This window comes from Amycolatopsis sp. NPDC051372, assembly GCF_040682095.1.
Lineage (GTDB): Bacteria > Actinomycetota > Actinomycetes > Mycobacteriales > Pseudonocardiaceae > Amycolatopsis.
This window is the reverse complement of sequence record NZ_JBFBAF010000056.1, coordinates 1-44,429: the sequence shown is the minus strand read 5'-3', so window position 1 is coordinate 44,429 and position 44,429 is coordinate 1. Positions and strand designations below refer to the sequence as shown.

The window sequence follows — 44,429 nt, the reverse complement described above, 5'->3', positions numbered from 1 at the left end:
GGCGACGATCCTGCGGCCGAGCGGGTGCACCACGAACACGCTGGGGTGGGCTCCTTCGGTGCGTGCTTCGCGCCTTTTCGAGGCTCCCTTCGGGGCCGATCCGACCGCCCCAATCCGGAAACCGGCTCAAAGGCGATCTCGCACGCCCTGGCGGAGCCGGGGCAGAAAACACAGTTACTGTTGCCGGGTGAGTACGGTCATCTTGCTGCGGCACGGGAAGTCCACTGCGAACGGGTCCGGCGTCCTGGCGGGGCGCACGCCGAAGGTCGGTCTCGACGACACTGGCCGAGCGCAGGCCGAGAAGCTGGTCGAGCGGCTGGCCGGCGTGCCCGTCGCCGAGCTGGTGGTGTCGCCGATGCTGCGCTGCAAGCAGACGGTGACGCCGCTGGCGACCGCGCTGGGTCTGGACAAGACCGTGGAGCCGCGCCTGTCTGAAGTGGACTACGGCGAGTGGACCGGTCGCGAGCTGAAGACGCTGGTCAAGGAGCCGCTGTGGCGGGTGGTCCAGTCCCACCCGTCGGCGGCGGTGTTTCCCGGCGGTGAGGGTCTGGCCGCGATGCAGGCCCGTGCGGTGGCCGCGATCCGCGCGCACGACGCCCGCATCACCGCCGAGCACGGCGACCACGCCGTGTGGATCGCCTGCAGCCACGGCGACGTGATCAAGGCGGTGCTGGCCGACGCCCTGGGCCAGCACCTGGACGCGTTCCAGCGCATCGTGGTCGACCCGGCGTCGGTGTCGGTGGTCCGCTACACCGAGACTCGGCCGTTCGTACTGCGCGTGAACGAAAACGGCGGCGACCTGTTGGGCATCGTGCCCCCGCCGCCGAAGAAGAAGTCCGGCCGCGGCAAGAAGGCAGGCGACAGCGACGCGGTGGTCGGGGGCAGCACCGGGCGCTGAGCCCGGCGGACACGCCCTCGGCGGAAAGCGGCTCGACCAGGGCCGCGAAACCCGTAGGGTGGCGGGATCAGCGCGGGAAAGCACGTGAAGAACCAGGAGCGCAACCCGATGATTTCGCCGGACAACCCGTTCGCCACCCCGAGTGAGCTGCCCTACGCCCTGCCGCCGTTCGACCGCATCACGGTCGAGCACTACCGGCCCGCGTTCGAAGAGGGCCTGACCGCCCACGCCGCGGAGATCCACGACATCGCCGCGAACCCCGCGGAGCCCACGTTCGAGAACACGATCGCCGCGCTGGAGCGGGCGGGGGAGCTGCTGGAGCGGGCGTCCGGCACGTTCTTCAACGTCTCGGGCTCCGACTCGACCGAGGAGATCCAGGAGATCCAGGCCGAGCTGGCCCCGAAGCTGGCCGCGCACTCCGACGCGATCCACCTGGACCCGCAGCTGTTCGCGCGGATCAGCGCGCTGTACGAGCGGCGCGAGAGCCTCGGCCTCGACCCCGAGTCGCTGCGTCTGCTGGAGCGCCGGCACACCGACTTCAGCCGCGCCGGCGCCGGGCTGCCCGAGGCCGAGCAGGAGAAGCTGCGCAAGCTGAACGAGCAGCTCTCGACTCTGCAGACGAAGTTCCAGCAGAACCTGCTGCGCGACACCAACGAGCTCGCCGTGGTCCTCGACGACGTCGCGGACCTGGCCGGGCTCGACGAGGGCGCGATCGCCACCGCCGCCGAGGCGGCTGCCGCTCGTGGCGAAGAGGCCAAGTACGTCCTGAACCTCACGCTCCCGACCGCGCAGGCGGCCCTGGAGTCGCTGGAGAACCGCGCGGTGCGCGAGCGCGTCTTCACCGCCTCGGTCTCGCGGGGCAACCGCGGCAACGAGTACGACAACAACTCCGTCGCCGCCGAGATCGTCCGTCTGCGGGCCGAACGCGCGGCGCTGCTGGGCTACCCGGACCACGCGTCGTACGTGATCTCCGACGAGACGGCCAAGACCGCCGACGCGGCCTCGGGCCTGCTGGAGCGGCTGGCGCCGGTCGCCGTGGCCAACGCCCGCGTGGAGGCCGCCGAGCTGCAGCAGCACCTCGAGGCGGACGTGCCCGGCGCGACGCTGAAGCCGTGGGACTGGGCGTTCTACGCCGAGAAGGTGCGCCGCGAGCGCTACGAGGTGGACACCGCCGCGCTGCGCCCCTACTTCGAGCTGAACCGGGTGCTGACCGACGGCGTGTTCTTCGCCGCGAACCGCCTGTACGGCCTGACCTTCACCGAGCGCGACGACCTGCCGAGGTACCACCCGGAGGTGCGGACCTTCGAGGTCTTCGACGCCGACGGCAGCGGCATGGGCCTGTTCCTCGTGGACTACTACACGCGTGACTCCAAGCGCGGCGGCGCGTGGATGAACAACTTCGTGTCGCAGTCGGACCTGCTGGGGCGCAAGTCCGTGGTGGTCAACGTGCTCAACGTCGCGAAGCCGCCGGCGGGGGAGCCGACCCTGCTGACGCTGGACGAGGTCACCACCGTGTTTCACGAGTTCGGCCACGCACTGCACGGGCTGCTCTCGGGCGTCGAGTACCCGACGTTCTCCGGCCCGAGCGTGCCGCGAGACTTCGTGGAGTACCCGTCGCAGGTCAACGAGATGTGGATGCTGTGGCCCGAGGTGCTGGCGAACTACGCCAAGCACCACGTGACGGGGGAGCCGCTGCCGGCCGAGCAGGTCGCCAAGCTTGAAGCCGCGCAGCAGTACGGCGAGGGCTTCAAGACGACCGAGTACCTCGCCGCGTCGCTGCTCGACCTCGCCTGGCACCGCCTCGGCGTGGACGACCGCGTCGACGACGTGCAGCGCTTCGAGGCCGACGCACTGGAGAAGGCCGGCGTCGCGCTGGAAAGCGTGCCGCCGCGCTACCGCACCACGTACTTCAACCACGTCTTCGGCGGCGGTTACAGCGCGGGCTACTACTCCTACATCTGGAGCGAGGTCCTCGACGCCGACACCGTGCAGTGGTTCCGCGAGAACGGCGGCCTCAAGCGCGAGAACGGCGACCACTTCCGTTCGACGCTGCTCGGCCGCGGGGGGAGTGTGGACCCGATGGAGGCGTTCGCGAACTTCCGCGGTCGTCAGCCGGAGATCCAGCCGCTGCTAGAGCGCCGGGGTCTCGCGGGGGCCTGATCGTTCTTCGGGTGGGGCCGGCCGTTCTCGGTCGGCCCCACTTTTGTCTCTTGTGGACTGTATAACGACCTATACGGCGGGGGTTTGGCCTGGTCGCGATCACTCCAGGGGGAACAAGATCGGGCTGATGAGGTGCTGGCGCCGGCCGGGGGCAGGCTCGTTGCGCAGCCGGGGGAGGAGTACTTCGCGGAGATCGGTGATGAGCTCGGCGAGCTCCTCGGGGCTCAGCCAGACCGAGTGCTGGCGGTAGCCCACGAGGTCCATGACCGGATCCGCGCCGGCCCGGCCCAGGTATGCGGTGAACTCGGCGATCAACGTCGTCATCGCGGTCGCGAACACCTTGCGGTGATCGTCGAGCGTTGCCGAGGCTGCCGCGTCGGCGTCGACCACCGCGCGATCACGCCGCAGCCGGTAGCTGCGCTCGACGGCGCCGCGGACGCGTTGTTCCTCGGCCACTTCGAGGATTCCGGCTTCGGTGAGCAGGCCGACGTGGCGGTACAGGGTTGCCTTCGACACGTCGTGGATGCGCTCGGCCAGCTGGGTGGTGGTCAGGGGCCGCCCGCCGGAGAGGGCGTGCACCACGCGCAGCCGCACCGGGTGCACCAGGAGTTCCAGATCGTCCACGCCGTTATGTTCGCACATCTGGTACCGTTCTCAATCTTGAGAACGTTGGGCCGCTGGGGGCCCGGGACGGGAGATTCGGCGATGAAGGTCGACGTGGCACCACTGGGCGAGCACTGCGAGGTGGCCGGGCGCCGGCTGCTGCTGCATCGCTGCGGCTCCGGCGGGTCACCGGTGGTGTTCCTGCCTGGCGCGGGCTTGATGGCGTATGACTTCCTGAACGTGCAGCAGCGCATCGCGCAGTTCACCACGAGCGTGGTGTACGACCGGGCCGGCACGGGCTGGAGCGACGCTGTCGAGCTGCCACGCACGCCGGACGAGGTGACGGACGAACTGCGGGCCCTGCTCGCGGCCGCTGACGTGCCCGGGCCATACGTGCTGGCCGGACATTCCCTCGGGGCGCTGTACGCCCGCCGCTACGCGCAGCGTTTCCCCGAGGAAGTCGCCGGCCTGGTGTTCCTCGATCCGGGCCACGAGGACATCCTGGAGTTCCTGCCGAAGGAGGCCGCCGAGCTCAACGAGAGCCTCAAACCCGACCCGGCCGCCCTGCCCGAGCCGACGTCCGCGCAACTGGAGGCTTCGCGCGACGCCTTGCTGGGCCTGTACGCGAACTGGCCCGACGGTGTCCGGGAAGCGTTGGTGGACAAGCACCTCACGGACTGGCGCACGGCAGTCCTGGAGACCCGGAACTTCGAAACCGAGGTGTACGACCAGGTCCGCGCCGGGGGAGCGCTGCCGGACGTCCCGCTGGTGGTGCTGAGCGCACTCGGGGCCAACCCGTACTGGGCGCAGTTCGCCTCCCCGGAGCTGATGGAGCAGATGCTGCTGGCGGGGATCAAGGCCCTGCATGCGTCGATCGCCTCTTCGGTGCCGCGAGGTGAGCACCGCACACTTGACGGTGCGGCGCACCAGACGATGCACCTGGAGAACGAAGACGCTGTCGTGGAGGCGATCCGCTCGGTCCTCTGAGGACGATCCGCGCGAGCTGCCGATTCCTTTCGGCGCGGCAGGAGGTCTCCCTTTTCGACGGCCGGCTCGCCCCGAGCGGGCCGCGGTTCGGACAGTCGAAGAGAGAGAGCTGATCGCCGTGAACATTCCCGCGACCATGCGCGCGCTGCAGCAGACGTCGCTCGAGGGGCCGCAAGACCTGCGTTTGATCACTGACGCGCCGGTACCGGCTCCCGGCCGGGGTGAAGTGCTGGTCAGGGTCCGAGCCGCCGGGGTCAACTTCGCCGACCTCTCGCAGGCCCGTGGGGTGTTCCGGGGCGGCCCGCAGCCGCCGTACCTGGCGGGTTTCGAGGCCGCGGGTGAAGTCGTTGCGCTCGGCTCGGAGGTCACCGGCCTGGGCCTGGAGAGCCTGGTCATCGGCGTCGGATCCGGTGCGTTCGCCGAGTACGCGGTCCTGCCCGCGGCCGCGGCGATGCCGGTTCCGGCCGGTTGGACGGCCGGGCAGGCGCTGGGCCTGGTGGTAAACCGGCCGGCCGCGCTCGCGGCGCTCAAACCGCTGGGGCGACTGGTCTCGGGGGAGACGGTGGTGGTCCACGCCGCGGCGGGCGCGACCGGCCAAGCCGCCGTGAGGATGGCCAAGCACTACGGGGCGACAGTCATTGCCACCGCTTCCCCGGCCAAGCACGACACCGTGCGCGCACTCGGCGCCGATCACGTCCTGGACTCCCTGGATGCCGATCTCACCGCCGAAATCCTGCGGCTGACCGGTGGCGCCGGTGCCGATCTGGTGCTGGAGTCGGCCGGCGGTGCCGGCTTCGCGGCCGCCCTGGCCTCGGCGAAGCCGGTGACCGGCCGGGTCGTCGTCTACGGGTTGGCGGGCGGCGAGGCCGCGATCACCAACTGGGATCTGGTGTATCGCCACCAGGTCCACGTCGTCGGCTTCAACCTCGGGACGCTGATCCAGGCGGCTCCGCGGATCTTCGGTGAGGTCATGGGTGAGCTGTCGGCCCTCGTCGCCGACGGCGTCCTCCCGCCCGAACATCCGGCGGTTTACGAGCTGGCCCACGGCCCGAAAGCCCTGGCGGAGCTGGAGGCGAGGGCGACCGTCGGCAAGCTCGCCCTACGGCCCTGACCTGCGGTTCGATTCCTTCGGCCCGGCTTGCCGGTCCTACGGGGAGACGGTCCCGGCCCGCGGGATCGGCCCGGACGAGGAGCGAATCATGGTCAGCAAACGAACCACGGTGAACCTCGTGCCACGACCTAGAATCGCCACATGACGGCCCAGGTGCGGGAGCCGGCGGATCGGGACCGGTTCGCCGCCGAAACCGAGCCGTTCCGCCGGGAGCTGCTGGCGCACTGCTACCGCATGGTCGGTTCTGCGCACGACGCCGAGGACCTGGTGCAGGAAACCTACCTGCGGGCCTGGCGGTCGTACGCCGGGTTCGAGGGCCGCGCGTCGATCCGGTCCTGGCTCTACAAGATCGCCACCAACGTCTGTCTGACCGCGGTGGAGCCGCGCAAGATCCGGATGCTGCCCTCTGGCCTGGGCGGTCCCCAGGAGGGTTCCGGGACCTCTCCCGACCCGGTCGCGCCAGGTGAGGTCTCGTGGCTGGAACCGTGGCCGGACCGGTGGACCACCGCCGACGACGACCCGGCCACGTCGGTCGTCGCGCGCGAATCACTGCGCCTGGCGCTCATCGCGAGCCTGCCCGCACGGCAGCGCGCGATCCTCATCCTGCGTGAGGTGCTTTCGTTCTCCGCGGCCGAAACCGCGCAGCTGCTCGGGACCACCACAGCGGCGGTGAAGAGCGGGCTGCAGCGGGCCCGGGCGCGGCTGGGTGAGCTGGAACCACGGCCGGAGCAGTTGCTGGAACCGGCTGACCAGCGGGCCCGGGCGTTGCTCGACGGTTACATCGCGGCCTTCGAACGCTCGGATGCCGGCCTGCTGGAGCAGGTGCTGTGCGCGGACGCGACGCTGGAGGCGACACCGTTGCGCGACTGGCAGGCCGGGCTCGTCAACTGCATCCGCATGCTCGCCGCGCACGTGCTGGGTGCGCCGGGGGACTGGCGGATGCTCGCCACCACCGCCAACGGCCAGCCCGCTGCCGTCGAGTACCGCCGAGACGAAGCCGGCGTGTTCCGGGGGAGGGGCATCGTGGTGCTGGACCCGACCGCCGCCGGTGTCTCCCGTGTCGTCGCGTTCCACGACGCGGCCCTGGTCACCCTGTTCGGATTTCCCCCATCACTCACAGACTGATCCTGACCGGTCGCGCCAAGTCCGGTGTAGACAGTCACTCTCAAAATGTATAACGGCCTATACGCTGGGTCAGGTGCGAAAAAATCTGGCACTTGGCCCGACAGCTCACCACCAAAACCCCGCTAAAGACCAGCGAGGATCTCCACCACGGCGTCGTAGGTCTGTTCCACGTCAAGGCTTTCCGTGTCGACCACAGTGCACTTCGGACGCTGCCGCAGGTACGCCGAGAGGTGGTCGTGGACGCGGTCGATCAGCTCCAGCCCGCCCGCGCGAGTGATGATCTCGTCGATGTCGCGGGCCGGTCCGCTCTCGCTGGAGCGGGACGAATAGCGGTCGAACGCGTGGGGCTTCGCCGCGGTCAGCACGATCTCGATGTACGAAGCTCCTGCGGCACGCGCGGCGGCTTCGAACCCCGAAACCTCTTTCAGGTGCGTTGCCAGCTGGGGCATCACGACGGAGAACCCGGACCGCAGATGGGTTTCCGCCATGGCGACGGCCAGGCGGCGCGCGACGGGCAGGGTGGCGAAGAAGTCGTCGCGCCAGCCGCCGATGAGGGAGACGACGTGGTCGGTGTCGAGGTCGAGCACGCCGGGGTGGCGATCGGCGTAGAGGCGCGCGACGGTGGACTTCCCGATGCCCGACGGGCCGTTGAGGTGAATGAGGCGAGGGCCGCCCCGGACGGATCCGGGGCGGCCCTCAGAAGAAGCAGTGTTCAACTCAGATGAGGCCGAGCTTCTGCACGGCGTCGCGCTCCTCGGCGAGCTCGCCGACGGTGGCGTCGATGCGGGCGCGGGAGAAGTCGTCGATCTCGAGGCCCTGCACGATCTCGTACTTGCCGTCCTTGGCGGTGACGGGGAAGGACGAGATGAGGCCCTCGGGGACACCGTAGGAGCCGTCGGAGATGACCGCGGCGGAGGTCCAGTCGCCTTCGTCGGTGCCGTTGACCCAGGTGTAGACGTGGTCGATGGCGGCCGACGCGGCGGAGGCGGCGGAGGAGAGACCGCGGGCTTCGATGATGGCCGCGCCGCGCTTGGCGACGGTGGGGATGAAGGTCTCTTCGACCCAGGTCTGGTCGTTGACGGCCTCGGCGAGGTTCTTGCCGCCGACGGTGCCGTGGGTGATCATCGGGTACTGCGTGGCCGAGTGGTTGCCCCAGATGGCCAGGCGCTTGATGTCCGAGACCGGGACGTCGAGCTTCTTCGACAGCTGCGCGAGGGCGCGGTTGTGGTCGAGGCGGGTCATCGCGGTGAAGCGGTCGGCCGGGACGTCGGGCGCGTGGGACTTGGCGATGAGGGCGTTGGTGTTGGCCGGGTTGCCCACCACGAGGACGCGGATGTCGTCGGCCGCGCCGGCGTTGATGGCTTCGCCCTGGGGCTTGAAGATGCCGCCGTTGGCCTCGAGCAGGTCGCCGCGCTCCATGCCCTTGGTGCGGGGGCGGGCGCCGACGAGCAGGGCGATGTTGGTGCCGGAGAACGCCTGCTTGGGGTCGTCGAAGATGTCGATCCCGGACAGGAGCGGGAAGGCGCCGTCGTCGAGCTCCATCGCGGTGCCCTCAGCCGCCTTGACCGCCTGCGGGATCTCGAGGAGCCGCAGTTTCACCGGGGTGTCCGGGCCGAGGAGCTGACCGGACGCGATGCGGAAGAGCAGCGCGTAGCCGATCTGGCCGGCCGCACCGGTGACGGTGACGTTGACAGGGGCTTGGGTCATAGCGGGTTCTCCAGCTTGAGACGACTTTGGCTAGTACCGCGACTCTAGTACTCGCGGGTGCGATCGTTCGGGTGCGTCCAGTCACTCTCCGGCCGGTGTCGTGACGTTGGCCGCGAGCCGGCCCAGGAGTGTGGCGAGGGTGGCGATCTCGTGGTCGGTGAGGCCGGTGCGCATGCGGTTGTCGTGGGCGACGGCGGCTTCGGCGAGGCGGTGGAAGGTGCTTTCGCCGTGGTCGGTGAGTTCGACGTGGTGGACGCGGCGGTTTTCGGGGTCGCGGGTGCGGGTGAGCAGGCCGGCGGTTTCCATGCTGTTGAGGTGGTGGGTGAGGGTGGCGCCTTGGATGCCGACGGCGTCGGCGAGCTGGCGTTGGCTGGTGTGCTGGTGGGTTTTGAGGGCGATGAGGATCTGCCAGACGGGCTGGGAGCCGCCGACGGCGGCGAGGGCCTGGTCGAAGGCCTGGCCCGCGGCTTTGGCGGTGCGGGCGAGGACGACGCCGATGGGGGCGGTGGTTGGTCGTGGCACGGGTGCACCGTAGCGCAGATTGATCGAAGACTAAGCGTTTGACATCTAACGATTAGAGTTCTAACGTTTGTCGCGTTGAGCTGCTCCACTGACCGCGGGAGGGATCATGGGCACCACCGAAGAGATCAGCGATTTGGGGAAACGCTGGGTCGCGGCCGAGACGGCCGGGGACACCACGACGCTGGCCGGGATGACCACGGGTGACTTCACCCTGGTCGGCCCGCTGGGCTTCGTGCTGAACCGCGACCAGTGGCTGCAGCGCTACGAAGGCGGCGGGCTCGTCACGCGCCGGCTGGATTGGCGCGAGGTCGAGGTGCGCGAGCACGGTGATTCGGCGATCGCGGTCGGCGTGCACGAGCAGGAGGCGACGCACCGGGGCAACGCGGTGGACGGGCAGTTCCGGTCGACGCACGTGCTGGTGCGCGAGGGCGGCCGGTGGTTGCTGGCGGGGATGCACCTGAGCCCGATCGGTGCGCCGCCGGCGTTCGCGCGCGGGGGTGCGTGATGGCGGAGCTGAACCACACGATCGTGTGGGCGACGGATCGGGGTGCGTCGGCGGAGTTCCTCGCTGGGGTCCTGGGGCTGGCTGTGGGTGAGGAGACGGCGCCGTTCCTGCCGGTGGTGCTGGGCAATGGGGTGACGCTGGATTTCGCGCAGGCGGATGAGGTTGCCGGTCAGCACTACGCGTTTCTGGTGAGCGACGCGGAGTTCGATGCCGCGCTGGAGCGCCTCAGGGCGTCGGGGACGGCGATCTACGCCGATCCGTTGCACCGCACGACGGGGATCAACGGGATGTTCGGCGGGCGCGGGTTCTACTTCGACGATCCGGACGGGCACAACATGGAGCTGCTCACGAGGGCCGGTTAGCGCCGGCCGGTGCGGGCTGGGTCGCGTCGACGTTGAACACGCGGCCCAGCGCGACGACGCCTTCGTCGAGGTGGCTGAAGCTGGAGACGACGGCGCGGGTTTCGGAGTCGTCGATGCGGTCGACGACGGGGGTGCCGTCGTCGCGGATGAGCTTGTCCGTGGGTGTGGTGTTGGGGTGGCGGACGGCTTCGCCGACGAGGTCGATGTTGGCGAGTACGCGGCCGGCGAAGAGGTCGAGGCGGTCGGCGACGGGTCCGTCGAGCTGGCCGGGCTGGGCGCGGGCGGCGACGTGGCGGGCGCGGAAGGCGATGCCTTCGAGGGTGGTGAGCACGTGCCAGCCGTAGTCGCGCCGCGCGCTGCGGAGGTTGATGGGGTGGGTGAGCGGTTCGAGGGTCTTGCGGACCTGTTCGACGGCGCGGTCGAGGTCGCGGGACATCTCGATGATGTTCACGTTGTCGCGGCCGGAGAGCAGGGTTTCGGCTGATTCGACGAACTCGTGCAGCTCGTCGAGGACGGTCGCGATGTCGTCGAGCATGACCGAGCGGGTGCGGACGGGGACGATGACCGTGGCGGCGAGCAGGCCGGAGGCGGCGCCGACGGCGGTTTCGGCGACGCGGATCCAGAGGACCTCGATGCTGAAGGTGCCGAGCAGGCTGTAGAGCAGGCCGAGCATGCTGGTGACGAAGAAGGCCATGAGGAACTGTGAGACGCGGGCCATGTAGACCATGCCGAAGACGCAGACCATGATCAGGGCGAGGATCGCGATGGTGTTGCCGCTGACGAGCAGGGCCAGTGCGACGCCGCCGACGATGCCGATGAGGGTGCCGCCGGTGCGGCGGACGCCTTTGACGAAGCGGGCGCCGGCGCTGGAGGTGCCGACGAAGACAACGAAGACGGTGAGCACGGCCCAGTACCAGCGTTGGTGGGAGATGAGTTGTCCGGCGAGGACGGCGAGTCCGCCGCCGATGACGGCCTGGATGGCGCTGCGGGTCTGGTTGTCGTAGGCGAACGCTTGGGTGGGTTCGGGTTCGTCGTCGTCTTCGTCGAGGGAGTAGTCCACTGTGGCCTCGCGGCCGGCGACGCGCTGGGCGCGGTCGTCGGCGACGGCGAGTTCGGCGATGGCGCGGCGGACGCCGTCGCCGGGGCGGGCTTTCTCGTCGATGCGGCTGCCTTCCACGAGCATGCGGCTGTATTCGCCGGTCTCGCTGATGAGGGGCAGTTCTCGGGGGTCGCGTTCCATGAGGGAGCGGAACTTCGCCAGCCGGGCGACGAGGTCGTCGGCGACGCCGGGGGTGAGGGGGTGGGAGCAGGTGCGTTGCACGGTGATCGTGAGCCATTGGACGGCGAGCTCGACCTCGATGGCGCGGCGGCGCAGGAGGTCGGCGTTGCGGGCGTCGACGACGTCGGGGGCGTTGTCCTCGATGAGCAGGACGGATTCGTGCAGGCGGGCCAGGGCGGTGCGGATCTGGCGGTTGCTGCGGTCGCTGCCGGCGGAGGCGATGTAGGCCTCGGTGGCGCGCACGGTGGCGGCGACGCGGGCGCGGAAGGCGCGGCGGATGCGGATGAACTCGGTTTCGGCGTTGCGGCGCAGCAGGACGAAGCGCACGAGGGCGTTGGCGGCGACGCCGGTGGCCATGGCGATGAGCAGCTGCGGGGCTTGGGAAAGGTGGGCCTGCAGGAACATGGGGAAGAAGAACAGGAAGAACGCCATGGAGCCCAGGGCGGTGCCGCGGGGGCCGAAGCGCTGGAGGTAGACGGCGACGAAGATCAGCAGGACGAAGATGATGCTGTCGAGCGGTGGGTAGGCGGCGCCGATGGTGGCCAGGGTGATGGAGCAGGCGCCGACGAGGGCCGCGAGGCACAGCGTGACGGCTTGGCCGCCGGTGGTGGGGTCGTTGACGGTGAAGGCGCTCATCATCGCGGCGATGGCGGCGACCAGTGACGTGGTGAGCGGGAAGTGCAGGGGCTGCAGCACGAGGATGGCGATGATGATGCCCAGTACGGCGGAGCCGGCCAGCCGCAGGCGGACGAGGCCGGGATCGGCTGCCGCCAGCCGGTCGAGGGTGGCGTCGCGCAGGTCGGCGATCATCGGGCGAGCAGCTCCCACTGGGCGAGGGTGACGCGGCGGCGGTTCGCCGCCGTGACACGCAAACGGTAGTGCTCGCAGGCCGCGGGGCTGTCGAGGACGAACGGGCGGGTCTGGCGGCGCCAGCGGAACAGCTCTTCGCTGCGACGGTCGAGCACGGTCCAGTGGCGGCCGTCGGTGGAGCCTTCCAGTACCCACGCCCTCGGGTCTCCGTCGCGGCTGCCCGAGGTGAGCGTGTACATCGTGACTTCGCGGGGGTTGCCGTGCACGGAGAACTCGACCACGGGGGTGCGGGTGGTGAAGGTGGCTTCGGTGCGGCTGGTGTCGTCGACGAGAAGCGCGGCGGGACCGTCGGGGCTGTAGGCGGTGCCGACGAGGTCGGTCAGCGGCTCGGGTTTGGCGGGGGTTACGGGTTCGGTGCCCCACGTGCCGGGTTCGCTGCGCACGTCGAACTCCAGCACGGCGCCGCGGGCGAGCACGGCGTGGGAAATGGTGGCCGACTTGTGGGGCCGGCCGTCGATGGTGAGGCCGTGGACGTAGGGCGTGTCCGCGGTGTCTCCCAGGTCGGCGGCCCTCGCGGCGCCGGGGGCGCGGATCACGAGGTCGTGGCCGTTCTCCAGGTGCAGGGTCGCCTGGCGGAACAGCGGCGCGCACACCACGTACCGCGGGCTGCCGACCGTGAGCGGGTACAGGCCGAGCGCGGCGAAGACGTACCAGGCGGACATCTCGCCGTTGTCCTCGTCGCCCGGGTAGCCCTGGCCGAGCTCGCTGCCGAGGTAGAGGCGGCGCAGGACCTCTCGGACGGTGCGCTGCAGCTTCGCGGGCGCGCCGGCGTAGGTGTAGATCCACGGGATGTGGTGCGAGGGCTGGTTGGAGTGGCCGTATTGGCCCATGCGCACGTCGCGGGCTTCGGTCATCTCGTGGATGAGGCCGCCGTAGGAGCCGGGTTTGCGGCCGGTCTCGGGGGTGGTGAAGAACGTGTCGAGCTTGGCTTCGAGGCCGGCGGTGCCGCCGTGCAGGGCGGCGAGGCCGGGCCCGTCGTGGGGCACGGAGAACGCGGTGTTCCACGCGTTGGTCTCGACGAAGTCGCCGCCCCACGCCTCGGGGTCGTAGCCCCGCGCCGGGAAGTGGCGGCCGCCGTCGGGGGTGCGGCCCTGGAAGAAGCCGATGCGCGGGTCGAAGTGGTGCACGTAGTGCTGGGCGCGCTGGCGCAGGTAGGCGGCGTTGTCGGCGCGGCGGCGCGCGCGGGGGCCTTCGCTTTCGCGGGCGAGCGCGTCGGCGAGGTTGGCGAGGCCGAAGTCGTTGAGGCAGCCTTCCAGCGCCCAGGAGAGGCCTTCGCGGGTCGAGGTGGGCGTGTAGCCGAGGAACGGTGAGGTGTCGAGGCCCTTGCGGCCCACGCCGGCGCGGGGCGGGGCGACGGTCGCGTTTTTCAGGGCGGCGTCGTAGGCGGACTCGACGTCGAAGTTGCGCACGCCTTTGAGGTAGGCGTCGGCGAAGGCGACGTCGGAGCTGGTGCCGGTCATGAGGTCGGCGTAGCCCGGGGAGGACCACCGGGCGATCCAGCCGCCTTCGCGGTACTGCTGCACGAACCCGTCGATCATCCGGCCGCAGCGCTCGGGGGTGAGCAGCGCATACGCGGGCCAGGTGGTGCGGTAGGTGTCCCAGAAGCCGTTGTTGACGTACAGCTCGCCGTCGACGATCTTCGCGCCGGTGCGCTTGCGGGTGCTGAACGCGCGGCCGCGGGCGACGGGGCTGGCGTGGCGGATGCCGTCGGGCGTGTTCTCGTGCGCGCGGTTCGGGTAGAGGTAGAGCCGGTAGAGGTTCGAGTAGAACGTGGCCAGCTCGTCCTCGCTCGCGCCCTCGAGTTCGACACGCCCCAGCACGTCCTGCCACTTCTCCCGCGCGCGGTCGCGGACCTCGTCGAACGTGGTGCCGGCCGGGATCTCCAGCTCCAGGTTTCGCCGCGCCTGCGCGAGGCTGATCAGCGACGTCGCGATCCGCAGCGTCACCTGGGGCGCGGCGAACTCCAGGTGCCCGGTCACCCGGCGCCGGAACGGGCCGCGGCCCCCACCGGACGCGGGCACGTCGGCCTGCGCGTGGACGAACATGCGCCGCGCTCCCGTGGACAGGCGGCTGCGCACCCACGTGTGCCCGGTGACCACCCCCGTCGACGGGTGCACGCGCAGGCCGCCGCGGTTGCGGGCGTTGTCGAAGACCACCCAGCCGGCGCCTTCGGGGAAGGTGAAGCGGAACATCGCCGCGTGGTCGGTGGGCGCGACCTCCGCCGTGACGCCATTGCCGAACCGCACGCCGTAGTGGTGCGGCCGATCGGTCTCGTCTTCGTGGGAGAACGCGAGCGCGCGGCGCCGGCGGTCGGTCTCGACGGGACCGGTGCCGGGCATCAGGTGGAAGGTGTGGCGGTCGCCCATCCACGGGCTCGGCTGGTGGCTCAGCGCGAACGCCTGCAGCGCCGGCTCGTTCGCCGCCGTGTTGTGCCGGTGGTAGGAGTAGAACCAGTCCAGCGAGCGCGCGTCGGTGACCGGGGTCCAGAAGTTGAACCCGTGCGGCACGGCCGTGGCCGGGAACGTGTTGCCGCGCGAGAAGCCGAAGCCGGAGTGCGTGCCCCGTGTCGTGCGGACGTGGTCGACCGCGTCGCCGGTGCGCGGGTGGTGCTCGCCGACGCGCACGTCGTCGAGCCAGCCCTTGACGTCGCGGCCGCCCGGCGCGTCGGTGAGCAGCACGATCCGGCGCACGCGGCGCCCGGCGAACGCGCCCAGCGGCCGGCGCACGAGGTTCCACTGGTCCACCAGCAGCGTCTTCGCGTGCCCCTGCTCGGTGGCCGAGAACCCGGCGCTGCTGCCGTCGTCGAACTCGACGTCCAGTGCGACGAACGTGCTGCGGTAGGAAGGGACCGCCGCGTCCGACGCCGGGAAGACCACGTAGGACAGTGCACTGTGGGCGGTGACCTCGACGTCGGTCTCGAACAGCGCCGTCCGCGCCACACCGCTGTAGCGCAGCGCGCGCACGCCGGTGAACCCCACCCCTGTTTTCGCGGTGGGGGACCGGTCGGGTCCGCTGTCCACGCGGACACCGGCGGCGACCGGCTGAGGGTCACCCGCCTCGAACGATGAGAAGAACCCGGCGCTGGTCACCCGCACACGGTAGTCGGCCACGCCGCGATCGGCCCGGCGTGGCCACGACCTCCCCGCACGCCGTCCCTGCCGACCGCATTTGACATCAGCGCTTTTTTGTGGCGATCCGAATTGATCGCGAAGGCCATGAAATACGTTTTCCCGCAACGGGATCGATGTCTCACAACTGATTACATGCTTTTCCGCTCAACACTTGTTCTCGCGGCTACGGTCGGATTCCATGGAATGGAGTTTTCACTCGGCAGAACAGCTCGCGGCTGCGTTGAAGGCCGGCGAGGTGACCTCAGTGGACCTGACCGACGAAGCGATCGCCCGGATCGACCGCCACGACCCGGTGATCAACGCGATCTGCGTACCGGACTTCGACCGCGCACGCGCCGCCGCGCACCGAGCCGACGAGGCGCGAGCCCGCGGCGAGGACCGGCCGCTGCTCGGCATTCCGGTCACGGTCAAGGAGTCCTACGACATCGCCGGCCTGCCCACCACGTGGGGCCTGCCGCCGCACCGCGACCACCTGCCCACCGAGGACGCGGTGCAGGTGTCCCGGCTCAAGGCCGCCGGCGCCGTGATCCTCGGCAAGACCAACGTGCCGCTGGGGCTGCAGGACCTGCAGAGCTTCAACGAGATTTACGGCGCCACGAACAATCCGTGGGATCACGAGCGCACGCCGGGCGGTTCGTCCGGCGGCTCTGCGGCGGCCCTGGCGGCCGGGTTCGGCGCGCTGTCGATCGGCTCGGACATCGCCGGCTCCCTGCGTACCCCCGCGCATTTCTGCGGGGTCTACGCGCACAAGCCGACGCTAGGGCTCGCGGCCACCCGCGGCATGACCGTGCCACCCGGGCCGGCGTTGCCGGTCGAGCTCGACCTCGCCGTCGTCGGCCCGATGGCACGCACCGCCCGCGACCTCACACTCCTGCTCGACGTGATGGCCGGACCGGATCCCCTCACATTCGGCATCGCACACACCGTGGCGCTGCCGCCGGCCCGCCACGAGCGGCTCGCCGACTTCCGCGTGCTGGTCCTCGACGAGCACCCGCTCGTCCCGACCGGGTCCGCCGTACGGGCGGGTGTGAAACGGGTGACCGACGCGCTCCTCGCCGGCGGCACCCACGTCGAGCGGCAGAGTCCGCTGCTGCCCGACCTGACCGAAGCCGCGGCGCTCTACGCGCAACTGCTGTTTTCGGGTTCCGTCGCCCGCTTCCCGTTCAGGACCCGCGAACCGGATCCCACCGAGACCGCTCTGGACGCGGCCCTGCGCCACGGTCCGACACTGAGCCACCACGAGTGGCTCGAAGCGAACCACCGGCGCGAACTCCACCGCCACCGCTGGCGGCAGCTCTTCGCCGAGTTCGACGCCGTCGTCTGCCCGATCACGCCGACCCCCGCGTTCCCGCACGACCACGAACCCGACCCGGGCAACCGCCGGCTCGACATCGACGGTGAGCTGGTTCCGTACTGGGACCAGCTCGTGTGGGCCGGTCTGGCCACCATGCCCGGCCTGCCCGCCACGGCCATCCCCGCGGGCCGGTCCCCGGAGGGCCTGCCGGTGGGCGTGCAGGTCATCGGCCCGATGTTCGAGGACCGCACCCCGCTGCGGCTGGCCGAACTGCTGGAACGGGAAATCGGCGGCTTCCAGTACCCGGAGAACGCCGCCGCGGTCATCAACGCCTGATCACCCGCTCAGGCGACCGAACCCGGACAACGGTGTGGCCCCGCAGGAAACCCTGCGGGGCCACACCGTCACCGGAACCGGGCTACAGCTTCGCGCACTGCCCCGCGGCCGGGCCGCGGACGGTGTTGGCGAAGTCGTGGTCGGTCGGGACGGGCGTGTTGCCCGTGCAGGCCAGCGGCCCACCCACGGTGCTGCCGGCCAGCACCGGCCCGTGGTTGCCCGTCAGGGTCACCGGACCGCCGATGTCGGTCAGCTCGATCGACACCGCCCCGGTCGTGCTCGTGATCGCCACCGGGCCCGACACCTTCGTGCGGTTCAGCACCACCTGGCCCGCACCCGTAGCCGCGAGCGGACCCGAGATCGACCCGCCGCGGACCACCAGCGACGCCCCGGCGGACACGGTCACCGGACCCGACACCGTGGCGCCGTTGAGGCACACCGTGCCGCTCGACACCGTCAGCGGGCCGTTCTGCACACCCGTCAACGTCTTCGTGCACGACGCGTCCGGGCGGCCCAGCAGCTCGAACTCCGCCAGCGACGCCGGACCACCGCTGTTGTCGGTCACCGTGAGCCGGTAGTAGGCGTAGTGCGCCGGGTTGGCCACCGCGAACGCCCGCGTCTGCTGCCGCCACGGGAACGTCTGACCGGTCTGCTGATCGGCGACCGCCCACGTCTTCCCGTCGTAGGAACCCTCCAGCTGCCAGCTCTTCGGATCACCCGCGCCCTTCGGCGAGGTCAGCGTGTAGTGCGTGACCGCCTCGTCCGTCGAGTTCAGCTGGTAGGTCACCGCGCCGGTCACCTTCGCCTCGGTGCGCGAGGAGTTGTCGATCAGCGCCGCCGCGTTCGAACCGTCCGAAGTGGACAGCGTGCCCTTGCCGGCGCCGGTCTCGTCGTGCAGCGGCGTCGGCACCGCGTCGCCCGTGGTGATCGACTTCGGCGCGTCGTCGGCACCCGTGCCCCAGGCCGAGGGGTTCGGGCCCATGTCGAAGTCGAGCGTCGCCCCGTGCGAGAGCACGTCCTGCGGCAGCGACGTCGACGTCCAGGCCTTGCCGTTGATCTTCAGGCCCTGCACGTAGACGTTCTTCGCCGAGTTCTTCGGCGCGTTGATCACCACGTCACCACCGGGCAGGTGCAGCGTCGCCTTGGTGAACAGCGGCGACCCGATCGCGTAGTTCGGGCTGCCCATCTGCAGCGGGTAGAAACCCAGCGCGCCGAACACGTACCACGCGGACATCTCGCCGTTGTCCTCGTCGCCCGCGTAACCCTGGCCCAGCTCGCTGCCCGAGTACAGCCGCGAGAGCGCCTCACGCACCTTGGCCTGCGTCTTCGACGGCTGACCCGCGTAGTCGTACATGTAGAGCAGGTGGTGCGAAGGCTGGTTGGAGTGGCCGTACTGGCCCATCCGCACGTCCCGCGCCTCCCGCATCTCGTGGATCGCGCCGCCGTAGGTGCCCGGGAAGGTCGCGGTCTCCTGGTCGGCGAAGAACTGGTCCAGCTTCTGCGCCAGCTTGTCCTTGCCGCCGTAGAGGTTCGCCAGCCCCTGCCCGTCCTGCGGCACGGTGAACGCCATGTTCCAGCCGTCGGTCTCCGTGTAGTCCCCGCCCCACACCCGCGGGTCGTACTGGGCGGCGGTCTTGGTGAACTTGCCGCTGGCGTCCTTGCCCTGGAAGAACCCGATGCTCGGGTCGAACAGGTTCACGTACTGCTGCGCGCGGCTGGTGAAGTACTGGTAGTTCTCCAGGTACTCCGCCTTGCGCGGGTCGCTCGCCGGTGCCTCGTCGTAGAGCTTCTTCGACAGGCTCGCGATGCCGAAGTCGTTGACGTAGCCCTCGATCGCCCACGAGAAGCCCTCACCCGTGGTATTCGGTGTGTAGCCGAGGAAGATCGACTGGTCCAGGCCCTTGCGGCCCACCGCCGAGTTCGGCGGGGTCACCGTGGCGTTCTTCAGCGCCGCGTCGTAGGCCGACTTCACGTCGAAGTTCGTCACGCCCTTGAGGTAGGCGTCGGCGAACGCGACGTCGGAGCTCGTGCCCGTCATCAGGTCCGCGTAACCGGGTGAGGACCACCGCGCGATCCAGCCCGAGTCGCGGTACTGCTGCACGAACCCGTCGACCATCTTCCCGGCCATGTCCGGCGTGAGCAGCGAATACGCCGGCCACGTGGTGCGGTAGGTGTCCCAGAACCCGTTGTTGACGTAGATCTGCCCGTCCACGACCTTCGACCCGGTCTGCGTCGCGCTGTCCGCTCCGGTCTTCGCCGCCACCGGGCTGGCGTACTTGTACGCCGGGGCCTGCGGCGTGCCGGTGTTCTCGAACGCCTCGTTCGGGTAGAGGAACAGCCGGTAAAGGTTCGAGTACAGCGTCTCCAGCTGGTCCTTCGACGCGCCCTGCACCTCGATCACGCCCAGCTGCTTGTCCCACGCCTGCTGCGCGGCGTCGCGCACGGAGTCGAATGTCGCCGTCGGGGCGAGCTCCTGCTCGAGGTTCTTCTTCGCCTGCTCCACGCTGATCAGCGACGTCGCGATCCGCATCGTCACCGTCTTGTCCGCGCCCGCGGCGAACCGCAGGTAGCCGGTCACGTTGTCGCGGCCCTGGCCGGTCAGCTTCGCCCCGGCGGTCACCGGCTTGTCGAAGCTCGCGTAGACGAACATCCGCCCCGCACCCGCCGACAGCCCGCTCTTCGCGTCCGAGTACCCGGTCAGCGTGTCCGTGGCCGGGTCGAGCGTGAGCCCGCCGGAGTTGTTCACGTTGTCGAAGATCAGGCTCGAGTCGGTGCCCGGGAAGGAGAACCGCATGACCGCCGCGTGGTCGGTCGGCGCGATCTCCGTCTTGATCCCGTTGTCGAACGTCACACCGTAGTAGTGCGCCCGCGCGACCTCATTGTCGTGGGAGAACGCCAGCGCACGCGCGTCGCGGTTCGCGTCCGGCACCCCGGCCGCGGCCGACGGCATCACCTGGAAGCTCTGCCGGTCACCCATCCACGGGCTCGGCTCGTGGCTCGCCGAGAACGCCTGCAGCTGCGGCCGGTTGTCCGCGTTGTTCTGCGTCGAGTAGTTGTACAGCCAGCTGTCCGAACCCGCGTCCGTGACCGGCGTCCAGAAGTTGAACCCGTGCGGCACCGCCGTGGCCGGGAAGTTGTTGCCCCGCGAGAACGTGCCGTTGGCCATCGTGCCGCGCGTGGTCAGCACGTTGTCACTCGGGCGCTGGCTCGCCGGCGGCGTCGGGGTCGCCGAGATCTTCACGTCGTCGAGCCAGCCCTGGAACGCGCCCGGCCCGTTCGGGTCGTCATAGTCCACGAGGATCCGGTCGATCGTCTTGCCCGCCGCGACCGTGCCGACCGCCGAACGCACCAGGTTCCACTGGTTCGCGTAAAGGATCTTGCTCGCACCCTGGCCCGAGGGCGTGAGCGGGAACCCGTACTGGTCCGTCGCACCCAGCCCCGACAGGTACGTGCCGTCGGTGAACGCCAGGTCGATCGCGACGTTCGTGCTCGGGTACTTCAGGTCGTTGCCCGTCAGCTGCGGCTGCACCTTGTAGGACAGCTCGGTGGTCGGGACCACCGGCAGGTTCACGTCGAAAACCTTGTTGTAGGAGTAACCGTGCCCGGCCGCGGTCTGCGTGCCGGCGTAGCGGAACGCCTTCTTGCCCGTGAAGCCCACGCGGTTCTTGTTCGTGTACCCGCTGGTCGGCCCGGAGTCGACGAAGCTGCGCATGTTCGGCAACGGCGGCGGCGGAGCGTCGTCGTTGGCCAGCAGCAGCTCCGACATCTGCAGGATGTCGTCGCCGTGGTTGCGCGTCACGTCGAGGCGGTAGTAGCGGTAGGCCGCGCTCGCCGCGGCCAGCTTGTACTGGTGCTCCTGGAACCGCGCGTCGAACGACTGACCCGACTGCTTGTCCAGGTCCGTCCACTGCTGCGCGTCGTTCGACCCCTGCAGCGTCCAGTCCTGCGGATCACGGCCGGGGAAGTCGTTGGCCGAGCTGATCGCGTAGTGCGTGATCGCCACCGGCTCCGACAGGTTCACCTGCGCCCACGCCGTGGGGTCCCACGAAAGCCACTTCGTGTCCGTGGTGCCGTCGACAAGGTTCGCCGAGACCTCACCACCGTCGGTGTTCTCGCTGCTCGCGCTCGTCTCGGTCACCTTGCCCCGGATGTCACCCGGGATCGTGGCACCGTTCGCCCCGTTGACCCCCTCGGTCCGCGGCTTGCCCGCGGCATCGGTGTCAACGGTGTCCTGCCACGTCGGCTGCGGATCCGACGGCTCGAACGAGGACGAGAAATCCGGCGGCGGTGTGTCCGCCGCGGCGGTCGAGGTCACCGGCGCGGCGACCAATCCGGCCGCCGCCACGACCGCGACCAGCGCGGCGCGGACGGGTCTGGCGCTTCGGGGCATCGTTGCTCCCAGCTTGTCGGGGCGGGTCGGGCGCGCCCGCGCAGGAACCCTCCCGGCGGCGGCGCTACGGAAGGGAAACCCGTGTGTGACATCGATGTCAAGATCCGGCGGGCAAACCTGACCGGAAACGGACAACGCCGGACGTACCCGCTGGCGCATCCGGTCGCCGGGCGCGTCAGACGTGGAACACGCCGTCCTCGTCCGCCGCCGACGCGAACTCGTCCCAGGCCATGTTGGCCAGCGAGATGTTGTTCTCGATCGACCACAGGTGCTCCGCGACCACCCACAGCCGCCCGCTCTCGCGCGGACTCACCCGGACCACCAGCAACGGCAGCTCCGCCGACGCGAGCGCCCGTCCGGTCCGCCAGCACCAGCAGTGCCCACTCCGGCGCCAGCGCGACCAACTGGTCCGCAGTCGCGTCGCGGTACGCCGGGTCGTCGACCACGTGCAGGCTCGGCAGGAAATCCTCTTCGGTCGGGGTCGTCACGGCGGTGCGAACCGCGTCCCACCCCGCCGGATCGGCGAAGTCCGTGCGGATCAGCAGACTGGTCTGGAGATCGGGCCACGGCGGTCAGTGAACGGCAGCCGCGCAGCCGGGCCGTCACCGGACTCGCGCCGCGGTGCGCGGCCGGGTGGCGCATCCGGAAATCCCGCACACCGGATGGCCGCCGCCGGTATAAGGGGAACATGCCCCCCGAAGCGATCGACCAGGCGGCGGCCGACGACGCCGCGCGCCGCCGCGCCGAGACCGCGCTGGCCTCCGGCGACCCGACAGGCTGGTTCGAACCCCTGTACGCCGCGGCCGAAGCGGGGCAGGCCGTCGTGCCGTGGTACCGCGGCGAACCCGGTCCCGAGCTCGCGGCCTGGGCGGCGGCGAACCCCGGCCAGGGCCGCAGCGCGCTCGTCGTCGGGTGCGGCCTGGGCGACGACGCGGAACTGCTCGCCCAGGCCGGCTACACGACCTCGGCGTTCGACGTCTCGCCCAGCGCGATCAAGGCCGTGCTGAACCGCTTCCCCGACACGCGCGTCTCCTACCGCACCGCCGACCTGCTCGACCCGCCCGCCGAATGGCACCACGCCTTCGACGTCGTCGTCGAGATCCTCACCGTGCAGTCCATGCCGAAGTCCGTGCGCGACGCGGCGATCGCCTCCGTGGCCGGCTTCCTGGCGCCCGGCGGCACTCTCGTCGTCGGCGCGTTCGCCGAGGAGAGCATCGACCTCGCGACCTGGTCCGGACCACCCTGGCCGCTCAACCGCGCCGAACTCGACTCCTTCGCCCGCGACGGCGTCCGAGCCACCACCGTCGACCGCGTCCGCGAAGGCAGCCGCTGGTGGGCCCAGTTCACCCGGGAAGCCTGACAGTGTCCCACCCCGACGTCGAAAACTGGCTCGCCGACCACGGCCTGCCGGCCGGTGAGCTGCTCACCCGGCTGCTCGCCGCAACACAGCTCGGCCACGACCTCCCGGACGACCTGCTCGCGCACTGGGCGCGCGAAATAGTCCTCGGCCGCCGGGTCGCCGACCAATCGGAACCGGCGCTCATCGCCCAGGCCCGCAAGCGCGGCTGGAGCTGGCAGGAGATCGCCGACCGCCTCGGCCTCCCGAACGCGACCGCAGCCGAAGGCCGCACCGCCGCACTGGAAACCGAACTCGCCCGCACCCATCCCGCAGCCATCCCGAACGCCTACCGGTGATCACCACCGACAGCTTGGCGGTCAAACTCGACCGCCTGCGCGAGCTCGACCGCGCCCGCCGCTGCGTCTTCGGCGCCGACACCCACCGCTACGTCAGCCGGCGTGTCCCGGAGCGCGAACTCCGACGCATCGAAGCAATGCGGGGCGTTCTGCCCTCCGCGTTCCGCGACTTCCTCAGCCGCGTCGGCACCGGCGCCGGTCCCTACCACGGGATCCTCCGGCTGAAGCCCGAGGACTCCGCGGTGATCCCCGGCCACGTTACGATCGCCCGCCGAGGCGGCGGGGAGTCCACCGTGCTGGTCACCGCCGGCGACCTGACCGGAACCGTCCGGGACGCCGGCGACGACATCCTCCGGCCCGCCCGCACACCACCGGGAGCCGACTACCCAAGCGACCCCATCGACCTCGGTCCCGCCCCGACGTTCGAAGCCTGGTACGACGCCTGGCTCACCTGCGCGATCGAGCAGCTCATCGCCAACCCCGTCCGGGAAAAACCTCGCGGGGAGCGGCCACCGGAGCCGTTCGGCCGCACCGACCCCGCCGGCCCGAGGATCCCGTTCGGGTTCAGCATCCCCGCCGACTGACCCTCAGCACTCCGTGAGGAACCGCTTCAACACCCGCGTCCCGAACCGGAGCCCCTCGACCGGCACTCGTTCGTCGACACCGTGCGCCATCGCGCGATACGGGAACCCCTCGGGCAGCGACAGGGGAGCGAAGCCGTAACACGCCATGCCCAGTTTGGAGAACGCCTTCGCGTCTGTGCCGCCACCCATGCAGTACGGCACCACCACGGCGTCGGGATCCTCGCCCCGCAGCGCGGCGGCCATGGCGTCGAACCACGGTGAGTCCACCGGCGCCTGCACCGGCGGCTGGTGCGCCACGAACTCCCGCGTCACCCCGGGACCCAGCAACGAGTCGAGGACCTCCAACAGCTCGTCCTCCGCGTCCGGCAGCACTCGCACGTCCACCTGGGCCGTCGCGGTCGACGGGATCACGTTCACCTTGTAGCCGGCCGACAGCATGGTCGGCGTGGTGCTGTTGCGGACCGTCGGCAATACCAGCGAACCCGCCGGGCCGAGCCGCGCCACCGTCGCGTCCACAGCGTCACCCGAAGAAAGGTCCACGGGCACGCCCAAAGCCGCACCCGTGCGGTCCAGGAACGCCCGCACGGTCGGGGTCAGCCGCACCGGCCAGCGATGCCCGGCGATCCGGTGCAGCGCATCGGCGAGCATGGTCACGGCGTTCTCGTCGTTGGGGCGCGAACCGTGCCCGGCCCGGCCGCGCGTCGTCAGCTTGATGTGCGCGGTGCCGCGCTCGGCCGTCCCGACCGGGTACAGCCGCACGGTGCGCCCGTCGGCCGCGGGCACGTGGTAGCTGTACCCACCCGACTCGCTGATCGCCGCGACGCAGCCCTCGAACAGCTCCGGGTGCCGCTCGACCAGCCAATGCGCCCCGAAGTCGCCGTTGTCCTCCTCGTCCGCCACGAACGCCAGCACCAGATCCCGGCGCGGCCGCAGCCCCGACGCGACGGCGGACAACACCATCGCGCAGAAGTCCTTCATGTCCACCGCGCCCCGGCCCCACAGGAACCCGTCGCGCACCTCGCCGGAAAACGGCGGCACCGACCAGTCCGCCGCGTCCGCCGGCACCACGTCCAGGTGCCCCTGCACCAGCAGCGCCGGCAACGCCGGGTCGGACCCCGGGATCCGCGCGATCACGTTCGCCCGCCGCGGCGCCGACTCCACGATCTTCGCCGGAACCCCGTGCCGCCCCAGGAATTCCGCGACGTACTCCGCCGCCTCCCGCTCGCCCTCGGAGTCCCCGCCACCGCGGTTGGTCGTGTCGAACCGGATCAAGTCGGCGCACAGCTGCACAACATCGACCACGTCAGCCATAGATACCCTGCACCGCCCCCGCCGCGATGGCCGTGACCACCTTGAACGCCTTCATCGCCTCGGTCATGCTCGGCGCGTCGAACCCCACGCGGCGCGTGCCGATCTGCTCCACCGTCGGGATCACCGCCGTCGCCTGCGCCAGGTGACTCGCGTCGAACTCCACCTCGATCCGGTGCCGCCCCGGCAACCGCTCCACCCGCCCGGCCCGCACGCACGAGTCCAGCGCCGCCGTCCTCAGCAGCTCCGACGTGCGCGCCGGCGGCAGGCAGATCGCCGCGTACCGGCTCACGCACTCCTTCACCGGCACCAGCTCCGCCTCCGGAGCGTAGTCACGGGCGTCTTCGCACGCCTGGTCGTCGCCGCTGACCAGCAGCACCGGCACGCCGTACTCCGCGGCCAGCGCCGCGTTGAGCCGGCCCTCGCTCGCGGGCACGTCGTCCAGCCACACCCCGGTGATCTGGTTCTCCAGGTACGTGTGCGACAGCACCCCGTCGAACCCGGCGCCCGCGTGGTAACCGAGGAACACCACACCGTCCACACCGGAATCGATGCCCTGCATCATCGACAACGGCTTGTGGCGCCCCGTGAGCATCCGCGCCCGCGGATCCAGCTCCTCCAGCAACAGGTTCCGCTGCGACGAATGCGCCTCGTTCACCAGGACGTCGGACGCGCCGGCATCGAACAACCCCGCCAGCACCGCGTTGACGTCACCGGTGAACAACCGCCGGAACCGCTGCCAGGGCTCGGTGCCGGGGACGACGTCGTCGGTCCACGTGACGCCCGTGGCGCCTTCCATGTCCGCCGAGACCATGATCCGCATGCGCGCACTCTAGTCATCCTACGTCCGGCCCGCGGCGGAACACCCGAGGTCACCCACGGTGACCCCTGTTCGCACATAACGATCGGACCCGCACAGTTGTCGGAACATATTGCGCCCTTCCCTCGGTATGTGGTTACTTTTCGAATCTGGGGCTAGACGATGGGGTGGTCTTCAAGTGCGCATCAAGCACGTTCGGCGCGGGGTGAACCGCGCCATCGCGGTTCTGGCCGCGGGAACCATGGCGATTCTGCCGCTGGCGGGCACCGCCGCGGCACAGCAGCCGGCGCAGCCGAAAGTGCTGCGGGTGGCGCTCACGACCGGCATCGACCATCTGAACCCGTTCACGGCGTCACTCGCGGCGTCGACGCAGGTCGGCCGGTTCATCTACGAGTTCCTCACCATCCCGAGTGCGGACAAGGCCGAAGCCTCGCCCGCGCTCGCGGAGTCGTGGACGACCTCGCCCGACAAGCTCACCTGGACGTTCAAGATCCGCCGGGGCGTGAAGTGGTCCGACGGGCAGCCCGTCACGGCCAAGGACGCGGCGTTCACCTTCCAGCGCATGCTCGACGACGAGACCGCGCGCACCGCGAACGGCAACTACGTCGCCAACTTCCAGAACGTCGCCGCGCCGGACGACACGACGCTGGTGATCAAGACGAAGGCCGTGCAGGCCACCATGGACCTGCTCGACGTGCCGATCGTGCCCGAGCACATCTGGGCGCCGATCAAGGACCTCAACGACCCGAAGACCGACGACCTGTCCGTGGTCGGCGTGAGCGACGGCCCGTACCAGCTCACCGAGTACAAGCAGAACGAGTACGTGAAGTTCAAGGCCAACACGTCCTACTGGCGCGGCGCGCCCAAGGTCGACGAGCTGCAGCTGCTCGTGTTCAAGGACGTCGAGGCCGCCGTCAACGCCCTCAAGCAGGGCGAGGTCGACGTGATCAACCGGCTCACCCCGACCCAGTTCGACGCTCTCGAGGGCCAGCCGAACATCGCCACCAACAAGGCGCCCGGCCGCCGCTACAACGAAATCAACATCAACTTCGGCGTCGAAGACGTGAACAACAAGCCCATCGGCAACGGCAACCCCGTGCTGAAGGACCTCCGGCTGCGCCAGGCCATCGCCCAGAGCATCGACACCAAGACCATCGTGGACAAGGTCATGGGGGGCTACGGCCAGCTCGGCGGCGGCGTCATCCCGCCGATCTACTCGGCCTACCACTGGGATCCCGCACCGACCGAGGCCCGCAAGTTCGACCTCGCCGCCGCCAACGCGGCTTTGGACCAGGCCGGCTACACCAAGGGCCAGGACGGTGTCCGGATCGCCCCGGGTGGCGCGCGCCTCGAGCTGCGCCTCACCGGCCACGCCAACCGCGCGTTCGACCAGCGCACCGCGCAGTACGTCACCGGCTGGCTGCAGCAGATCGGCATCTCGGTCAAGCAGGAGCTCGTGTCCGACGAAGAGCTCAACGACCGCACCACCGCCGGAAACTACGACCTCGCGATCTCCGGCTACGCCACCAACCCCGACCCGGACTACGCGCTCGCGCTGCACACCTGCGCCGCGCGGCCCAACGCCGAGGGCAAGGGCGCCACCACCGACACCTTCTTCTGCGACCCGGCCTACGACGGGTTCTACAAGCAGCAGCTCACCGACACCGACCCGGCCACCCGCGCCGGCTACGTCAAGCAGGCCCAAGCCCGCCTCTACAGCCAGGCCGTGAACGTCGTCCTCGACTACGACAACGCGCTCGAGGCCTACCGCTCCGACAAGTTCTCCGGCTTCCAGACCCAGCCGCAGCCCCAGGGCTCGATCCTGGAGCAGACCGGCTACTGGGGCGTCTACGGCGCCGTCCCCGCCGGCACGGAGAACACCGCCGCCGAGAGCGGCGGGTCGAACACCGTGCTGTGGATCGTGCTCGGCGTCGTCGTGGTCTTGGTGCTCGTCGGCGGCGGGATCATGATCGGCCGGCGCGGCAAAGCCGCGGACGACCGGGAGTAGCACCTCTTGACGCAGGCACTTTCCTCTTCGGACCCGGCTTCGCTGCTCGTCGACCCCGACGAGCAGCGAAGCGGGACCGGGACCGTCCGCTTCGTCCTGACCAAGGTCGCCGAAGCCGTCGCCAGCATCTTGCTCGTGATTGTGCTGGGCTTCCTGTTGTTCCGGCTCCTGCCGGGAGACCCGGTGGCGTTCATGGTCCGCGAACGGCCCACCGACCCCGCCCAGATCGCAGAGCTGCGCGACCGCCTCGGCATCGACAAGCCCATGCTCACGCAGTTCTGGGACTACTTCACCGGCCTGTTCCGCGGCGACTTCGGCGAGTCCTACATCGAACGCCGGCCCGTGCTCGACATGATCGGCGAACGGCTGTGGCCCACGGTGCTGCTCGTCGGCAGCGCCACCGTGCTGGCCGTCGCGATCGGCTTGTGGCTCGGCATCCGCGCCGCGTGGAAGCGAAACAGCTTCTTCGACCGCGCCCAGACCGGCTTCGCCCTGACGTTGTGGTCGGTCCCGCAGTTCTGGCTCGGCCTGATCCTGCTCGTCGCGACCGGCGGCCTGTTCCCCAGTCGCGGCATGCACTCACCCGACGCGGCACCCGGCTTGCTCCCGCAGACGCTCGACGTGCTGCACCACCTGATCCTGCCGTGCGTGACCCTGCTCGTGGTCTTCTACGCGCAGTACATGCTGGTGATGCGCTCGTCGCTACTGGGGGAGATGAACGCCGACTACCTCACCACCGCCCGCGCCAAAGGCCTGCGCGAGGACCTGGTGCGCCGCCGCCACGCCGTGCCCAACGCGCTGCTGCCCACGGTGACGCTGGTGTTCATGCAGTTCGGCATGGTCGTCTCCGGTGCCGTCACCGTCGAGGCCGTGTTCTCCTGGCCCGGCCTCGGACAGCTCACCTACGACGCGATCCACGGGCCCGACCTTCCCGTGCTGCAAGGCGTGCTCGTCGTCCTGGCCGGCGGCGTGGTCCTGATGAACCTGTTCGCGGAACTGCTCTACCGCGTACTCGACCCGAGGGTGCGCACCGCATGACCACCTCCGCTCCCGCAGAAACTCCGCGCGCCATCGCCTGGCGCCGCCGCCGCGCCGCGGTCGCCCGCACCTGGGGCGAGTTCGCAGCCCAGAAAGGCGCGCTCGCCGGATTCTGCCTGCTCGCGCTGACCGTCGTCGTCGCACTCGCGCTGCCCCTGATCAGCGACTCCGACGGACTCGACGTCACCAAAGCCACCGGCCACCCGCTCAGCCCGCCCGACGGACAGTTCTGGCTCGGCACCGACGTCGACGGCCGCTCCGTGCTGCTCATGACGATCTGGGGCACCCGGCTCTCGCTGCTCGTCGGCTTCTCCGCGACCGTGCTCAGCGTCCTGATCGGCACGATCGTCGGCATCGCCGCCGCGCACTTCGGCAGCTGGATCTCGGCGATCCTGTTGCGGTTCACCGACTTCTTCCTGGTGCTGCCGTCGCTGATCCTCGCGATCGCGCTCTCGGCCGTGCTGCCACAGGGCACCCGCACGATCATCCTCGCCATCGGCCTCACGGCCTGGCCCAGCACAGCCCGGCTCGTGCGCGCCCAGACCCTCACCATCGAAAGCCGGCCCTACATCGAGCGCTCACGCGCGCTCGGCGGCGGCCACCTGCACGTGGTCGGCCGCCACGTGCTGCCCGGCGTGCTGCCGCTCGTGCTCGCCAACACCACCCTGGTCGTCGGCAACGCCGTGATCGCCGACGCGACCCTGGCGTTCCTCGGGGTCGGCGACCCCAACGCCATCTCCTGGGGCGCGATGCTCGAGACCGCCCTCAGCAGCGGCGCCGTGACCCGCGGCGCCTGGTGGAACCTGCTCCCGCCGGGCATCGCGATCGTGCTCGTCGTGCTGTTCTTCACCCTCGTCGGGCGCGGGCTGGAGACGGTGCTGAACCCGAGGCTCAAAGGACAACACTCGTGACCGCCCTGCTCGAACTGAAGAACCTCGGCGTCACCTACCGCACCGGCGGCGGCGAGATTCCCGCCGTCCGCGGCGTCGACCTGCTCCTGGAAGCGGGCGGCACGCTCGGCGTGGCGGGGGAGTCCGGCTCGGGCAAGTCCACCGTCGCCATGAGTGTCCTGCGGCTGCTCCCGCGCAGCGCCGACGTGACCGGCGAGATCCTGCTCGACGGCGAAGACGTCACCACCATGCGCTGGGGCCGCCTGCGCGCCGTGCGCTGGGCCGAAGCGTCGGTGGTGTTCCAGGGCGCCATGCACGCGCTGAACCCCGTGCGCCGCATCGGCGAGCAGATCGCCGAACCCCTGCGCCTGCACCCACCCGAGACCGGCGCCCTCGGCGAGACCCAGGTGAAAGCCCGCGTCGCCGAGCTGCTGGAACAGGTGGACCTCCCTCCCTCCCGCGCCGGCGCCTACCCGCACGAGCTGTCCGGCGGGCAGAAGCAGCGCGTGATGATCGCGATGGCCCTGGCCTGCTCACCGCGTCTGGTGATCGCCGACGAGCCGACCACCGCGCTCGACGTGATCGTGCAGGCCCAGGTGCTTGCGCTGCTGTCGAAGCTCGTGGCCGAACAGGACATCGGGCTCGTCATGATCAGCCACGACCTGTCCGTGCTCGCCGCCACCTGCGACCGCATCGCCGTGATGTACGACGGGCAGCTCGTCGAAGAACGCCCCAGCGCCGAGCTCATGGCCGACCCGCACCACGAACACAGCCGCGCGCTCGCCGCCGCGTTCCCCACCGTCGGCGACCCCGTGTCCCGCTTCGCCCCGGCCACCAGCACCCCGCTGCCTCCCGAACCCGAGCAGCGCGCCGGGCCCGGCGACACGCCGCTGCTCGAAGCCGAGAACCTCCACGTGAGCTTCCGCGACCGCACCGGCAAGCGCATCCACGCTGTCAACGGCGTCGACCTCGCCGTGCGCCGCGACGAGATCGTGGCCCTGGTCGGCCAGTCCGGCTCCGGCAAGACCACGCTCGCCCGCACGCTGCTCGGCCTGCAGAAAGCCGACTCCGGCGCGGTCCGCCACGACGGCAAACCCATCCCCGCCGGGGGCGCCGCGCTACGGGCGTACCGGCGCAAGGTCCAGCTCGTGCTGCAGGACCCCACCAGCGCGCTCAACCCCGCCCACACCGTCTACGAAGCCGTCGCGGAAGGCCCCCGCATCCACGGCCTGCCCGCGGAACGCGACACCGTGCTCAAGGCACTGGAGGCGGCGGAGCTGCGGCCCCCGGAGAAGTTCCTCGACCGCCTGCCCCACGAGCTCTCCGGCGGCCAGCGCCAGCGCGTGGTCATCGCCGGAGCCCTCGCGCTCGAACCCGCCGTGCTCGTGGCCGACGAACCCGTCGCCTCGCTCGACGCGTCCGTGCGGGGCGAGATCCTCGCGCTGCTGCTTCGGCTGCGGCGGGAGCTCGGCCTCGCCGGGCTCGTGATCACCCACGACCTGGGCCTGGCCTGGAACATCGCCGACCGCGTCGCCGTGATGTACCGGGGCGAGCTCGTCGAAACGGGCACCGTCGAACAGGTCCTGCTAGACCCCCAGCACGAGTACACCCGCTCCCTGCTCGCCGCCCTGCCCGGCGGCACGGCCCAGCGCGCGACCACCGGCAGCTGATGCGTTCCGGACCACTTCCGGAAAAACCGACGTTGACCACTCACGGGCGGAAGATTCACCCGGACCGCACGCCGGCCGCCCGAACACGTGCGCGAAACAGCATCGGAGCGGGAGCCCGTGCGGTGAGGCGAAGATTCACCCGGTAATCTCCTGGATCGAAATGGCGACCACCACCGACTCCGCGCAGCCGTCCGCGATCAGCGCCCCGGACGCGCGATTCCTCACGCCCTCGCGGTTCCCGTACCGCACGATCGCGATGGGCACCATCGGGACCACGCTGCTCATGCTCGCCGCGCTCGGCGCCGGCGGAATCCTGATCCGCGACCCCGTCCTCGGCCACGGGCCCCTCTCGTGGATCCGCTACGGCCACGGACGCGCGCTCGCCAACGCACTGCTCTACCTCGGCTTCGCGCTCGTCGTCTGGGCCTGGGTCCGCCTCGGCCGCTACGTGCTCGCCGGCCGCATCGGCAGCAAGCCGATCCTCATCGCCGCGCTGTGCTGGATGGCGCCCCTGCTGGTGTCGCCGCCGCTGTTCACCCGCGACGTCTTCTCCTACCTCGGCCAGGGCGCGCAGCTGCTCTACGGGCTCGACCCGTACGCCAACGGCCCCGCCGAGCTCGACGTGCTCCCCAACGTGGTGCAGAACGTCCACCCGCTGTGGCAGACCACGCCCGCCCCGTACGGGCCGCTGTTCCTGCTGATCTCCAAGGGCATCGTGTCCATCACGCAGGACAACATGATCGCAGGCGTGATCCTCACCCGCGTCGTGCTGCTCGTCGGCCTCGGCATGACCCTGTGGGCGCTGCCGCGGCTCGTGAAGCACCTCGGCGGCAAGCTGCCCGTGGCGCTGTGGCTCGCGGTCGCCAGCCCGATGATGGTCATCCACCTCTTCGGCGGCCCACACAACGACCTCATGATGCTCGGGTTCCTCACCACCGGCGTCCTCGCCGCGCTCGAACGCAAGTACATCGTCGCCGTCGTGCTCGTCACCATCGGCATGCTGATCAAACCGACCGCCGCCGTCGCGCTGCCCTTCCTCGTGTGGATGTGGGCCGCGAACATGACCGGCGAGTCGAAGGTCAAGAACTTCTTCAAGGCCGGCGCCGCGTCCGTCGGGCTCTTCCTGCCCGTGTTCGTCGCCGGCACGTGGCTCTCACTGGGCTCGCTCAACCTCGGCTGGTGGTCGGGCCTCGCGGCGCCACAGCTCATCGCCAACTGGCTGAACTTCCCGACCGGCATCGGCGAAGCCGTGTACAACCTCGTGCACCTCGTCGCCAACGTCCAGTCCTCGCCATTCGTCACCGTCGCGCGCGCGATCGCCATGCTCGGCCTCGTCGCCTTCGGCATCCGCCAGTGGTGGCTCGCCCGCGAAGGCGGCGCCAAGGCCGTCTACCGCGCCGCGATCACCCTGTTGGCCGTCGCGATCCTCATGCCGCCGACCCTGCCGTGGTACCTCACGTGGGGCTTCGTGCTCATCTCCGCGTTCCCCTGGGGACGCCGCAACCTCTCCGCCGTGGTCGCCGTGTCGGTCTTCGTGACCCTGGTGTACTACCCGACCGGCGAGCAGGCCCTGTACGACTGGTGGTTCATCGCGATCGTCGTGGTGGTGAGCCTCTACGCGGCCGCGTCGCTGCTGCGCCCGGACCCGCTGGGCCTCATCGCGGCGTGGCGCAAGCCGCGGGAAGACAAGTTCCTCCCCGCGGCACCTGCTGCTTCCTCTGCTACCCAGGACTAAGGTCGCGCGAGCGCCTCGGCGAACACCGGGGCGACCTTTTTCAACACGGGCTGGCCCGCCTTGGCGACCCCGTCGGTGTTCTTGAACAACAGCGACTCGGCCCGATCACCCTTGCCCAGCACCAGAACGCAGATCCGCACGCCGATGGGGTCCGTCGGCGCCGCGCAGAACCCGTACTGCGCATCCGCCACCATCGGCACGGCGAACTCGCGAACCGACGCGAAATCGAGGTCGTGCACCGTCACGTGACCACAGGTGAGCGCCTTCTTCACCCCGTCCACGACCTGCGCCCCCGTGTAACGGCGTTCACCGGCGCCTGGCCGGCCGAACACCCCGCGACCAGCACGGCGAGACCGGACACCACCGCCGTTTCCACGAAATCCGTCTGTGCACGCCCCAAGATCGTGGATCACCCGGTGATCGTTACCGGTCCTTGGTGAACGCCGACGCGAACATCGGCAATGTGGAGCGCACGGCCTCCTTCGCCGTGCCAGCCGGCAGGTTCCCGTTGTCGAACTCGACGGATTGAAGGGATTCCACCCGGTCACCGTGGGAGAGCAGCAGGACGCACCGATGGCTCTCGTCGTCATCGGTCTGTGTGGCGCAGAAGCCGTATTGCGAGTCGACTCCCGGCAGGGTCGGGGCGTCGAACGCGCCGTCGATCCGGAAGTCCACGGCGGAATCCGTGAAGGTGCCGCACGCCAGTGCGGTTTTGAGCTTGGTGATGACCTGCGCGCCGGTCATTCCGTCGTACCGGCCCATGCGCTCATCGACGACCTCGGACGTCAGACCGGGGTCGGGGCCCGCGCCGAGCTTGAAGAAGCCCGCCGAGTTGCCCTCCACCTCGGCTTGGTCCCAGGCCTCGAGTGTCTTCCGCCCGCACGCGGCCATGAGCTTCTTCGGGTACACGGCGTTGATGACCGACCGCACCTCGTCGTCGAGCGCGAAGCCGGTCGGCGCCAAGGCTTCGTCGGTCGGCAGGAACTGGGACAGATCCGGCGGCTTCGGTTTCGGCTTCGGCGAATGCGAGCTCGTCGGCGACGGCTTCGTGGCCGACGAGCCCGGGGCGGACTCGACCGCACCCGAAGAGCACCCCGCGAGCAGCACGACCAGACCGGCCAGCACGACCGTTTTCCTCAGCACGCCCCATGATCGCCGATCACCGGACGATCGTTACGAGAACGCCCAACCCCGCCAATCGCCGACGGAAGTCGACACCACCGCATGCTCCGGCGGCCGCGCCGCGTACTGCGGGTACTTCGCCACCAACCACGCCACCCGCTCGGACCGCTCACCTTCGTCCACCACCCGCGCGACCCCGTCCGCGCGGGCCCACCACAGCTGCGTCCAGTCGTCGGAATACGCGTCGACCAGCCAGGACACCGACGGGTTCTCCGCGATGTTCGCCAGGCGCCGCAACGCCGTCGAAGACTTCGGTTTGTGGTCGACGGCGAAGACGATCTCCGAGCCGGACACCGCGAAGGTCACCGGCACCAGGTGCGGCACGCCCGAAGCCGACGCCGTCGCCAGGCGGGCCACGCGCGCGGCGGCGAAACGGGACCGGGCTTCGTCGGCGGAGAGCTTCATGCCAGAGCGGGGGAGTCGAGGGTCAGCGTGCCCAGCTCCGTGTCCAGCGAAGCCCGCGCGCCCAGCGGCAAGGTCGGCGACGACGCCACGTGGCCGAACTCGAAGTCGCCCAGCACCGGAATCGCCAAGGGCGCCAAACGGTCGAGTACCAGCGACCGGATCTCGACCGGGTCGCCGCACGCGGCCCACGAACCCAGCACCACGCCCTGCGCGCCGGCGAACCAGCCCGAGCGCAGCAGCTGGGTCAGCATCCGGTCGATCCGGTAGACGCTCTCGGTCACATCCTCCAGCAGCACGATCCCGTCCTCGGCCGACCCCTGCTCCGCCGTGCCGAGCCCGGCCGCGAGCAGCGAGAGGTTGCCGCCCACCAGCAGCCCCGACGCGCGACCCGGCACGAGCACGTCCGCGTCGGGCGCCAGTAGCACGCGGGTGCGCTCCGGTTCGAACAGTGTGCGCCGCAGGTGCTCGGCCGCGGTCTCGTCGAACAGGACCGAAGCGGGCATCGGCGAGAACAGCGTGTCCAGGTCCAGGTGCGTGGCCACGGCGCGGTGCAGGGCCGTCACGTCGGACGACCCCGCCAGCACCTTCGGGGCGGCAGCCCGCAACGCCGCCCAGTCGATCAGATCCAGCATCCGCTGCGAGCCGTAACCACCGCGGGCCGCGAGCACGCACGCGACCTCCGGGTCGAGCCACGCGGCCGCGAACTCCGCCGCCCGCACCTCGTCCGGCGCCGACAGGTAACCCGACGTCGAGCCGTGCACCGCCTCGCCGACCCGCACCTTCACACCCCAGCCGCGCAGCACCGGCAGTGCCGCGTCGAGCAGGTCAGGCGCCACGGGACCGGATGGCGCCACCAGCGCCACCGTGTCCCCTGACGCCAGCCGCGGTGGTCTCATCGGGACAGCTCCAGCTTCGCCACGTCCGGCGTCGCGAACCCGAACACCTGGCCGTAGAACGACAGCTCGGCTTCCAGCGCCGTCACGATCGTCTCCGCCCGCCGGAACCCGTGCTGCTCACCCGGGAACCGCAGGTAGGCGTGGTCGACGCCGCTGCCGGCCAGCCCGGCGACGAACCGGTCCGCCTGCTCCGGCGGGCAGATCTGGTCCTCCAGACCCTGCAGGAACAGCACCGGCCCCGCCAGCGAACCCGCGTGCGTGATCGGCGAGCGCTCCCGGTAGCGCTCCTCGGTCTCCGGATACGGCCCGACCAGCCCCACCAGGTACTGCGACTCGAAGTCGTGCGTCTCGCCGCCCGCTCCCGTCCACGTGGCGAGGTCCAGGATCGGGAACTTCACCGTCGCCGCCGCGTACGTGCGGGTCATCGTGATCGACGCCGCCGACGTGAACCCGCCCGCACTGCCGCCCCGGATCCCCAGCCGCGCGCTGTCGGCGGCCCCCTCGGCCACCAGCGCCTCGGCCACCGCCACGCAGTCGCCGACGTCCACCACACCCCACTGCTCGCGCAGCCGCTCCCGGAACGCCCGCCCGTAACCGGTGGAGCCGCCGTAGTTCACGGCCACCACGCCGATGCCGCGGCTGGTGAAGTACGCGATCGTCAGGTCCAGCGCCGCGTCGCTGCGCCCGGTCGGCCCGCCGTGCACGTGGACCAGGAACGGCGGCCGCTCACCCTCGGGACCGGTGAAGTCCGGGTTCCGCGGCGCGAACACGAACGCCGGGATCCGCGAACCGTCCGCCGCGGTGAACACGCGCTCCTGCGGCACCGGCAGGTACGCCGCCGGCGGCAGGTCGGCCGGCTGCGGCGTCACCGCGGTCCACCTGCCCGCCTCGAGATCCACCCGCACCACGGCGCTCTCGCGATCCGCGCCCCCGGCGATCCCCGCGACACCACCCGGCACCACGGCCAGCCCCGACGTCGACCACGCGCTCAGCTCCGGAACCACCGGCGTCACCGAACCGGCGTGCTCGTCGAGCACCGCCAGCCCATCCGCAGTGAGCACGGCGTGCCGCCCACCGCCGAGCGGGGCGAACCAGCTCGCGCCGAGCTTCCACATCGCGCCGCCGATCTCCTGCTCCACCGGCGCCAGGTTCACCACCGACCCGTCGAGCCCGACGCGGTGCAGGTTCCACCAGCCATCCGGGTCCAGCAGCGCCAGCAGCCGGTCCGGCGCCTCCCATTCCAGCTGGCAGACCGCCACGTCGGCGCCACCGGCCAGCACGCGGGCCTCACCGAACACCCCGTCGCCGTCCACGGGCGCGACGAACAGCTCCGTGCCGTCCCACGGCATCGCCGGGTGGTCCCACGCGAGCCACGCCGCGTGCGCGCCGTCGGGCGAGAGCTGCGGCGCCGTGAAAAACCGGTGCCCCTCCACGAGCACCCGCTCCGCACCGCCGGCGAGGGGGATGGCCACGAGTTCGCGAGAGATGTCCGTGCGGCGCGGCCCGATGCTGCGTTCGCGAACCGCCCACACCTCGCCGGCGCGGCCTGCGCGGAGATCGCTGTACCGCACGCCCTGCGGCTCGGCCGGCTCCGGCGTCAGCGGCGTCACCTCACCGCCAACGGACGCGTACACCCGCTGATCGGCCCAATGGGTGAAAACCACGACGGCACCGATCGCGACCCACGGGCGGCCGCCGTACTCGTGCACGCGGTTGCGGACGTTCCACGGCGCGGGCACGACGTCCTCCACCCCGCCACCCGGAACCGCGCGCACGAGCGCCACGCGGCCGCCTTCGGCCGGTCGGGCCTCGGCCCACCACAGTTCGTCACCCACGGTCGCCGGCCACTGTGCGCCACCTCCCGCGGCCGCCACGTCCGCCGCCGAAACGGGTGAGGTCCAGGTTCCGTATGCAGAGATCTGTGGCACCGGGAAAGCCTAACGGCGATCCGCTGCGTGTCCGCACCCGCACGCACCGCACTGAAATCCCGGTCACCCAGGGGCGGCGGATGCCGATCATGCGTCCGTGGCCTAGGGTCGGGGGTGCTATGTCTCGCGTAATCCACGTCTTCCGCAAGCCCGACCGGTTCGTCGCCGGAACGGTCGGCGAGCCCGGCGATCGCACGTTCTACCTCCAGGCGTCGGAAGATGTCAGGACGATCAGCGTGACGATCGAGAAACAGCAGGTCGTCGTTCTCGCCGAACGCCTCGGCTCCCTTCTGGAGGAGGTCGCCAGCCGCTTCGGCGCCGACGTGCCCACCGACGTCCCCGACGACCAGCTCGACGTCGACCCCCTCACGGTCCCCGTCGAGGAGGAGTTCCGCGTCGGCACCATGGGGCTGGGCTGGGACGCCGACTCCAGCGCCGTCGTGATCGAGCTCCTCGCGATCACCGAGGGTGAGGTCGACGAGACCGTGGTCCTCGACGACACCGAAGAGGGCCCCGACGCCGTGCGCGTGTTCCTCACCCCGGTCGCCGCCCGCGCCTTCGCCGAGCGCGCCGACCGCGTCGTCAGCGCCGGGCGCAAGCCGTGCCCGCTGTGCGGTGAACCGCTCGACGCGACCGGGCACATCTGCCCGCGGCAGAACGGCTACCGCCGCGATGTCGACGTGGCCGAGGACTGAGGGCGCCGGTGGCCAGCACTCCGCCGGAACCGACGGACCCCGCCGCGCGCGAGTTCGTCACGCACGGCCGCATCGACGTCGAGGGCCGGCTCGTCGACGCCTCCAACGTCACCCTGTTCTGCGCGATCGAGCTCGACGGCGTCACCGGCCGCGTGGTCTACAAGCCGGTGTCGGGGGAGCGGCCGCTGTGGGACTTCCCCGACGGCACCCTCGCCGGCCGTGAGGTCGCGACCGCGATGATCGCCGACGCGTCCGGTCTCGGCGCCATCCCGCCCACGGTCCTGCGCGACGGCCCGTTCGGACCCGGCATGGTCCAGCTGTGGGTGGAGACCGCCGAGGACGACGACGTCGTCGACGTCTGCGCCCCCGACGAGGTCCCCGAAGGCTGGCGCACCGTGCTGCACGCCCACGACCGCCTCGGCGACCCGGCCGTGCTGGTGCACGCCGACCATCCCGGGATGCGTGAGCTGGCCGTGCTCGACGTCATCGTGAACAACACCGACCGCAAGGGCGGGCACCTGCTCGCGGGCACCGACGGCCGGGTCTACGGCGTCGACCACGGCATCTGCCTGCACACTGACCCGAAGCTGCGGACGGTGCTGTGGGGCTGGATCGGCGAGGGCCTCGGGGACGACACCGCGGAGAAGCTGCGCAAGCTGCGGTCCGACCTCGACGGCAAGCTGGGCGCCGACCTCGGCGAGCACATCACCACCTTCGAGGTCCGCGCGCTGTCACAGCGCACCGACTTCCTGCTCGCCGAAGGCGTCTTCCCCGAGCCCGGCGACGACTGGCGCGCGATCCCCTGGCCGCTCTTCTGAGCGACTCGCTGGACAACGCGGCCCGCGCCCGGCTGGTCGGACCGGTTCGGCGCGGGCGTCGGACCGTGGTGCGACGCGCTGCCCGGCCTCGTCGCGCGCCTTGTGCGGCGCTGGAACCTCACGGTCCGGGAAGCGCGCCCGGGCAACACCGGCCGGACGCTGCTGTGCGACAGCCCTGATGGTCCCCGCGTCCTGAAGCTCTGCCCCGATCCCGGGATCGCCCAGGCCGAAGCCACGGCGTTGCTGGCGTGGGCCGGTCTGCCTCGGGTCGTGCAGCTGCTCGACACCGACCTCGCCGCGGGTGCGATCCTGCTCGAAGGCCTCGCGCCCGGCACGACCCTGACCGGCACGGACGTTCCTTGGGATCAAGTCCGCGACCTGGTCGACCAGCTCCACGGGGTCGCGGCGGACGGCCCGTTCCCGACCCAGCTCGAGCGCGTCCACACGATGTTCGACCTCGCTGAACGCCGTCTGCGCGGCAGCACCGCGGAAGCACACCTGCCTCTAGACGTTCTGCACGCGGGACGCACTCACGCCGAAATCCTCGCCACGACCGGTCCCGTCGCCCTCGTCCACGGCGACCTGCACCCCGGCAATGTCCTCGACGCCGGCCCGGCCCGCGGCATCGTCGCGATCGACCCCCGCCCGTGCATCGGCGACCCCGCCCTCGACGGCGTCGACTGGGCGTTCCTCCCTCTCCTTGACGGCGGCACGCTCGACGACGGCCTCGCCCGCCTGCCCGACCCCGACCGCACCCGCGCGTGGTGCGCCGCGCTCGCCCCGCTCATGGTGATGGGACCCCTGCGCCGCACCGGCCCGACGCCCTTCACCGACGCGGTCCTCGCGCTCCTGCCTTAGCGGGTGTGGCGCTCGTCACTGTTCGGCCCCGGGTTCAACCGCCGGCACCTCGGGCCTCGTGTCGCGAGGTGCCGGGCGAGCACGCGCCGGCTCCCGCTGCCGAAGGACTGACATGACCGCAACGAAGGCTCCCGGCGCGATGACCCGCGAGATGCGCATGGTGCACACCGCGCTGCGCCGCGAGTTCGGGCTGATGCCGAAGCTGGTCGCCGGCGTCGCCGAACAGGACACGCAGCGCGCCGCGCTCGTCGCCGACCACCTCGAGCTCGTCAACACGATCCTGCACCACCACCATCACGCCGAAGATCTCGAGATCTGGCCCAACCTGCTCGAACGCTGCCCCACCGACGTCGCCCCGCTCGTCTACGGCATGGAGCGCCACCACGAACGCATCGCGTTCCTCGGCGTCGATCTCACCGACGCCGTCGCGGCCTGGCGCGCCGAGCCGAACACCGCGCACCGCGACGCCGTGCTGGCCGTCCTCGACCCGCTGATCACCGTGCTGTACGAGCACCTCGGGGCGGAAGAGGACTACGTGCTCCCGCTCATCGAACGGCACATCACCGCCGCGGAGTGGGACACGATGGTCGCCCGGGGCGCGGCCGAGCTGCCGGCCGAGAAGCTCCCGCTCGTGCTCGGGATCATGATGTACGAAGGCGACCCCGGCGCCGTCGAGGACGCACTCGGCAACCTGCCCGCCGAAGCCCGCGACACCGTCGCCGAACTGGCGCCGCGCCTGTATGCGGACCTCGCCGAAACCCTCCACGGCACCCGCACCCCGCCGAAGGAATCCACGCCCGCCCGCTGAACCGGCACGTCACGGCCACACGTCACGGCCACAGCAGCGGCACCGCCTTCTCCAGTGCCCAGCCGATGACCACGAACCAGCCGGCGATCCATACGAACGCCGGGATCGAAGTGAGCTCCGCGAGGCCGGCCGCGTCGTCGGTGTGGTGGCGCAGGCCGTGGCGCACCCGGTTGGACACGAGCGCGGCCAGCCCGCCGATCTCGCTGGTGAGCAGCAGCCACGCCTCGCCATACGCGACCGCGTTCTGCACCCACCCCGGCGCCGTCCGCCAGACGGTGAAGGTGACCATCCCGAGCGCGACAACCGCGACGAAGGTGATCAGGTCACGCGTGACCACCAGCACGAGCACCATCACCAGAGTGGTGAGCGCGAGGACGGCGGGCGCGTAGCCGTGCCGCAGCAGCCCGGCGGCGCCGAGCCCGGCCAGCGACGGCATCGCGTACCCGGCCACGCTGGTCAAGGTCCGCGACCACGGCGAGGGCGTCCACGACCACGTGGCTCCGCTGTCGGCGCCGGTGATCGCGATCCGGTACACCCCGCCGCCCGTGACGACGCTGGCGAGCGCGTGCCCGCCTTCGTGGAACACCGTCCCCAGCACGTTCGCGCGCCCGATCAGCAGATCCTTCTCGCTCGTCAGGAACGCGAACGTCCCCGTCGACACCGCGGCCGCGAACAGCCCTGTCACCAGCACCAACCACTGCCCGGGCGCCTCGACCGTCCCGGTCAGCGATCCGAAGAACCCCCCACCCGCCATGACCTCGACCTCCCCTGGGAACGGCAGGAACCCGAAGAATCGCACGTGGGTACGACATTTCCGGCCCTGTCGGAGGGCGGCCGAACGCGTCAAGGATCGGCCGCCGCCCGGCGTGGCGGCAGGACTTCACCCCACGAACCGCACTACGGTCCTCGGCCGTGCGCTCACATTCGTACGACGACGTGCTGTCGGGCCCGCGCAAGCGGAAGATCCCCGAGGTCCCTGCCGAACCCGGGCTCGTGGTCGAAGACCCCGCCAGCGGCTTTTGCGGCGCGGTCGTGAAGATCGAGTACGGCAATGCCGTCCTCGAGGACGGCAAAGGCCGCCGGCGTGTGTTCCCGCTCGGCCCCGCGGCGTTCCTGCTGGAGGGCAAGCCCGTCACGCTCGTGCCGGTCCGCAAGGCCGCCGCGCCCGTCAAGCAGGTGTCGGCGTCCGGGTCGGTGAAGGTGCAGGGCCTGCAGGCACGCGTCGCGCGGGACTCCCGGATCTGGGTCGAGGGCAAGCACGACGCCGAGCTCGTCGAGCGGGTGTGGGGCCACGACCTGCGCGTGGAAGGCGTGGTCGTGGAACCGCTCGACGGCGTCGACGTGCTGGCCGGGAAGATCGCCGAGTTCGGCACCGGGCCCGGCCGCCGCCTGGGCGTGCTGGTCGACCACCTCGTGAAGGGCAGCAAGGAGTCGCGGCTGGTCGCGCAGGTCCGCGATGAGCAGGTGCTCGTGACGGGTCACCCGTACGTGGATATCTGGCAGGCCGTGAAACCCGCCGCCGTCGGCATCCGCGCGTGGCCGGAGATCCCGCGCGGCACCGAGTGGAAGGTCGGCATCTGCGAAGCGCTCGGCTGGGGCGAGACCTATGAAGGCTGGCAACGGGTCCTGGCCGCCGTGAGCAGTTTCCGCGACCTCGAGACACCGGTCATCAGCGCCGTCGAACGACTCATCGACTTCGTCACCGAGCCCTCGGAATGAGCTCGAAACGAGCCCGATATGCCCGGTTCCGGGCAAGGTCACGCGTCGGTCACGTCGAGTCACTTGCCCGGTGCGAACCGGCGCGATCTGAGAGCATGACCACATGGCAGTAGCGCTGATCTGGCTGATCATCGGCATCGTCCTGATGATCGCGGAAGTCATCTCCGGCGACTTCGTGTTGATCATGCTCGGCATCGCCGCGCTGCTCGGCGCCGGCTCCGAAGCGATCACCGGCAACATCTTCATCGACGTCGCCGTGTTCGCCGTCAGCTCCGTCGCGCTGCTCGCGCTGGCCCGCCCCGCGCTCAAGCGCCGCTTCCTCGCCGGCTCCCACACGCCCACGGGCACGGACGCGCTCATCGGCGCCCGCGCCGTCGTCGTGTCCACAGTGGACTACGACGCCGGGCAGGTGAAGATCGGGGGAGAGATCTGGTCGGCGCGCGCAGTGCACGAGTCGCACCCGCCGATCGCGCCAGGCACCAGCGTCACCGTTGTCGAGATCTCCGGCGCCACCGCCGTGGTGGACATCGTGTCGTGATCGCGAGAACTCCGGAAAACGGTACTAGGTAAGGGGAAACGCTCTTGTCCACAATTGCGATCGTCGTGGTCGCGCTCCTGATCTTGTTCGTCATCATCACGGTGGTCAAGGCGATCATGGTGGTGCCGCAGGCCCAGTCGGCGGTGATCGAGCGACTCGGCCGGTTCCGCACGGTCGCCTCGCCCGGCCTGACGTTCCTGGTGCCGTTCCTGGACAAGGTCCGCGCCCGGATCGACCTGCGCGAGCAGGTCGTCTCGTTCCCGCCGCAGCCGGTGATCACCGAGGACAACCTGACGGTCAACATCGACACCGTCGTGTACTTCCAGGTCACCGACTCGCGCGCCGCGGTCTACGAGATCTCCAACTACATCATCGGTGTCGAGCAGCTCACCACCACCACGCTCCGCAACGTGGTCGGTGGCATGAGCCTGGAGCAGACGCTGACCTCCCGCGACGCGATCAACAGCCAGCTGCGCGGCGTGCTCGACGAGGCAACCGGCCGCTGGGGCATCCGCGTCGCGCGGGTCGAGCTCAAGGCGATCGACCCGCCGCCGTCGATCCAGGACTCGATGGAGAAGCAGATGCGCGCCGACCGGGAGAAGCGCGCGATGATCCTCACCGCCGAAGGTCAGCGGGAGTCGTCGATCAAGACGGCGGAAGGCCAGAAGCAGAGCCAGATCCTCTCCGCTGAAGGCCAGAAGCAGGCCGCGATCCTCGCGGCCGAGGCCGAGCGGCAATCCCGCATCCTGCGCGCGCAGGGTGAACGCGCCGCCCGCTACCTGCAGGCCCAGGGCCAGGCGAAGGCGATCGAGAAGGTGTTCGCCGCCATCAAGGCCGGCCGCCCGACGCCCGAGGTGCTCGCCTACCAGTACCTGCAGACCCTGCCGCAGATGGCGCAGGGCGATGCGAACAAGGTCTGGATGATCCCGAGCGACTACGGCAAGGCCCTCGAAGGCTTCGCCCGCGCGCTCGGCGCTCCCGGCGACGACGGCGTGTTCCGCTACGAGCCGCCGAAGGACGACACCCCCGAGAAGCCCGACCTCGACGACGACGAGGTCGCCGGCTGGTTCGACACCTCGACCGACCCGAAGGTCGCCGAAGCCGTCGCCGCCGCGGAAGCCGTGGCACGCAAGGAGGTGCCGAGCCCGCTCAACGCGCCGCCGCCGCGCCGCGCCCTCGGCGGAGGCACCCCGACACCGGAAGCCGCGGCCCCGGCCGCACCGGCGGAGGAAGAGCCGCCCGCACCGCCGGCCACGCCGCCGAGCACGCCGCCGCCGGGTGTCCAGCAGCAGAACCCGCCGTCGCTTCCGCAGCCGCAGCCCCCGACCACGCCGCCGGGTGGCCCGTACCAGGGCCCGCCGCAGCAGTTCGGCGGACAGCCGGGACAGCAGGGCCCGGGCAGCGGGCCGTTTCCGCAGCAGGGCCCGTTCGGCGGACCCCAGGGCGGGCCGCCGCAGCCGCGCCGGCTCGCGCACTGGCTGCGGGAGCAGGGCGCCGGAGCCGAATCGGTGGTCGCGGTCGCGCTCCCGCGCTCGGTCGAGCTGGTCGTGGCGC

At 70.6% G+C, this 44,429-nt stretch carries 38 protein-coding genes and 1 pseudogene; 23 read left to right on the top strand and 16 right to left on the bottom strand.

The genetic code is table 11. The features are described from left to right. Positions 1–187 precede the first annotated feature (187 nt). Both AB0M56_RS47975 and AB0M56_RS47970 read left to right on the top strand, forming a co-directional pair. Positions 188–898, top strand: coding sequence for a histidine phosphatase family protein (locus tag AB0M56_RS47975; RefSeq protein WP_364189593.1), 711 nt, complete (start codon positions 188–190; stop codon positions 896–898). A 108-nt stretch (positions 899–1,006) separates the two neighbouring features. After that, positions 1,007–3,058 (top strand): M3 family metallopeptidase, encoded by a 2,052-nt coding sequence (locus AB0M56_RS47970; RefSeq protein WP_364189603.1) that lies wholly within the window; start codon positions 1,007–1,009, stop codon positions 3,056–3,058. A gap of 99 nt (positions 3,059–3,157) precedes the next feature. Here the strand turns inward: AB0M56_RS47970 and AB0M56_RS47965 are convergent, their stop codons facing one another. Next, positions 3,158–3,682, bottom strand: coding sequence for a helix-turn-helix domain-containing protein (locus AB0M56_RS47965; RefSeq protein WP_364189590.1), 525 nt, complete (start codon positions 3,680–3,682; stop codon positions 3,158–3,160). 81 nt (positions 3,683–3,763) lie between these two features. On the opposite strand from AB0M56_RS47965, the gene AB0M56_RS47960 reads away from it, so the two are divergent. The 3 genes from AB0M56_RS47960 to AB0M56_RS47950 all read left to right on the top strand — a co-directional run bounded on the left by AB0M56_RS47960 (position 3,764) and on the right by AB0M56_RS47950 (position 6,884). Beyond that, positions 3,764–4,648 carry an alpha/beta hydrolase gene (locus AB0M56_RS47960; protein ID WP_364189587.1) on the top strand — a complete coding sequence of 295 codons (885 nt, stop codon included), beginning with the start codon at positions 3,764–3,766 and terminating at the stop codon, positions 4,646–4,648. Positions 4,649–4,766: 118 nt separating this feature from the next. Further along, positions 4,767–5,759 carry a zinc-binding dehydrogenase gene (locus AB0M56_RS47955; RefSeq protein WP_364189584.1) on the top strand — a complete coding sequence of 331 codons (993 nt, stop codon included), beginning with the start codon at positions 4,767–4,769 and terminating at the stop codon, positions 5,757–5,759. Between the two features lie 141 nt (positions 5,760–5,900). Next, positions 5,901–6,884, top strand: coding sequence for an RNA polymerase subunit sigma-70 (locus tag AB0M56_RS47950; RefSeq protein WP_364189581.1), 984 nt, complete (start codon positions 5,901–5,903; stop codon positions 6,882–6,884). A 122-nt stretch (positions 6,885–7,006) separates the two neighbouring features. On the opposite strand, the gene AB0M56_RS47945 is transcribed toward AB0M56_RS47950, so the two are convergent. The 3 genes from AB0M56_RS47945 to AB0M56_RS47935 form a co-directional block, all read right to left on the bottom strand. After that, positions 7,007–7,600 carry an AAA family ATPase gene (locus AB0M56_RS47945; protein WP_364189579.1) on the bottom strand — a complete coding sequence of 198 codons (594 nt, stop codon included), beginning with the start codon at positions 7,598–7,600 and terminating at the stop codon, positions 7,007–7,009. A 1-nt stretch (position 7,601) separates the two neighbouring features. After that, positions 7,602–8,591: a malate dehydrogenase gene (locus tag AB0M56_RS47940; protein WP_364189576.1), complete on the bottom strand. Its 990-nt coding sequence runs from the start codon at positions 8,589–8,591 to the stop codon at positions 7,602–7,604. A gap of 81 nt (positions 8,592–8,672) precedes the next feature. After that, entirely contained in the window at positions 8,673–9,113 is a 441-nt protein-coding gene (locus AB0M56_RS47935) for a MarR family winged helix-turn-helix transcriptional regulator (RefSeq protein ID WP_364189573.1), read from the bottom strand. Positions 9,114–9,219: 106 nt separating this feature from the next. On the opposite strand from AB0M56_RS47935, the gene AB0M56_RS47930 reads away from it, so the two are divergent. Both AB0M56_RS47930 and AB0M56_RS47925 read left to right on the top strand, forming a co-directional pair. Next, positions 9,220–9,618, top strand: a complete 399-nt coding sequence (locus tag AB0M56_RS47930; RefSeq protein WP_364189570.1) for a nuclear transport factor 2 family protein — start codon at positions 9,220–9,222, stop codon at positions 9,616–9,618. Further along, the gene (locus tag AB0M56_RS47925; protein WP_364189567.1) at positions 9,618–9,980 is read left to right on the top strand and encodes a VOC family protein; all 363 of its coding nucleotides are present in this window, start codon (positions 9,618–9,620) and stop codon (positions 9,978–9,980) included. Before AB0M56_RS47930 ends, AB0M56_RS47925 begins: the two co-directional genes overlap by 1 nt. On the opposite strand, the gene AB0M56_RS47920 is transcribed toward AB0M56_RS47925, so the two are convergent. Further along, positions 9,964–12,069 (bottom strand): FUSC family protein, encoded by a 2,106-nt coding sequence (locus AB0M56_RS47920; RefSeq protein WP_364189600.1) that lies wholly within the window; start codon positions 12,067–12,069, stop codon positions 9,964–9,966. The two genes, AB0M56_RS47925 and AB0M56_RS47920, sit on opposite strands and share 17 nt — an antisense overlap. Further along, positions 12,066–15,218, bottom strand: a complete 3,153-nt coding sequence (locus tag AB0M56_RS47915; protein WP_364189599.1) for a GH92 family glycosyl hydrolase — start codon at positions 15,216–15,218, stop codon at positions 12,066–12,068. The genes AB0M56_RS47920 and AB0M56_RS47915 overlap by 4 nt, the downstream gene beginning before the upstream one ends. A 220-nt stretch (positions 15,219–15,438) precedes the next feature. On the opposite strand from AB0M56_RS47915, the gene AB0M56_RS47910 reads away from it, so the two are divergent. Continuing rightward, a complete protein-coding gene (locus AB0M56_RS47910; RefSeq protein ID WP_364189564.1) occupies positions 15,439–16,890 on the top strand; it encodes an amidase in 1,452 nt (483 codons plus the stop codon). Positions 16,891–16,972: 82 nt separating this feature from the next. Here the strand turns inward: AB0M56_RS47910 and AB0M56_RS47905 are convergent, their stop codons facing one another. Together AB0M56_RS47905 and AB0M56_RS47900 are read right to left on the bottom strand one after the other, a co-directional pair. Next, positions 16,973–21,280, bottom strand: coding sequence for a GH92 family glycosyl hydrolase (locus AB0M56_RS47905; protein WP_364189561.1), 4,308 nt, complete (start codon positions 21,278–21,280; stop codon positions 16,973–16,975). Positions 21,281–21,455: 175 nt separating this feature from the next. Further along, a complete protein-coding gene (locus AB0M56_RS47900; RefSeq protein ID WP_364189558.1) occupies positions 21,456–21,593 on the bottom strand; it encodes a hypothetical protein in 138 nt (45 codons plus the stop codon). 375 nt (positions 21,594–21,968) lie between these two features. Between AB0M56_RS47900 and AB0M56_RS47895 the strand changes: the two genes are divergently transcribed. The 3 genes from AB0M56_RS47895 to AB0M56_RS47885 are packed head-to-tail and all read left to right on the top strand — an operon-like array spanning position 21,969 to position 23,559. Continuing rightward, positions 21,969–22,640, top strand: coding sequence for a class I SAM-dependent methyltransferase (locus tag AB0M56_RS47895; protein WP_364189555.1), 672 nt, complete (start codon positions 21,969–21,971; stop codon positions 22,638–22,640). A gap of 2 nt (positions 22,641–22,642) precedes the next feature. Then, complete coding sequence (locus AB0M56_RS47890) at positions 22,643–22,975, top strand: hypothetical protein (protein WP_364189552.1); 333 nt, start codon at positions 22,643–22,645, stop codon at positions 22,973–22,975. Continuing rightward, positions 22,972–23,559: a hypothetical protein gene (locus AB0M56_RS47885; protein ID WP_364189550.1), complete on the top strand. Its 588-nt coding sequence runs from the start codon at positions 22,972–22,974 to the stop codon at positions 23,557–23,559. Before AB0M56_RS47890 ends, AB0M56_RS47885 begins: the two co-directional genes overlap by 4 nt. A gap of 3 nt (positions 23,560–23,562) precedes the next feature. On the opposite strand, the gene AB0M56_RS47880 is transcribed toward AB0M56_RS47885, so the two are convergent. Both AB0M56_RS47880 and AB0M56_RS47875 read right to left on the bottom strand, forming a co-directional pair. Further along, the gene (locus AB0M56_RS47880; RefSeq protein WP_364189548.1) at positions 23,563–24,870 is read right to left on the bottom strand and encodes a M20/M25/M40 family metallo-hydrolase; all 1,308 of its coding nucleotides are present in this window, start codon (positions 24,868–24,870) and stop codon (positions 23,563–23,565) included. Continuing rightward, positions 24,863–25,690 carry a M55 family metallopeptidase gene (locus AB0M56_RS47875; RefSeq protein WP_364189546.1) on the bottom strand — a complete coding sequence of 276 codons (828 nt, stop codon included), beginning with the start codon at positions 25,688–25,690 and terminating at the stop codon, positions 24,863–24,865. Before AB0M56_RS47875 ends, AB0M56_RS47880 begins: the two co-directional genes overlap by 8 nt. 238 nt (positions 25,691–25,928) lie before the next feature. On the opposite strand from AB0M56_RS47875, the gene AB0M56_RS47870 reads away from it, so the two are divergent. The 5 genes from AB0M56_RS47870 to mptB all read left to right on the top strand — a co-directional run bounded on the left by AB0M56_RS47870 (position 25,929) and on the right by mptB (position 33,028). Then, complete coding sequence (locus tag AB0M56_RS47870) at positions 25,929–27,695, top strand: ABC transporter substrate-binding protein (protein ID WP_364189596.1); 1,767 nt, start codon at positions 25,929–25,931, stop codon at positions 27,693–27,695. 6 nt (positions 27,696–27,701) lie between these two features. After that, positions 27,702–28,733 carry an ABC transporter permease gene (locus tag AB0M56_RS47865; RefSeq protein ID WP_364189544.1) on the top strand — a complete coding sequence of 344 codons (1,032 nt, stop codon included), beginning with the start codon at positions 27,702–27,704 and terminating at the stop codon, positions 28,731–28,733. Continuing rightward, positions 28,730–29,644 (top strand): ABC transporter permease, encoded by a 915-nt coding sequence (locus AB0M56_RS47860; RefSeq protein ID WP_364189543.1) that lies wholly within the window; start codon positions 28,730–28,732, stop codon positions 29,642–29,644. Before AB0M56_RS47865 ends, AB0M56_RS47860 begins: the two co-directional genes overlap by 4 nt. Then, positions 29,641–31,293: an ABC transporter ATP-binding protein gene (locus AB0M56_RS47855; protein WP_364189540.1), complete on the top strand. Its 1,653-nt coding sequence runs from the start codon at positions 29,641–29,643 to the stop codon at positions 31,291–31,293. The genes AB0M56_RS47860 and AB0M56_RS47855 overlap by 4 nt, the downstream gene beginning before the upstream one ends. A 160-nt stretch (positions 31,294–31,453) precedes the next feature. Beyond that, positions 31,454–33,028: a polyprenol phosphomannose-dependent alpha 1,6 mannosyltransferase MptB gene (gene mptB / locus AB0M56_RS47850; RefSeq protein ID WP_364189537.1), complete on the top strand. Its 1,575-nt coding sequence runs from the start codon at positions 31,454–31,456 to the stop codon at positions 33,026–33,028. On the opposite strand, the gene AB0M56_RS47845 is transcribed toward mptB, so the two are convergent. The 5 genes from AB0M56_RS47845 to AB0M56_RS47825 all read right to left on the bottom strand — a co-directional run bounded on the left by AB0M56_RS47845 (position 33,025) and on the right by AB0M56_RS47825 (position 37,439). Continuing rightward, positions 33,025–33,309: a hypothetical protein gene (locus AB0M56_RS47845; protein WP_364189534.1), complete on the bottom strand. Its 285-nt coding sequence runs from the start codon at positions 33,307–33,309 to the stop codon at positions 33,025–33,027. The genes mptB and AB0M56_RS47845 overlap by 4 nt on opposite strands. Positions 33,310–33,451: 142 nt before the next feature. Beyond that, positions 33,452–34,171, bottom strand: a complete 720-nt coding sequence (locus AB0M56_RS47840; protein ID WP_364189531.1) for a hypothetical protein — start codon at positions 34,169–34,171, stop codon at positions 33,452–33,454. 30 nt (positions 34,172–34,201) lie between these two features. After that, the gene (locus AB0M56_RS47835) at positions 34,202–34,615 is read right to left on the bottom strand and encodes a TIGR03668 family PPOX class F420-dependent oxidoreductase (protein ID WP_364189528.1); all 414 of its coding nucleotides are present in this window, start codon (positions 34,613–34,615) and stop codon (positions 34,202–34,204) included. Then, positions 34,612–35,511 (bottom strand): LD-carboxypeptidase, encoded by a 900-nt coding sequence (locus AB0M56_RS47830; protein ID WP_364189525.1) that lies wholly within the window; start codon positions 35,509–35,511, stop codon positions 34,612–34,614. Before AB0M56_RS47830 ends, AB0M56_RS47835 begins: the two co-directional genes overlap by 4 nt. Continuing rightward, positions 35,508–37,439 carry a prolyl oligopeptidase family serine peptidase gene (locus AB0M56_RS47825; protein WP_364189523.1) on the bottom strand — a complete coding sequence of 644 codons (1,932 nt, stop codon included), beginning with the start codon at positions 37,437–37,439 and terminating at the stop codon, positions 35,508–35,510. The genes AB0M56_RS47830 and AB0M56_RS47825 overlap by 4 nt, the downstream gene beginning before the upstream one ends. A 119-nt stretch (positions 37,440–37,558) precedes the next feature. Here AB0M56_RS47825 and AB0M56_RS47820 point away from each other — a divergent pair, with 119 nt between their 5' ends. From AB0M56_RS47820 to AB0M56_RS47805, 4 genes are all read left to right on the top strand, one after another. Then, entirely contained in the window at positions 37,559–38,134 is a 576-nt protein-coding gene (locus AB0M56_RS47820) for a DUF3090 domain-containing protein (protein WP_364189520.1), read from the top strand. Positions 38,135–38,142: 8 nt separating this feature from the next. Further along, entirely contained in the window at positions 38,143–38,952 is an 810-nt protein-coding gene (locus AB0M56_RS47815; RefSeq protein ID WP_364189518.1) for an SCO1664 family protein, read from the top strand. Between the two features lie 102 nt (positions 38,953–39,054). After that, positions 39,055–39,810 carry an aminoglycoside phosphotransferase family protein gene (locus tag AB0M56_RS47810; RefSeq protein ID WP_364189515.1) on the top strand — a complete coding sequence of 252 codons (756 nt, stop codon included), beginning with the start codon at positions 39,055–39,057 and terminating at the stop codon, positions 39,808–39,810. Positions 39,811–39,922: 112 nt separating this feature from the next. Beyond that, positions 39,923–40,618, top strand: a complete 696-nt coding sequence (locus tag AB0M56_RS47805) for a hemerythrin domain-containing protein (RefSeq protein ID WP_364189512.1) — start codon at positions 39,923–39,925, stop codon at positions 40,616–40,618. Positions 40,619–40,640: 22 nt separating this feature from the next. Here AB0M56_RS47805 and AB0M56_RS47800 read toward each other — a convergent pair whose 3' ends face one another. After that, entirely contained in the window at positions 40,641–41,417 is a 777-nt protein-coding gene (locus tag AB0M56_RS47800) for a M50 family metallopeptidase (RefSeq protein WP_364189510.1), read from the bottom strand. Between the two features lie 113 nt (positions 41,418–41,530). Between AB0M56_RS47800 and AB0M56_RS47795 the strand changes: the two genes are divergently transcribed. The 3 genes and pseudogenes from AB0M56_RS47795 to AB0M56_RS47785 all read left to right on the top strand — a co-directional run. Beyond that, positions 41,531–42,337: a DUF3097 domain-containing protein gene (locus tag AB0M56_RS47795; RefSeq protein WP_364189507.1), complete on the top strand. Its 807-nt coding sequence runs from the start codon at positions 41,531–41,533 to the stop codon at positions 42,335–42,337. A gap of 103 nt (positions 42,338–42,440) precedes the next feature. Continuing rightward, positions 42,441–42,875: an NfeD family protein gene (locus tag AB0M56_RS47790; RefSeq protein WP_285967010.1), complete on the top strand. Its 435-nt coding sequence runs from the start codon at positions 42,441–42,443 to the stop codon at positions 42,873–42,875. A gap of 53 nt (positions 42,876–42,928) precedes the next feature. Continuing rightward, a pseudogene (locus tag AB0M56_RS47785) lies at positions 42,929–44,332 on the top strand (SPFH domain-containing protein); the annotation flags it as partial. Positions 44,333–44,429: the final 97 nt, after the last annotated feature.

Coding starts and splice junctions, on each gene's coding strand:
- AB0M56_RS47970 (WP_364189603.1), top strand. CDS start 1,007: ATGATTTCGCCGGACAACCCGTTCGCCACCCCGAGTGAGCTGCCCTAC.
- AB0M56_RS47960 (WP_364189587.1), top strand. CDS start 3,764: ATGAAGGTCGACGTGGCACCACTGGGCGAGCACTGCGAGGTGGCCGGG.
- AB0M56_RS47950 (WP_364189581.1), top strand. CDS start 5,901: ATGACGGCCCAGGTGCGGGAGCCGGCGGATCGGGACCGGTTCGCCGCC.
- AB0M56_RS47940 (WP_364189576.1), bottom strand. CDS start 8,591: ATGACCCAAGCCCCTGTCAACGTCACCGTCACCGGTGCGGCCGGCCAG.
- AB0M56_RS47930 (WP_364189570.1), top strand. CDS start 9,220: ATGGGCACCACCGAAGAGATCAGCGATTTGGGGAAACGCTGGGTCGCG.
- AB0M56_RS47925 (WP_364189567.1), top strand. CDS start 9,618: ATGGCGGAGCTGAACCACACGATCGTGTGGGCGACGGATCGGGGTGCG.
- AB0M56_RS47920 (WP_364189600.1), bottom strand. CDS start 12,069: ATGATCGCCGACCTGCGCGACGCCACCCTCGACCGGCTGGCGGCAGCC.
- AB0M56_RS47910 (WP_364189564.1), top strand. CDS start 15,439: ATGGAATGGAGTTTTCACTCGGCAGAACAGCTCGCGGCTGCGTTGAAG.
- AB0M56_RS47905 (WP_364189561.1), bottom strand. CDS start 21,280: ATGCCCCGAAGCGCCAGACCCGTCCGCGCCGCGCTGGTCGCGGTCGTG.
- AB0M56_RS47895 (WP_364189555.1), top strand. CDS start 21,969: ATGCCCCCCGAAGCGATCGACCAGGCGGCGGCCGACGACGCCGCGCGC.
- AB0M56_RS47880 (WP_364189548.1), bottom strand. CDS start 24,870: ATGGCTGACGTGGTCGATGTTGTGCAGCTGTGCGCCGACTTGATCCGG.
- AB0M56_RS47875 (WP_364189546.1), bottom strand. CDS start 25,690: ATGCGGATCATGGTCTCGGCGGACATGGAAGGCGCCACGGGCGTCACG.
- AB0M56_RS47870 (WP_364189596.1), top strand. CDS start 25,929: ATGGCGATTCTGCCGCTGGCGGGCACCGCCGCGGCACAGCAGCCGGCG.
- AB0M56_RS47860 (WP_364189543.1), top strand. CDS start 28,730: ATGACCACCTCCGCTCCCGCAGAAACTCCGCGCGCCATCGCCTGGCGC.
- mptB (WP_364189537.1), top strand. CDS start 31,454: ATGGCGACCACCACCGACTCCGCGCAGCCGTCCGCGATCAGCGCCCCG.
- AB0M56_RS47835 (WP_364189528.1), bottom strand. CDS start 34,615: ATGAAGCTCTCCGCCGACGAAGCCCGGTCCCGTTTCGCCGCCGCGCGC.
- AB0M56_RS47830 (WP_364189525.1), bottom strand. CDS start 35,511: ATGAGACCACCGCGGCTGGCGTCAGGGGACACGGTGGCGCTGGTGGCG.
- AB0M56_RS47820 (WP_364189520.1), top strand. CDS start 37,559: ATGTCTCGCGTAATCCACGTCTTCCGCAAGCCCGACCGGTTCGTCGCC.
- AB0M56_RS47805 (WP_364189512.1), top strand. CDS start 39,923: ATGACCGCAACGAAGGCTCCCGGCGCGATGACCCGCGAGATGCGCATG.
- AB0M56_RS47790 (WP_285967010.1), top strand. CDS start 42,441: ATGGCAGTAGCGCTGATCTGGCTGATCATCGGCATCGTCCTGATGATC.